The sequence below is a fragment of the Pseudomonas kermanshahensis genome, from assembly GCF_014269205.2.
Taxonomy (GTDB): domain Bacteria; phylum Pseudomonadota; class Gammaproteobacteria; order Pseudomonadales; family Pseudomonadaceae; genus Aquipseudomonas; species Aquipseudomonas kermanshahensis.
This window is the reverse complement of record NZ_JABWRY020000001.1, coordinates 1,204,715-1,262,023: the sequence shown is the minus strand read 5'-3', so window position 1 is coordinate 1,262,023 and position 57,309 is coordinate 1,204,715. Positions and strand designations below refer to the sequence as shown.

At 61.7% G+C, this 57,309-nt stretch carries 54 protein-coding genes (2 of these 54 only partly in view); 13 read left to right on the top strand and 41 right to left on the bottom strand.

The features are described from left to right. From fliH to HU764_RS05730, 27 genes are all read right to left on the bottom strand, one after another. A protein-coding gene (gene fliH / locus HU764_RS05860) for a flagellar assembly protein FliH (protein ID WP_186679639.1) crosses the window boundary here: on the bottom strand, positions 1–44 show its 5' portion. Its footprint begins 727 nt before the window's first position; 44 of the gene's 771 nt are visible here — the first part of the coding sequence; the start codon lies at positions 42–44; its stop codon lies off the left edge, out of view. A gap of 160 nt (positions 45–204) precedes the next feature. Next, positions 205–1,224, bottom strand: coding sequence for a flagellar motor switch protein FliG (gene fliG, locus HU764_RS05855; RefSeq protein ID WP_027593031.1), 1,020 nt, complete (start codon positions 1,222–1,224; stop codon positions 205–207). Then, positions 1,217–2,995: a flagellar basal-body MS-ring/collar protein FliF gene (gene fliF / locus HU764_RS05850; protein ID WP_186703694.1), complete on the bottom strand. Its 1,779-nt coding sequence runs from the start codon at positions 2,993–2,995 to the stop codon at positions 1,217–1,219. The genes fliG and fliF overlap by 8 nt, the downstream gene beginning before the upstream one ends. A 15-nt stretch (positions 2,996–3,010) precedes the next feature. Next, positions 3,011–3,343, bottom strand: coding sequence for a flagellar hook-basal body complex protein FliE (gene fliE, locus HU764_RS05845; protein ID WP_027593033.1), 333 nt, complete (start codon positions 3,341–3,343; stop codon positions 3,011–3,013). A gap of 247 nt (positions 3,344–3,590) precedes the next feature. Next, entirely contained in the window at positions 3,591–4,955 is a 1,365-nt protein-coding gene (locus HU764_RS05840) for a sigma-54-dependent transcriptional regulator (protein ID WP_186703693.1), read from the bottom strand. Further along, the gene (locus HU764_RS05835) at positions 4,955–6,172 is read right to left on the bottom strand and encodes a sensor histidine kinase (RefSeq protein ID WP_027593035.1); all 1,218 of its coding nucleotides are present in this window, start codon (positions 6,170–6,172) and stop codon (positions 4,955–4,957) included. Before HU764_RS05835 ends, HU764_RS05840 begins: the two co-directional genes overlap by 1 nt. Positions 6,173–6,415: 243 nt before the next feature. Continuing rightward, a complete protein-coding gene (gene fleQ, locus HU764_RS05830) occupies positions 6,416–7,891 on the bottom strand; it encodes a transcriptional regulator FleQ (RefSeq protein ID WP_099454940.1) in 1,476 nt (491 codons plus the stop codon). A 168-nt stretch (positions 7,892–8,059) separates the two neighbouring features. After that, the gene (fliT, locus tag HU764_RS05825) at positions 8,060–8,353 is read right to left on the bottom strand and encodes a flagellar protein FliT (protein ID WP_027593037.1); all 294 of its coding nucleotides are present in this window, start codon (positions 8,351–8,353) and stop codon (positions 8,060–8,062) included. Positions 8,354–8,369: 16 nt separating this feature from the next. Beyond that, positions 8,370–8,765, bottom strand: a complete 396-nt coding sequence (gene fliS / locus HU764_RS05820) for a flagellar export chaperone FliS (protein ID WP_186703692.1) — start codon at positions 8,763–8,765, stop codon at positions 8,370–8,372. Between the two features lie 78 nt (positions 8,766–8,843). After that, the gene (gene fliD, locus HU764_RS05815; RefSeq protein ID WP_156311007.1) at positions 8,844–10,199 is read right to left on the bottom strand and encodes a flagellar filament capping protein FliD; all 1,356 of its coding nucleotides are present in this window, start codon (positions 10,197–10,199) and stop codon (positions 8,844–8,846) included. A gap of 79 nt (positions 10,200–10,278) precedes the next feature. Beyond that, complete coding sequence (locus HU764_RS05810) at positions 10,279–10,629, bottom strand: flagellar protein FlaG (RefSeq protein ID WP_027593040.1); 351 nt, start codon at positions 10,627–10,629, stop codon at positions 10,279–10,281. Between the two features lie 76 nt (positions 10,630–10,705). Further along, positions 10,706–12,412, bottom strand: coding sequence for a flagellin N-terminal helical domain-containing protein (locus tag HU764_RS05805; protein WP_186703691.1), 1,707 nt, complete (start codon positions 12,410–12,412; stop codon positions 10,706–10,708). A gap of 449 nt (positions 12,413–12,861) precedes the next feature. Then, a complete protein-coding gene (locus tag HU764_RS05800; RefSeq protein WP_085272500.1) occupies positions 12,862–13,791 on the bottom strand; it encodes a ketoacyl-ACP synthase III in 930 nt (309 codons plus the stop codon). Between the two features lie 295 nt (positions 13,792–14,086). Continuing rightward, positions 14,087–15,652, bottom strand: a complete 1,566-nt coding sequence (locus HU764_RS05795) for a flagellar hook-associated protein 3 (RefSeq protein WP_186703690.1) — start codon at positions 15,650–15,652, stop codon at positions 14,087–14,089. Positions 15,653–15,665: 13 nt separating this feature from the next. Beyond that, a complete protein-coding gene (gene flgK / locus HU764_RS05790) occupies positions 15,666–17,708 on the bottom strand; it encodes a flagellar hook-associated protein FlgK (RefSeq protein ID WP_186679629.1) in 2,043 nt (680 codons plus the stop codon). Positions 17,709–17,718: 10 nt separating this feature from the next. Beyond that, positions 17,719–18,873, bottom strand: a complete 1,155-nt coding sequence (gene flgJ / locus HU764_RS05785; RefSeq protein ID WP_085272499.1) for a flagellar assembly peptidoglycan hydrolase FlgJ — start codon at positions 18,871–18,873, stop codon at positions 17,719–17,721. A gap of 11 nt (positions 18,874–18,884) precedes the next feature. Next, the gene (locus tag HU764_RS05780) at positions 18,885–19,994 is read right to left on the bottom strand and encodes a flagellar basal body P-ring protein FlgI (protein ID WP_099455884.1); all 1,110 of its coding nucleotides are present in this window, start codon (positions 19,992–19,994) and stop codon (positions 18,885–18,887) included. Positions 19,995–20,006: 12 nt separating this feature from the next. After that, complete coding sequence (flgH, locus tag HU764_RS05775) at positions 20,007–20,702, bottom strand: flagellar basal body L-ring protein FlgH (RefSeq protein WP_016488460.1); 696 nt, start codon at positions 20,700–20,702, stop codon at positions 20,007–20,009. Positions 20,703–20,750: 48 nt separating this feature from the next. Then, the gene (gene flgG, locus HU764_RS05770; RefSeq protein ID WP_099454947.1) at positions 20,751–21,536 is read right to left on the bottom strand and encodes a flagellar basal-body rod protein FlgG; all 786 of its coding nucleotides are present in this window, start codon (positions 21,534–21,536) and stop codon (positions 20,751–20,753) included. 46 nt (positions 21,537–21,582) lie between these two features. After that, complete coding sequence (locus HU764_RS05765; protein ID WP_186679627.1) at positions 21,583–22,323, bottom strand: flagellar basal body rod protein FlgF; 741 nt, start codon at positions 22,321–22,323, stop codon at positions 21,583–21,585. Between the two features lie 159 nt (positions 22,324–22,482). Continuing rightward, positions 22,483–22,674, bottom strand: a complete 192-nt coding sequence (locus HU764_RS05760; protein WP_186703689.1) for a hypothetical protein — start codon at positions 22,672–22,674, stop codon at positions 22,483–22,485. Between the two features lie 158 nt (positions 22,675–22,832). Beyond that, a complete protein-coding gene (gene flgE, locus HU764_RS05755) occupies positions 22,833–24,155 on the bottom strand; it encodes a flagellar hook protein FlgE (protein ID WP_186703688.1) in 1,323 nt (440 codons plus the stop codon). Between the two features lie 27 nt (positions 24,156–24,182). After that, positions 24,183–24,884 carry a flagellar hook assembly protein FlgD gene (gene flgD, locus HU764_RS05750; RefSeq protein WP_186679620.1) on the bottom strand — a complete coding sequence of 234 codons (702 nt, stop codon included), beginning with the start codon at positions 24,882–24,884 and terminating at the stop codon, positions 24,183–24,185. Positions 24,885–24,896: 12 nt separating this feature from the next. Further along, a complete protein-coding gene (gene flgC / locus HU764_RS05745) occupies positions 24,897–25,340 on the bottom strand; it encodes a flagellar basal body rod protein FlgC (protein ID WP_027593052.1) in 444 nt (147 codons plus the stop codon). A 2-nt stretch (positions 25,341–25,342) separates the two neighbouring features. Further along, complete coding sequence (gene flgB, locus HU764_RS05740) at positions 25,343–25,750, bottom strand: flagellar basal body rod protein FlgB (protein WP_027593053.1); 408 nt, start codon at positions 25,748–25,750, stop codon at positions 25,343–25,345. Positions 25,751–26,096: 346 nt separating this feature from the next. After that, positions 26,097–26,924, bottom strand: a complete 828-nt coding sequence (cheR, locus tag HU764_RS05735) for a protein-glutamate O-methyltransferase CheR (protein WP_027593054.1) — start codon at positions 26,922–26,924, stop codon at positions 26,097–26,099. 51 nt (positions 26,925–26,975) lie between these two features. Next, positions 26,976–27,905: a chemotaxis protein CheV gene (locus tag HU764_RS05730; RefSeq protein WP_027593055.1), complete on the bottom strand. Its 930-nt coding sequence runs from the start codon at positions 27,903–27,905 to the stop codon at positions 26,976–26,978. 77 nt (positions 27,906–27,982) lie between these two features. On the opposite strand from HU764_RS05730, the gene flgA reads away from it, so the two are divergent. The 6 genes from flgA to HU764_RS05700 all read left to right on the top strand — a co-directional run bounded on the left by flgA (position 27,983) and on the right by HU764_RS05700 (position 32,011). Further along, entirely contained in the window at positions 27,983–28,735 is a 753-nt protein-coding gene (flgA, locus tag HU764_RS05725) for a flagellar basal body P-ring formation chaperone FlgA (protein WP_186703687.1), read from the top strand. Positions 28,736–28,891: 156 nt separating this feature from the next. Next, positions 28,892–29,206, top strand: a complete 315-nt coding sequence (gene flgM, locus HU764_RS05720; RefSeq protein WP_186703686.1) for a flagellar biosynthesis anti-sigma factor FlgM — start codon at positions 28,892–28,894, stop codon at positions 29,204–29,206. Positions 29,207–29,256: 50 nt separating this feature from the next. After that, positions 29,257–29,724, top strand: coding sequence for a flagella synthesis protein FlgN (locus HU764_RS05715; RefSeq protein WP_186703685.1), 468 nt, complete (start codon positions 29,257–29,259; stop codon positions 29,722–29,724). Between the two features lie 79 nt (positions 29,725–29,803). Then, positions 29,804–30,547 carry a flagellar brake protein gene (locus HU764_RS05710; protein WP_099454954.1) on the top strand — a complete coding sequence of 248 codons (744 nt, stop codon included), beginning with the start codon at positions 29,804–29,806 and terminating at the stop codon, positions 30,545–30,547. Positions 30,548–30,727: 180 nt separating this feature from the next. Beyond that, positions 30,728–31,324, top strand: coding sequence for a hypothetical protein (locus HU764_RS05705; RefSeq protein ID WP_186679611.1), 597 nt, complete (start codon positions 30,728–30,730; stop codon positions 31,322–31,324). Positions 31,325–31,432: 108 nt separating this feature from the next. After that, positions 31,433–32,011 (top strand): hypothetical protein, encoded by a 579-nt coding sequence (locus HU764_RS05700; RefSeq protein WP_186679608.1) that lies wholly within the window; start codon positions 31,433–31,435, stop codon positions 32,009–32,011. Positions 32,012–32,070: 59 nt separating this feature from the next. Here HU764_RS05700 and HU764_RS05695 read toward each other — a convergent pair whose 3' ends face one another. From HU764_RS05695 to HU764_RS05650, 10 genes are all read right to left on the bottom strand, one after another. Next, the gene (locus HU764_RS05695) at positions 32,071–33,411 is read right to left on the bottom strand and encodes an MFS transporter (RefSeq protein ID WP_027593061.1); all 1,341 of its coding nucleotides are present in this window, start codon (positions 33,409–33,411) and stop codon (positions 32,071–32,073) included. Between the two features lie 130 nt (positions 33,412–33,541). Continuing rightward, entirely contained in the window at positions 33,542–34,783 is a 1,242-nt protein-coding gene (locus HU764_RS05690; RefSeq protein ID WP_186703706.1) for a glutamine synthetase family protein, read from the bottom strand. Positions 34,784–35,017: 234 nt separating this feature from the next. After that, the gene (gene murB, locus HU764_RS05685; RefSeq protein WP_186703684.1) at positions 35,018–36,037 is read right to left on the bottom strand and encodes a UDP-N-acetylmuramate dehydrogenase; all 1,020 of its coding nucleotides are present in this window, start codon (positions 36,035–36,037) and stop codon (positions 35,018–35,020) included. Beyond that, positions 36,034–36,498: a low molecular weight protein-tyrosine-phosphatase gene (locus HU764_RS05680; RefSeq protein WP_099453300.1), complete on the bottom strand. Its 465-nt coding sequence runs from the start codon at positions 36,496–36,498 to the stop codon at positions 36,034–36,036. The genes murB and HU764_RS05680 overlap by 4 nt, the downstream gene beginning before the upstream one ends. Beyond that, positions 36,498–37,262 carry a 3-deoxy-manno-octulosonate cytidylyltransferase gene (gene kdsB, locus HU764_RS05675; RefSeq protein WP_099453299.1) on the bottom strand — a complete coding sequence of 255 codons (765 nt, stop codon included), beginning with the start codon at positions 37,260–37,262 and terminating at the stop codon, positions 36,498–36,500. Before kdsB ends, HU764_RS05680 begins: the two co-directional genes overlap by 1 nt. Further along, positions 37,259–37,444 (bottom strand): Trm112 family protein, encoded by a 186-nt coding sequence (locus HU764_RS05670; RefSeq protein WP_003247142.1) that lies wholly within the window; start codon positions 37,442–37,444, stop codon positions 37,259–37,261. The genes kdsB and HU764_RS05670 overlap by 4 nt, the downstream gene beginning before the upstream one ends. 43 nt (positions 37,445–37,487) lie before the next feature. Beyond that, the gene (lpxK, locus tag HU764_RS05665; protein ID WP_186703683.1) at positions 37,488–38,498 is read right to left on the bottom strand and encodes a tetraacyldisaccharide 4'-kinase; all 1,011 of its coding nucleotides are present in this window, start codon (positions 38,496–38,498) and stop codon (positions 37,488–37,490) included. Next, positions 38,498–38,932 carry an ExbD/TolR family protein gene (locus HU764_RS05660; RefSeq protein WP_186679592.1) on the bottom strand — a complete coding sequence of 145 codons (435 nt, stop codon included), beginning with the start codon at positions 38,930–38,932 and terminating at the stop codon, positions 38,498–38,500. Before HU764_RS05660 ends, lpxK begins: the two co-directional genes overlap by 1 nt. Then, the gene (locus tag HU764_RS05655; protein WP_003247132.1) at positions 38,929–39,564 is read right to left on the bottom strand and encodes a MotA/TolQ/ExbB proton channel family protein; all 636 of its coding nucleotides are present in this window, start codon (positions 39,562–39,564) and stop codon (positions 38,929–38,931) included. The genes HU764_RS05660 and HU764_RS05655 overlap by 4 nt, the downstream gene beginning before the upstream one ends. Before the next feature lie 173 nt (positions 39,565–39,737). Beyond that, entirely contained in the window at positions 39,738–41,954 is a 2,217-nt protein-coding gene (locus HU764_RS05650) for a DNA internalization-related competence protein ComEC/Rec2 (protein ID WP_186703682.1), read from the bottom strand. Positions 41,955–42,095: 141 nt separating this feature from the next. Between HU764_RS05650 and HU764_RS05645 the strand changes: the two genes are divergently transcribed. Continuing rightward, positions 42,096–42,722, top strand: a complete 627-nt coding sequence (locus HU764_RS05645) for a DUF2062 domain-containing protein (RefSeq protein WP_157767026.1) — start codon at positions 42,096–42,098, stop codon at positions 42,720–42,722. Here the strand turns inward: HU764_RS05645 and HU764_RS05640 are convergent. The 3 genes from HU764_RS05640 to HU764_RS05630 form a co-directional block, all read right to left on the bottom strand. Continuing rightward, positions 42,606–43,385: an ABC transporter permease gene (locus tag HU764_RS05640; RefSeq protein ID WP_016500910.1), complete on the bottom strand. Its 780-nt coding sequence runs from the start codon at positions 43,383–43,385 to the stop codon at positions 42,606–42,608. The genes HU764_RS05645 and HU764_RS05640 overlap by 117 nt on opposite strands. Beyond that, positions 43,382–44,314, bottom strand: a complete 933-nt coding sequence (locus HU764_RS05635) for an ABC transporter ATP-binding protein (protein WP_186703681.1) — start codon at positions 44,312–44,314, stop codon at positions 43,382–43,384. The genes HU764_RS05640 and HU764_RS05635 overlap by 4 nt, the downstream gene beginning before the upstream one ends. A gap of 133 nt (positions 44,315–44,447) precedes the next feature. Further along, entirely contained in the window at positions 44,448–45,071 is a 624-nt protein-coding gene (locus tag HU764_RS05630; protein WP_186679588.1) for a glutathione S-transferase, read from the bottom strand. A gap of 283 nt (positions 45,072–45,354) precedes the next feature. Between HU764_RS05630 and HU764_RS05625 the strand changes: the two genes are divergently transcribed. The 6 genes from HU764_RS05625 (at position 45,355) to HU764_RS05600 (ending at position 53,496) form a co-directional block, all read left to right on the top strand. Further along, positions 45,355–47,802, top strand: a complete 2,448-nt coding sequence (locus tag HU764_RS05625) for an acyl-CoA dehydrogenase (protein WP_186679587.1) — start codon at positions 45,355–45,357, stop codon at positions 47,800–47,802. Between the two features lie 68 nt (positions 47,803–47,870). Then, positions 47,871–48,281 carry a PA2817 family protein gene (locus HU764_RS05620; protein WP_186679585.1) on the top strand — a complete coding sequence of 137 codons (411 nt, stop codon included), beginning with the start codon at positions 47,871–47,873 and terminating at the stop codon, positions 48,279–48,281. 214 nt (positions 48,282–48,495) lie between these two features. Beyond that, a complete protein-coding gene (locus HU764_RS05615; RefSeq protein ID WP_186679583.1) occupies positions 48,496–49,041 on the top strand; it encodes a fimbrial protein in 546 nt (181 codons plus the stop codon). A gap of 56 nt (positions 49,042–49,097) precedes the next feature. Next, positions 49,098–49,877 (top strand): fimbrial biogenesis chaperone, encoded by a 780-nt coding sequence (locus HU764_RS05610; RefSeq protein ID WP_186679581.1) that lies wholly within the window; start codon positions 49,098–49,100, stop codon positions 49,875–49,877. A 35-nt stretch (positions 49,878–49,912) separates the two neighbouring features. Then, a complete protein-coding gene (locus tag HU764_RS05605) occupies positions 49,913–52,426 on the top strand; it encodes a fimbria/pilus outer membrane usher protein (RefSeq protein ID WP_186679578.1) in 2,514 nt (837 codons plus the stop codon). Further along, entirely contained in the window at positions 52,423–53,496 is a 1,074-nt protein-coding gene (locus tag HU764_RS05600; RefSeq protein ID WP_186703680.1) for a fimbrial protein, read from the top strand. The genes HU764_RS05605 and HU764_RS05600 overlap by 4 nt, the downstream gene beginning before the upstream one ends. A gap of 73 nt (positions 53,497–53,569) precedes the next feature. Here the strand turns inward: HU764_RS05600 and HU764_RS05595 are convergent, their stop codons facing one another. Beyond that, positions 53,570–57,309: the 3' portion of an RHS repeat domain-containing protein gene (locus HU764_RS05595; RefSeq protein ID WP_186703679.1), read on the bottom strand. It continues 178 nt past the right edge of the window; the window shows 3,740 of its 3,918 coding nt (coding positions 179–3,918); its start codon lies beyond the right edge, outside the window; its stop codon occupies positions 53,570–53,572.

Genomic DNA, 57,309 nt, shown 5'->3' with positions numbered 1-57,309 from the left:
CGGGCGCGGATCAGGTCGCTGGGGTGATGTTCTTTGCTGGACATGCTGTGATGTTCTCAAACCACGTTCAGCCAACGCGATCCCTGTGGGAGCGGGCTTGCCCGCGAATGCGTCGGCAGGGACAACCTCATCACCCGATCTGGCGCCTTCGCGGGCAAGCCCGCTCCCACAGTGGGCTGCGCCAGTCGGCAGAATCCGGCAACGTTAGATCATTTCCTCGGCACCCTTGCCGCCGAGCACGATCTCGCCGGCCTCGGCCATGCGTCGGGCGATGGTGAGGATTTCTTTCTGTGCCGTTTCCACGTCGCTGACCCGTACCGGCCCTTTGGCCTCCAGGTCGTCGCGCAGCAGTTCCGACGCACGTTTGGACATGTTCTTGAAGATCTTGTCCTTGACCCGCTCGTCGGCGCCTTTGAGCGACACCACCAGCACGTCCGAAGACACCTCGCGCAGCAACGCCTGGATGCCACGGTCGTCGACATCGGCCAGGTTGTTGAAGACGAACATGAGGTCTTCGATCTGCTCCGAGAGGTCGTTGTCGACTTCGCGGATCGAGTCCATCAGCGCACCTTCCACCGAACTGTCGAGGAAGTTCATGATGTCAGCAGCCCGCTTGATACCGCCCAAGGTGGTCCGCGCAGCATTGGAGTTGCCCGAGAACTGCTTCTCGAGGATCTGGTTCAGCTCTTTCAGCGCCGCCGGTTGCACGGTGTTCAGCGACGACACGCGCAGGATGATGTCCAGGCGCACCTTGTGGTCGAAGTTGCTCAGCACTTCACCGGCCTGGTCAGGGTCCAGGTAGGCGACCACGATGGCTTGGATCTGCGGGTGCTCGTAGCGGATCACATCGGCCACGGCACGCGGCTCCATCCACTTGAGGCTGTCCAGGCCGCTGGTGTTGCCCCCCAGCAGGATGCGGTCGATCAGGCCGTTGGCCTTGTCCTCGCCCAAGGCCTGGTTGAGCATCTTGCGGATGTAACCGTCAGAGCCCACGCCCAGGCTGGTCTGGTCGCCGACGATGTCGACGAACTCGCTCATCACCTGCTCTACCTGGTCGCGGTGCACGTTGCCCATCTGCGCCATGGCCACGCCCACACGTTGCACTTCCTTAGGGCCCATGTGCCGCAGTACCTGGGCCGCATCGGTTTCACCCAGCGAGAGCAGGAGGATCGCCGCTTTGTCGACGCGGCTCAGCTTGGCGGTAACGGCTCGGTTATCACTCATCGGCGTTGATCCAGTCTTTCACGACCTGGGCCACGCGGCCCGGGTCTTCGGCCACCAGGCCTTTGATTGCGTTGAGCTGTGCCTCGTAGCCCTCGCTCGGGCTTGGCAACAGAATGCTTGTCGGGCCACCCAGACTGACGCGGTCGTTGGCCAGTTCGCCATCCAGACCGATCATGCCGCCCAGCTCCATGTCGCTGTCCGAGGCAGCCTGCTTGCCGCCCCCTGTGATGTTGTTGAGCACCGGGCGCAGCACGCCGAACACCAGCACCAGGATGAACACCACGCCCAGCACTTGCTTGACGATGTCCCAGAACCACGGCTGCTGATAGAAGGCGATATCGGCGATTTCTTCGCCGCGGTCGGCGGCAAACGGCACGTTGATCACCGTCACGCTGTCGCCACGGCTGGCGTCGAAGCCGACCGCGTTCTGCACCAGGCGGGTAAAGCGCGCCAGGTCCTCGGTACCCCAAGGGGCACGCGTGGTCTCGCCACTGGTGGGGTCGATCTTGAGCTGGTCGTCGACCACCACCGCCACCGACAGGCGGGTCATGCGGCCCTGCTGCTGACGGGTGTGGCTGATGGAGCGGTCTAGCTCGAAGTTCTTGGTGCTTTGCTGGCGTTTGTCTGCCGGGTACGGCGCAAGCATCGGCTGGCCGGTGGCCGGGTCCATGATCTGCTGCCCGTTGGCATCCACCAGCGGCTGGCCGGGCTGGATGGCAGCGGCCGGGGTAGCGGCAGCGCCCGTGGTTTGCGGCGCAGACGCCGCACCCGGTGGCTGGTTGCTCAGCGCGCCGGGCACGCCTTGCGGGCCCTGGCTGCTGGCGCGCTGTTCGTCGACCGACTGTTCGCTGCGCAGCGCCGGCTGGTCGGGGTTGAACTGCTCGGAGGTCGATTCGACCGCACTGAAATCCAGGTCGGCGGAGACTTCGGCCTTGTAGCGATCGTTACCCAACACCGGCTGCAAAATATTGTGCACACGCTGGGTAAGCATGCTTTCCATGCGGCGGCTGTAGTCGAACTGTTTGCCCGCCATGGTCAGGGCGGTGTCCTGCAGCTGTTCGGAGAGCAGGTTGCCCTTCTGGTCGACGACAGTGACTTGCGACTTGTCCAGCTCTGGCACGCTGGTGGCGACCAGGTTGACAATCGCCATCACCTGCCCGGCTTCCAACCCACGGCCTGGGTACAACTCGACCAGTACCGAGGCGCTGGGCTTGCGTTCGTCACGCACGAACACCGAACTTTTCGGGATGGCCAGGTGCACGCGCGCAGCCTTGACGTTGTTCAGGCTGGAAACAGTACGGGCCAGTTCGCCTTCCAGGCTGCGGCGATAACGGGTGGCCTCCATGAACTGGCTGGTGCCCAGGCCCTGCTCCTTGTCGAGCAGCTCGAAACCGACGTTGCCATCGCTCGGCGCCACGCCTGCGGCCGCCAGCTTCAGGCGCGCACGGGAGAGGTCGTCGGCCTTGACCAGCAGCGCGCCGGAATTGGGCTCGACGTTGTAGGGAATGTCTGCGGCGGCCAGGGTTTCCATGACCTGCTTGGTGTCCATGCCCGACAGGCTGCCATACAGCGGCCGATAGTCCGGCTGTTGCGACCACAGCACCACGGCGAAGCCGATCGCCACGCTCGCCGCCAACCCGACCATGAGGCCGACTTGACGCAGCATGGGCATCTGCGAAATGTTTTCCAGAAACGCCATGCCGAACAGCGGCGGTTTGGCCGCTGGCTGGCCGCTCTTGGCGGGGGCGTTATCGACGACTGCTTCAGCCATGGGTTACGTCCGTCCTCAAACCGGCATCTGCATGATGTCTTGATACGCCTGGACCAGCTTGTTGCGTACCTGGGTGAGTGCCTGCATGGAGACGCTGGCCTTTTGCGAGGCGACCATGACATCGGTCAGGTCGACGCCGGTCTTGCCAATTTCGAAGGCGTTGGCCAGCTGGGTGGAAGCCTGCTGCGTCTCATGCACCTTGCCGATGGCCTGGCCGAGCATGTCGGCAAAGCTGCTCTGGCCCGGGGCCAGTTCGGGGGCAGCGGACACCTTGGGCAGCGACATGGCATCAGCCTGCATCGCGCGCATGTCCAGCATCAGACGATTGAATTCAACACCTTGGCTCATGACCTTCTCTCTCCGGCGGCCGCATTTTTTTGACACTCATGCGGCGGATAGCTCGTGTAAAGCAACAAAGGTGCCAGCCTTGCCACCCTGTCCATTTGGTTTAGCGCGATCCCTGCAAAGCAGGCTTGGTGATGTTTGCTATGGAGCTGAAATCCAGGGGCTGCTTCGCAGCCCATCGCAGGCAAGCCAGCTCCTACAGAAAAACCCATAACCTGTTGATTTAGCGGGTGCCTGTGGGTGCGATGCATCAGCCGAAGAGGCTGGCCTCGACGTCGAACCCGGCATCGCGCATCTGCGCCAGCTTGTAACGCAGGGTGCGCGGGCTGATGCCCAGGCGCTCGGCGGCTTCCTTGCGGCGGCCGCGTTCGGCGCGCAAGGTGTCGATGATGGTCTGGTACTCATGGCGGCGCAGGTCATCGCCCAGGCCACTGGCTTCGGCAACCACGACTGCCACTGACGGCGCCGCGCCGGCCGACAATGGAATGGCGCCCGCCAGACAGAAATCCGCCGCTTCGATCACCCCGCCCTGCTGCAGAATCAAGGCGCGCTGCAAGGCGTTGTCCAGTTCGCGCACGTTGCCGGGCCAGGCATGCGCCTGCAGGCAGGCCCGCGCATCGGCAGACAGGCGCACGGGTGCGTGCTTCATCTTGCTGACATGGCGTGCCAGCAAACGCTCGGCCAGCGGCAGGATATCGCCCTTGCGCTCGCGCAGCGCGCACCAGGCCAGGGGGAACACCGACAGCCGGTAATACAGGTCTTCACGGAAGCGGCCAGCCGCCACTTCGCCTGCCAGGTCGCGGTTGGTGGTGGCCAGTACACGGATGTCCAGGCTGATCGGCTTACGCCCACCTACCCGCTCCACCTCGCGCTCCTGCAGCACCCGCAACAGCTTGGCCTGCAAGGCCAGCGGCATCTCGGAAATCTCGTCGAGCAGCAAGGTGCCGCCCTCCGCCTGCTCGAACTTGCCGGCCTGGGCCGCGATGGCGCCGGTGAAGGCGCCTTTCTCGTGGCCGAACAGCGTGGCTTCGAGCATGTTGTCGGGGATGGCCGCGCAGTTGATCGCCACAAAAGGCTCGGCCGCCCGCGGGGACTGCTGGTGAATGTAGCGCGCCAGCACTTCCTTGCCGGTACCCGACTCGCCAGAGATCAACACGGTCGAGTCACTGCGCGCTACCCGCGCAGCCAGCTCGAGCAACTGCCGGCTGGCAGGCTCGCAGGCCACCGGCCCTTCTTCTTCCGCTGCACTGACACGGCCTGCGGCGTGGCGCTCCACCAGGCTCAACAGCGCCTTGGGTTCGAAGGGCTTGACCAGGTAATCGGCAGCGCCTTGGCGCATCGCCTCCACGGCACGCTCGACTGCGGCATGCGCCGTCATCAGCAGCACCGGCAGTTGTGGCTGCTGGCGACGCAATTGCGCCAGCAGCTGATGCCCATCCATGCCGGGCATGTTCACGTCGCTGACCACCAGGCTGAACGCCTCGGCCAGCACCGCCTCCAGCGCCTCTTCGGCACTGCCCACGGCCCGGTAGTCGAAGCCGCCGATTTCCAGGGTGTCGCCAAGCGCCTGGCGCAAAACGCGGTCATCCTCGACCAGCAGCACCTTGATCGCCATCAGCCCGCCTCCGCCAGTTGCCCATCGATCAGCGGCAGTTCGACCCGCACGCAGGTGCCGCGCCCAACCTTCGAACGCAGGCTGAGGGTGCCCTGGTGCGCCCGCACCACGGCCTTGACCACGGCCAGGCCCAGCCCGGTGCCGGTGGCCTTTGTGGTCAAGAACGGCTCACCCAGGCGGCCCAGCAAATCGGCGTCGATACCGCTGCCGGCATCACTCACGCACAGGTGCAACACCTGCTCACGACGGAACACGTGCACCTTGAGCCGAGCCGGTTCTTCGCTGGCTTGCAGGGCGTTCTCGATCAGGTTGAGCAAGGCGCCAACCAGGGTGTCGCGGTTGCACAGCAGCTCGCCCAGGTGGCTGTCGCACTGCCAGCGCACGGCATGCCCTTGCACGTGCGACTGCGCCGCCTGCTGCAGGGCCTGGAACAATGCTTTCGGGGTCACACGATCACCCAGCGGCAGCTCGCCACGGGCGAACACCAGCATGTCGCGCACCTGGTGCTCCAGCTCGTGCAGGCGTTCCTTCAAGGTACCGGCGAAGCGCTGGCGGGTTTCGGCGCTCAGGTCTTGCTCGCTGTCGGCCAGGTGGCTGGCGTAGAGCATGGCTGCCGACAGTGGCGTGCGAATCTGATGGGCCAACGAAGCGACCATGCGCCCCAGCGACGACAAGCGCTCATGGCGCGCCAGCTGGTCTTGCAGGCGACGGGTTTCAGTCAGGTCGTTGAGCAGCACCAGTTGGCCGGGTTCGGCATCCAGCGAACGGGTGGCGATGGACAAGCGGCGGCCGTCGCGCAGCGACACTTCATGGCCGTCATCCTTGCGCGGGGCGAAGCTGCGGGCAATGACCTGGCGCCACAGCTCACCGATCAGCGGCTCGCCGAGCAGTTCGCAGGCGGCCGGGTTGGCTTCGCGCACCCTGCCCTGGCCGTCGATCACGATCACCCCGCCCGGCAACAAGTCCAGTAGGTTCTGCAGGCGATTGGCCAGGCGTTCCTTTTCGTTCAGTTCGTCCATGCGCTGGGCACTGACCACGGCCAGTTCGCCCTTGAGCTCACTGACGCGGGCTTCGAGCAGGCTGTAGGATTGGCTTAGCTGGCTGGAGACCTGATTGAACAAGGCGAAAGCCTGCTCGACACCCTGTCGGCTTTCCTGCTCGACCGGGGTATGCCCCTGCAGATCGGGGGCTCGGGAAACGTGGGCGGCCTGGGGCATCGTGCTCTCTCGCGTGGCTGACCGTCATAAAAACGGTGTGGTGCCAGCGGTGTAGCAATAGCCGTGCCGAAGATGGGGTTTTACCAAACTGCGATGCGTATTGTGCAACCTGTGTAGGAGCAGCCTTGTGCTGCGAAGAGGCCGGCGCATGCACAGAGCCTTTCTGTGCTGCCACCGGCCTCTTCGCAGCACAAGGCTGCTCCTACAAGGGTTTACCGACTGCCTGAAACAGGCGCAAAGGGGTCAATCCTCCGCCTGTTCCTCGCCACCCTGACGGCTCATACCGTACTTGCGCATCTTCTCGACCAGCGTGGTACGGCGGATACGCAAACGTTCAGCCGCGCGCGCAACGATACCGTTGGCATCGTCCAGTGCCTGCTGGATCAGGCCCTGCTCCAGGCTGCCCAGGTAGTCCTTGAGGTCAAGACCTTCGGGCGGCAGCATCGCGGGGTTGGCGAAGTTGGGTGCATGGCCGTTGATGGCCACGCGCTCTTCGAGATCACTGCGCAGGTGGTCGACCATCTGCTCGTCTTCATCATCGACGTAGCGGAATTTTTTCGGCAGTTCGGACACGCCGATCACCCCGTACGGGTGCATGATCGCCATGCGCTCGACCAGGTTGGCCAGCTCGCGCACGTTGCCCGGCCAGCCATGCCGGCACAGCGACATGATCGAGGCAGAGTTGAACCGAATCGAACCGCGCTTCTCGTGCTCCATGCGCGAGATCAGCTCGTTCATCAGCAGCGGGATGTCTTCCACCCGCTCACGCAGGGGCGCCATCTCGATGGGGAAGACGTTCAGGCGGTAGTACAGGTCTTCGCGGAACGTCCCATCCTCGATCATGCTTTCGAGGTTTTTGTGGGTCGCGGCGATGATGCGCACGTCAATGCTCTGGGTCTTGTTACTGCCCACGCGCTCGAAGGTGCGCTCCTGCAACACGCGCAGCAGCTTGACCTGCATCGGCAGCGGCATGTCGCCGATCTCGTCGAGGAACAGGGTGCCGCCGTTGGCCAGCTCGAAACGCCCGGCACGGCTGGTGATGGCACCGGTAAAGGCGCCCTTCTCGTGGCCGAACAGTTCGCTTTCCAGCAGCTCGGCCGGGATCGCGCCGCAGTTGACCGGCACGAACGGCGCATCGCGGCGCTTGGAGTGGTAGTGCAGGTTGCGCGCCACCACCTCTTTGCCGGTACCCGACTCGCCGAGGATCAACACGCTGGCATCGGTGTCCGCCACTTGCTGCATCATCTGCCGCACATGCTGGATGGCGCGGCTGGTGCCGACCAAGCTGCGGAACAGGTTCGGCTCGCGCTGGCGCCCGCGCTCGCGTGCTTGGTCGTACATCTCGCGATAGACCTGGGCACGGTGCAGCGAATCGAGCAACTGGCTGTAGCTCGGCGGCATTTCGAGGTTGGAGAGGACCCGACGGCGAAGCTCTTCCGGCAACTCTGCAGAAGAAATTTCACCTAAAAGCAGCACCGGAAGGAACTCATCCCACCCGGCCACTGTCTTAAGGAGCCCAAGGAGATTGCCCGGAGCATTCACGGCACCGACAAGTACGCACAGCACTTCCCGGCTCGAAGACAACGATTCCACCGCCTGCTGCCAGTCCTGGCTCGAGCACGCGAGGTTTTCTTCGCCTAGAAAATTCAGGACCACCGCCAGATCGCGGCGGCGGGCGCTGTCGTCATCGATCAGAAGAATCTTGGTTTCACGCCACATGCAATAGCAACTTCCCTAGTCATATCGGCGCCCTGCGGGGCGTGCTCGACATCATTCCGACTGAATGGTCAGTGTTCGGACGTCTGAAATTCGAAAACAGCCACTAGTAAAGTCAAAAACTTAGAAGCAGTCAAATTTATGGCGCCGAGCTTTGCGTTCTGCTCAGCGTCAGCTGAACAGATGGTATACCTTTGTGGCCTGTTTCGCTTGATTGATATTGGACATTTGCTGGACTAAAGATTGACGTTCGTCACTTGCAACGTCGATTAGTTGGCGATAAACGTCCATCAGCGCTTCGAGGTTCACCCGAACCGCCGCCTCATCCTCCACCGCCCCTTGCAGCAATTCGTCCATCTGCGCCCTGCAGGCCAGGTCTAGCTCGCCAATGGCGGCCCAGTCGCGCGCTTGCAGTGCCTCGTTCAGGGCCTGACGGGTGTCTTCGATTCGCTGCAACGCGTTCATGTGGCCTCCTGGCGTGTCACTGCTCGGCTGTGGCGATGGCATCCCAACCGCTTTTCACGGTGATCATCAGCTGGGCGACTTCGTCGATGATGGCGGGGTCGCTGTCCAGGTTGGCCTGGATCAGACGGGTGGCCATGTAGGCATACAGGCTGTCGAGACGGTCCAGCTCGTCTGGGTTGTCGGTCTTGTCCTTGTCCAGCCCTTCACGCAGGCCACCGATGATGTCGATCGCCTTGCCCAGCATCACACCCTTCTGCGCCACGTCGCCGCGGCTGATCGCGCCCTTGGCCTGGGCCATACGGTCCAGCGAACCCTCCATCAGCATCTGCACCAGGCGGTGCGGGGTCGCTTCGGAGATCTGGGCGTGGGAATTGACCTTCTGGTACTGGCGAAGGGCTCTCATCGGGTGCATGGGGGATCCTCAGTGAACGGGGCAGAACAGTGGCCGTATACCTAGGTAATCGGCCCTGAGCTGGATTTCTTTAGGCGATCAATCGTCGCTGTTGGACTTGTTCAGCGCGTTTAGCGTGGTCATTACGCTGTCGCTGGAGGCCTTGAGCTGGGCTACCAGGCTATCCATCGCGTTGTACTTCTTGGTCAGGGTCTCGGTCAGGCTGGTGATGCGCCGATCGAGCGCCTCCTGGGAAGACTCCAGCTCTTTAAGCTGCGCACTCAGGCTGGACTGACGCGAAGCAAGGATTCCCCCTGACTTGGCATACCCCTCGGTGACCTCGGTCATGCGAGTCAGCAAGCCTTCCTTGCCGGTGAACAGCCCGCTGATGTCAGCACCATAGGTTTTGACTGCAGTGTTCCACTTGGTCTCGTTCAACTCTAGCAAGCCGGTCTTCTGAACGGTGTTGATGCCCAACTGGGACAGGGTTCGCAAGCCCCCCTCACCCGCAGAACGGGTCAGCTCACCCCGAATGGAGTTGACCAATGAACGCATGGTGGCATCACCGGTCAGCGCTGCACCCGTTGCACTGCTGTCGTCAGCACCCGCAGTGACTTTAGTCACGCTATTGATGGACGTCATCAACGCGTTATAAGCCGTGATGAAGGACTGCACGGAGGTCTTCAGCGTATCGGTGTTACTGGCCACGGAGAGCGAAGTCTTGCCCTCTTTGATCAGCTCGATGTTCAGGCCGCTGACCGCATCGGTCACCGAATTGGAGGCAGATTCCAGCTCCAGACCATCGAGCTTGTACTTGGCGTTCTGCGGAACGGCAATGGTAGTAGCACCGGTCGCTAGCTCCGAGCTACCGCCCAGCGTCAACTCAGTACCCTCCCCCATCTTGGTCGAGGAAAATACCAGCCGAGATCCACTGGCGTCTGTCACGACGTTGGCGGTGATGCCCTTGGATTGCAATTGCCCGTTGATGCTGTCCCGGGCCTGCTGCAGCGTCGCACCAGCGGCAATGTTGACGCTATAGGTAGTTTCGGCCTGGCCAATGGTCAGCGTCTGCGCCTGACCAGAGCTGTTGATCACCGCCTTGGCATCAGCGTAGACCTTGGTGGAGATCTTCGAGGCGGTAGCCAGCTGCGTCACTTCAAGCCCGTAGGTACCCGAAGAAACACCGTCAGAGATGGTGATGCCGGCCACCGTCTTGTCTGACGACGTGGCACTCAAACCATTGAAGCTGGTAGCAGTGTTGAGCTTGGCGATAGCGGCGCGATACGTGTCGAGTGCGCTCTTGATCGAGCCGATAGCCGACAATGACGTGGTCGCTTTCTGGGTCTGGGTATTGATTTGGGACTGCTTCGGCGCCTTCTCGGCCGCGGCCAAGGCTGCGACGAGCTCGTCGATTTTAAGACCCGAACCCAGGCCGGTAATAGTTGAACTCGCCATCTCACACTCCTTATCCGGTAACCGTCGGAAATCCGACGAAAACGCGTCCGTGCGGCTTTACAACAAAAGCCGTGCCAACTCAGGCCTGGGTATCGAACAACAGGCTGTTGGCATCCTTCAGGTTTTCCGCCAGTTTCAGTGCCACTTCGGAGGGCAGTTGACGGATGACTTCGCCGCTCTGGCGGGCGATGACCTTGACAACCACCTGGCCGGTGGAGTCATCGATCGAAAAATCGAGTTGTCGCTCTGAAGCCTTGACGAAGTCCTGGATGGCATTGACTGCGGTTTCCAGGGTTTCTCGGGCTACAGGCTGGGATTCTGGCTTGGCAGGCTCGTTGGCCGCCAGCTCGTTCTCTTGCCGCTTGCTCGCTGTTGCTTCGGGAGCAGCGGAGGCGGGATAGGACAGGCCCAGTTTCACGCTCATATCCATTTCTGGCACCTCTTGTTCTCGGAAAGACGAAAGGGTACGTCACCGTACCCTTCGTCAAACTACTTAGCGATCAGGATCAGCCCAGCAGTTTCAGCACCGACGACGGCAGCTGGTTAGCCTGGGACAGGATCGCGGTGGACGCCTGTTGCAGGGTTTGCTGCTTGGTCAGCTCGGCGGTTTCCGAAGCGAAGTCGGCGTCCTGCACACGGCTGCGGGCAGCGGTGGAGTTTTCCGAGATGCTTTGCAGGTTGGAAACGGTGCTGTTGAAGCGGTTCTGCACGGCACCCAACTGAGCGCGCTGGCTGTCTACTTGCTGAATAGCCGAGTCAAGCGCCTGGACAGCTTGCTGCGACGAATCGGCAGTCAGGATGCTCAGGTCGGACATGGTGGTGTTCTGAGCAGCTGCAGTGGTGGAACCTGCAGTCAGGCCCAGCATGGCCAGGCCAGTACCCGCGCTGCCTTCAGCGATTTTGATGTCCTTGTCGGAGAACAGGGAGATCTTGTCGGCGCCGGCGGTGGTCACTTTCGAAGCGGTAACACCGGTGCTGGCGCTGTTGATGGACGAGATGATTTCGTCCATGGTCGAGCCTTGGTTGAACTTGACTTCAACACCGTTGATGTTCAGCGAGGTATTGGCAGTCAGCTTGGTTTCGGTGGTGCCAGCCGAGAGGCCCAGGGCAGCCAGGGAGCCAGGACCATCAGCAGTGGAACCGTCACCCAGGGTGATTGCCTTGCCGGTAGCGACGCCAGCAGCAGTCACAGAATCCAGTTGCAGTCGACCATCGCTAGTCAGGCTGGCAGTAACACCGGTATTCGCAGTTTCAGCGTTGATCTTCGAGACGACGCTGGTAGCGCCGCCCATTGCGTCACCTGCGGCCAGGGCAATGGAAGTACCGTTGATGGTGATTTCGGCGTCGTTGTTCAGCGCGGTAGTTTTGGCAGCGGTAGTTTCAGTGGTACCGACGCCAGCGATCAGGCCACCTGCAGTTGCAGATGTGGTGAACGCCTTCTTCGAGCTCATGATGATGCCAGTACCGGCGTCATCCAGCTTGGCAGTAACACCGGTGTCAGCAGTTTTGGCGTTGATGGCCGAAATTGCCTGGGCAGCGGTCGAACCGGAAGCGATGGTGATGTCGGTGCCAGCTACGGTCAGAGTCTGGTCGTTGGCAGCATCGGCGGTGTAGAGACCACCAGCCTGGTAGTTCAGAGAACCGGTGACCGAAGCTTTCATCTGAGTAGCAACGCCAGCAACGCTAGCTTCGCTGTAAGTACCTTTCAGGCCAGTAGCGCTCAGGTTGCTCATGCCGAACGAGATGGTTTCGTTGGCGTTGGCGCCGACCTGGAACGAGGTGCTGCCGAACGAGCCGTCCAGCAGGTTACGGCCACCGAAGGTGGTGGTGCTGGCAATACGGTTCAGTTCGCCGGTCAGGGCGGTGAATTCTTGCTGCAGGGAAGCACGGTCGTCATCGCTGTTCGAGCCGTTGGCCGATTGCAGGGCCAGTTCACGCATACGCTGCAGGATGTTGGTCGATTCTTGCATCGCGCCTTCAGCGGTCTGGGCGATGGAGATACCGTCGTTGGCGTTTTTCACGCCGACGGCCAGGCCTTTGACTTGGCTGGTCAGACGGTTGGCGATCTGCAGGCCGGCGGCGTCGTCTTTGGCGCTGTTGATTTTCAGGCCGGAAGACAGGCGGGACATCGAAGTACCCAGCGCGTCGGAAGCACGGTTCAGGTTCTTCTGAACGCCCAAGGAGGTGATGTTAGTGTTAACGGTCAAAGCCATGACGAATTCCTCGTTGAATGGATACAGCGGCTTCCGGCCCTGGCAACCGCCGGGTGTGGCCTAGAGAACCTTCGTAATGGTTATCGTCGGGTGCGCGGGTTGCTTGAGGGGTTTTTCAAAAAAAAAATGGTGGCACGCTGCCAGCCCAGTGAAATCAGGGGGTTAAGGGCGAATTTTTGACGTCAAAAACTGTGCAGAAAAAACCCGATGGCACTGCCAACCTGTGGGAGCGGGCTTGCCCCGCGAAACAGGCGACACGGAGGATGGCACCGGCTTTGCCGGTGTTCGCGGGGCAAGCCCGCTCCCACAAAGAAGGCACAGGCTTCAAAAATTGGTTCCTACAGCTGGATCTACAAGGATTTTGAATCATCCATGGACCCACACCCGGCAGGCACAAAAAAAGCGCCGGGCGGTGGCCGCCGGGCGCTTTTTTTTGAGGCTGCTGAAGGTCAGTCGCGATAGAGAATCGCCGAGCCCCACGACAGGCCCACACCGAACCCGCTGATCGCCACACGCTTCCAGTTACCGTCGAGCATGTGCTTTTGCAGCAGCAGCGGCACGCTGGACGATACGGTATTGCCGGTCTCCAGCATGTCCTTGACGAACTTCTCCGGGTTTTCTTCCTCGAAGCGGCGCGCCACAGCATCGACAATCGCCGCGCTGCCCTGGTGAATGCAGAAGGCGTCGATATCCTTCGAGGTCAGCCCGCTGGCATCGAGCAGCTCATGCAGGTGCGCCGGCACTTTGATCAGGGCAAAGTTGAACACTTGGCGGCCGTTCATGAAGAACTTGCCGTCGTTGACCTTCAGGTGCTCCGCGCCGGAACCGTCGGTGCCAAAACGCGCCTGGCCCAGGTTCCACACCGCATTTTCGCCCATCCAGGTGGCCGTGGCGGCATCACCGAACAACATGGTGGTGTTGCGGTCTTCCGGGTCGACGATTTTCGAGTACGGGTCGGCGGTGATCAGCAGGCCATTCTTCAGCCCTGCCGCTTCCATGAAGCCCTTGATCGCATACAGGCCATACACGTAACCCGAGCAGCCCAACGACACGTCGAACGCCGCCACGCGGGTCGACAGGCCGAGCTTGCTCTGGACGATGGCGGCGGTGTGCGGCAGGCCTTCTTCGTCACCGTTCTGGGTGACCACGATCAACGCATCGATCGATTGCGGATCAAGGTCAGGGTTGGCGGCGAACAGGGCCTGGGCCGCTTCGACGCACAGGTCCGAGGTTTCTTGGTCTTCGGCCTTGCGCGGCAGGAAGGACGCGCCGATCTTGCCGAACATGAACTCTTCGTCCTTGCCGAACTTCGCACCCTGGACGTAGTTGTCCAGGCCAGCGGTGGGCACGTAACTCGCGATGCTTTTGATGCCAATCATTCTGGCTTCCCAATGAAAACAGCCAAAGACCACCACTCGATGAATTGAGGGCGCCAAATACCGGAGCGTCACCCCACAGGGGGCGAGCAGGGCCTGGCAGCCTCGCTCGAATGCAAACCGGTAACAAAATGCTGCAACAGCTGCTGCATAGAATACAGGGAAGATGACCGTTTTGACTCATTGGTCACATTGAAATGCTACGAAAGCCTGGCGGGGGGTGTGGAGACTGGAGGGTTTTGCGGGGGGATTGAGGGATTTTGGGGCTGCAAAGCAGCCCCAAAATCTCACAATAGAATCAAAGCTTGTTGAACAGGCTCAACTGCGAAATCCGCGCAAACGCCAGCTGCGAGGCCTCGAGCATAGCTTGCTGCAGGGTCAGCTGGATGGTCGCCGACGCCATGTCGGTATCGCCAATGGCGCTCTGGGTGCTCTTGTTGGCCAGGCCCAGGCTTTCGTTCTCCTGCGACTGGATCTCCAGCGAGTTCCCACGTGCACCAATCGAGCCGCGGGTAATGTCGATACGATCGCGAGCGCTGGACAGGTTGGAGATCGCCGAGTCGGTGGCGGCCTTGAGCGCCGCCTGCGCCTCTGGCGAGTCGAGCGGTTTCTCCAGCACGCTGCGCAACTGACCCAGGGTGTCCAGCACGTTCTGTGTGCGGTGGGTGTTGGCGGTTACCGAGAACTGGTCACCCTCCGCCGGCGCGCTGTCGAACTGGTAGGTAACCCCCGCCACCGTCACTGCGTTGCCCGCGCCAACCGAACCGGTGGCTACCGGCTTGCTGTCAGCCGTGTAGGGCTGCGCATACAAAGCGTACTCGGTGTCGCTGGTAAACCTGATGACCGCGCCGTCGCTTGGGAAAGTGCTGCGGTAGGCTTCGGCATCAGTGATGCTGGTACCGGTCACCAGCGCCGTCGACGGGTTGCCCGCGCTGCGCGTGGCCGTCAGGGTGTCGGGTTTGGTTTCGAGGGTGAACACATGGCCGGCGACCACTGCGTTGGCATCGTCACCTTCCTGCAGGTTCAAGTTGATCTCGAAATCCACGCCGCGCAGCGAGATCATCTTGCCGCCTTCGGTGTTGACATCGAACTTGCCCTTGCCGGCCGTTTCGCTGGTGATATCGTTGCCCGCCGCGTCCTTGACGCTGTAATCGGTGGCGCTGGCGAACGTGATGGTATACGGCTGGCCACCGGCAAACTGGTTGTTGTATGTGTTGTTAGACGTCATCAGGCCACCCGACAACAGTACCTTACCGTCATCCGGGGTCGGCGCCTGCAGGCTCGACTGGGTACGGCTGTTGTTGGTCGCCTGGTCGAAGACGCTGTAACCGCTGTCGTTGGTCGCCAGGCGCAGGGTGTCGGACACCTGCAGGCTCAGCTGGGTCTGGTCACCCCGGTAGCTGTAGGTGCCGTCAGCGTTGCGCTCGTAGGGGGGAGTCGACGATTTGGAGCCGCCGAACATGTAATCGCCATTGGCGTCGCGCGAATTCAGCAGGCCGAAGACGTTGGCTTCGATCTCCTTGATCTCGCTGCTGATCGACGTGCGGTCAGCATCGCTCAGGCCGCCGTTACCCGCCTGGATCGCCAGCTCGCTAGCACGCTGCAGGGCATCGTTGATGGTCGAGAGCACGCTCTCTTCCTGCAGCAGGGCATTCTTGACCGTGGTCATGTTGCCGTTGTACTGGTCCAGCAGCGCGCTCTGCTGCTGCAGCAACAGCAGGCGCGCGGCACCGACCGGGTCATCGCCCGCCGTCTGGATACGCGACTTGGACGTGATCTGCTCGGTGGTCTTGGCCGTGTCCGAGAAGTTCTTCGAGTAGGTGTTGGCGCTGGTCTCATAAAACTGAGCAGTAGAAATACGCACGGCCAGCTACTCCTTAAAGGGCGTTGATCAAGGTCGAAAAGGTTTCTTGCGCCGCCTTGATGATCTGCGACGACGCGGTGTAGTAATGCTGGAACTTCACCAGGCTGGCCGCCTCGTCATCGAGGTTGACCCCCGACACCGCACTGCGGCTTTCGGCGGCGGACTTGAACACGGCCTGGGTTGCGGTGGTGTCGATGGCGGCCTGGCTGGCCTTGGCCCCCACGCGCTCGACCAGCGAGGCATAGGCCGAAGTGAAACTGGTGCCACCGCCAGAGCCGGTGGCCACGGTCGATTTGGTCTGCAGCTCCAGCAGCGAGGTAGCGTTGCGGTTATCGGCCTTGCCGTCGGCATTGAACGACAGGGTAAAGCTGTCGTTGGCAGACGGGCTGCCGCCGATGGTGGTCTCGACGTTGAAACTGCGCGGCTTGCCGTCGCCATCAAGGATCGGCTGGCCAGCGGCATCGAGCATTGGCACGGCGATGGACAATTTGTTGTCCTGGCCAGGCACCACGCTGCCGGTGCCGATCTGCGTGCCCTTGGCATCGAACAGCTTGTAGCCCTGGGAACCGCCGTTGGCGGCGTCGAACACCACGCGCACCGGCATCGAGTCACGAATCGCCTGCTGCACCAGCGCTGTATCGGCACCGCCGTAGATGTCCAGCGAGTCGCCCAGCACCGGCTGGGTGATGGTGCCGGTGCCACCGTTGCCGCTGCCCGCCGTGGCGCTGATCGGCCCGGCAAAGGCCAGTTTGTTGGCATCGGTCATGATGGTCGAGATGTTGCCCGCCGCGGAGCGGGTCGGGATCACCTTGAAGCTGTCCCCCGCTGCCAGGCCACCGCCCTTGAGCGCCAGGCTGAAGCCGTCGATCACCGGGGCCGGGTCGGCGTTCAGGTCGAAGCTGCCCATGTCGGTGCCGTCGGAGCGGCGCACGCTGTACTGGTTGGCGCTGGTGAACTTCACTTCGTAGTCGTAGGTGGTCAGCGCGCCGCTGTCGGCAATGGTCACATCGAGGTTGCCGGACCCAGCACTGTTGCTCGACGAAGCCAGGCTGCGCTGGGCCAATGCACTGGCGCTGTTGATGCTGGAGAACAGCGCGCTACCGAATTGGGCGTTGGCATCCAGGCCTTGGCCCAGCTGGCTGTTGATACTGTCAGCAACCACCAGGGCCACACGGCCGAGCTCGTTCATCGACGGCATCAGCACGTCCTGGCGGTAGCGCAGCAGGCCGCCGATCGTGCCACCGGTCACCACCGAGGTCACGTCGGAGCTGAACGACTCGTAGTTGATGCGCAGGCTGGCTTGGCTTTTGTCAGCCACACCCGGCTGCACCGACAAGGTGTTGGCCTTGACCCCGGTGACCAGTGACTGGCCACTGCCCAAGTAGACGTCGTAGTTGCCGTCGCGCTCCTGCACCGTGACCCCGACCAGCTCGTTGAGCTGGCGCACGGCTTCGCTGCGCGCATCCAGCAGGCTGTTAGGGGTATTGCCGGTGGCGGTGGCCGCGACAATCTGCTTGTTGTACTCGGCGATGTTGCTGGTGAGCTTGTTGACCTGGCCTGCGAGCGTGCCGAGCTGAGAGTTGATCGTTTCGTTCTGCTGGGTCAGCTGCGTGCCCACCGCATTGAAGCGGTTGCTCAGGGTTTGCGCCTGGGTCAGCAGCAACTGCCGCGAGGCGACATCACCCGGTGTGGCCGAAGCGGTCTGCAACGCCGAGAAGAACGCGGTCAGCACCGAGCTGATGCCGGTATCACGGTCGGCCAGCAATTTGTCGACACTGGTGATCTGGTCCTGGAACGCCAGCGAGTCGGCCTGCAACGAGGTCGCGGTCTGCAACTGATTGTCCAGGTAGGCGCTGTAGATCCGGCGCACATCCGAAAGCGTGGTGCCCGTACCCAGAAAGCCCGCGCCCATATTGTGCGAGGGGCCCGCAACCTGAACCGCTTGCTGGCGCGAATAGCCACTGGTGGCGGCGTTGGCAATGTTGTTACTGGTTACCGACAGTGCCGCCTGGCTGGCACCCAGGCCACTCAGACCGATCGAAATCAGACTCGACATGTTTTAGTCCTTATAGATTCGTAGTTCTGCCAGCCATGGCGTATTGCGGGGTTGCTTGCATTTGCTGGGCGATGCTGATGATCTTCTTCGCATAGCCCGGGTCGGTCGCATAACCTGCTTTTTGCAGCTCTCTTGCAAACTGCTCAGGGTTATCGGCCGCGTCCAGCGCACCTTGATAGCGAGAATTGCCCTGTAACAGGTTCACCAGGTCATGGAAGCTGTCCTGGTAGGAATCGTACGAGCGGAACGCTGCGGTTTCCTTGACGAACTGGCCATCGCGGAACTCGCTGGTGATCGCCCTCGCCTGCTCGCCCTGCCAGTTGCCACTGGCCTTGATGCCGAACAAGTTGTGGCTGCTGCTGCCATCGGTGTTGCGCATGACCGACTTGCCCCAGCCCGTTTCCAGGGCCGCCTGGGCGACCAGGTAACGCGGGTCGATACCGATGCGCTTGGCGGCCTGCTCGGCCATCGGCAGCATGGTGGCGACAAAGGCGTCGCTGTCGGCGAAGGCCTTGTTCGGCGCCAGCGGCGGCTGGGCCACGGCACGCCCGACAATGCGCAGGCCGTTTTCTGGCACGGCGAAGGCCTTGGCCACTTGCTGGCCGTCACGGGCCGGCACACTGGCGGTGTTGGTGGTCGCAGCCGACGGCACGATGCCTGCCAGCAGGCGGTCGGTGAGCTTGCTTGGCAAGGCCAGGCGCCGCGCATTGAGGGCCGCGACGTCATTGCGCGTTGCACTGGCCTGGGCGGCATGCGCGGGTTCGGCCACCTTGTTGCCCCACAGCGCCGGGCCACTGCCCTCGCTGCGCGGAAACGGGCTGGTGGCACCAGCCGTGCTCTTGCTCTTGGTCAACTGGCGCACCAGTACGTCCTGCAGGCCGATACCGCCCCCCTCGCGGGACATGCTCACGGCCAACTGCTGGTCATACATGTCGCGGTATTGCTTGACCGTCTCGGTGTTCATCGGGTTGTCGTCGGCCAGCACATCGCTGGCCTTGCGCGAGGCCTTGAGCATTTCGCTGATGAACAGCGACTCGAATTCCTGGGCCACCTTGCGCACGTTGGCTTCGCTGTCGCGGTCGCCGTGCTTGAGCGAACTCAGGCGGTTGAGGTCGGTGTAGGCGCCGCTGTCGGCACTGCCAGACACCAGGCTTTTGCTGTTCATGCGCGGCGTCCTCAGATCACGATCAGGTCGGCCTGCAAGGCGCCGGCCTGTTTCAGGGCTTCAAGGATCGCCATCAGGTCGCCGGGTGCCGCGCCGACCTGGTTCACCGCGCGGACGATTTCATCCAGCGTGGTACCCGGGCCGAACTTGAACATCGGCTTGGCTTCCTGCTCGGCGTTGACCCGCGAACGCGGCACCACGGCGGTCTGGCCGTTGGAGAACGCGCCCGGCTGGCTGACGATCGGGTCTTCGGTGATGGTCACGGTCAGGCTGCCGTGGGTGACAGCCGCCGGCGACACCTTGACGTTCTGGCCGATGACGATGGTGCCGGTACGCGAGTTGATGATGACTTTCGCCACGGCCTGGCCCGGGTCGATTTCGAGGTTTTCCAGAATCGACAGGTAGTCCACGCGCTGGCTCGGGTCCATCGGCGCACTGACGCGTACCGACCCGCCATCCACGGCCTGAGCAACACCTGGGCCGAGCAGTTCATTGACCTTGTCGACGATACGCTTGGCCGTGGTGAAGTCCGGGCGATTGAGGTTCAGGGTCAGGCTGTTGCCCTGGTTGAACCCGCTCGGCACCGCCCGCTCGACGCTGGCACCACCGGGAATGCGACCGGCCGACGGAACGTTGACGGTGATCTTCGAACCGTCACGGCCTTCTGCATCGAAGCCGCCCACCACCAGGTTGCCCTGGGCGATGGCGTACACGTTGCCGTCGATACCCTTGAGCGGGGTCAGCAGCAGGCTGCCGCCGCGCAGGCTCTTGGAGTTACCGATCGACGAGACGGTGATGTCTACCACCTGGCCCGGCTTGGCGAACGCCGGCAGTTCGGCATGCACCGACACCGCCGCAACGTTCTTCAACTGCACGTTGCCGGAACCGGCCGGCACCTTGATGCCGAACTGCGACAGCATGTTGTTGAAGGTCTGCAGGGTGAACGGCGTCTGGGTGGTCTGGTCACCCGTGCCGTTGAGCCCCACCACCAGGCCATAGCCGATCAACTGGTTGGAACGCACGCCAGAGATGCTGGCGATGTCCTTCAAGCGCTCGGCCTGGGCCGCGAAGGCGCAGGACAGTAGCAGGGTTGCGGCAATCAGCTGCCTCACGTTGAACATGGTCATCTGTACTCAGAAAGGCCAAAGCGGGCTGATAAAGAAGCGGTCCAGCCACCCGGGCTGGCTGGCATCGGCAAACGAGCCGGTGCCCGAATAGGTGATGCGCGCATCGGCCACGCGGGTGGACGGCACGGTGTTGTCGGTGGCGATGTCATCGGCGCGGATCATGCCGGCAATGCGCACCAGCTCTTCACCGGTGTTCAGGGTCAGCCACTTCTCGCCGCGCACGGCGATGATGCCGTTGGGCAGCACTTCGGCCACGGTCACGGTGATCGAGCCGGTCAGGGTGTTACCCTGGGTGGCCTTGCTGTCGCCCTTGGTGGCGCGCTCGCCGTTGTAACCGGCCTCCAGCGACAGGTCACCGCCGCCGAACGGGTTGTTGGTGTTGGGCGTGCTGCCGAACAGCGAGGTCAAGCCGATGTCGGCCTTGCTGTTCTTCTGGATCTGCGAACCGGCGTTCTTGCTGGCCGAGGTCTTCTCGTTAAGGGTGATGGTGATGATGTCACCGACCCGGAAGGCCTTGCGGTCGCTGTACAGGTTTTGCTCGAACCCGGCCTGGTAGATCGAACCGTTGTTGGCCGCCGCCGGCAACGGGGTGCGCGGCAACACCGGCGCATAGTACGGGTCGTTGGGCTTGGGCGTCGGCCCGACGCAACCTGCCAACAACACCGCTCCCCCCAGGGCGAAGACGGACAACAGACGATTCATGACGCTTACCTCACGGTGTATCTGGGCTACGGGGCCGGGATCAGGGGCTTACAGCTGCTGGGTGACGAACGACAGCATCTGGTCGGCGGTAGAGATGACTTTCGAGTTCATCTCGTAGGCACGCTGGGTGGTGATCATGTTCACCAGCTCTTCCACGGTGCTGACGTTGGAGTTCTCCAAGGTCTGCTGCAGGGTGGTGCCGAAGCCGTTCAGGCCTGGAGTGCCGACTTGCGGCGCGCCGCTGGCAGCGGTCTCCAGGAACAGGTTGTTGCCCATTGCCTGAAGGCCGGCAGGGTTGATGAAGTCGGCAGTCTGGAGGTTACCAATGACCTGAGCAGCCGGGTTACCGGCAGTGGTGATCGACACGGTACCGTCCTGGCCAACGGTGAACGTCTGTGCATCATTCGGCACGACGATCGCAGGCTCCAGCGCCAAGCCATCGGCATTGACGATCTGGCCATCGGAGTTCAGGTGGAAGGTGCCGTCACGGGTATAGGAAACAGTGCCATCCGGCTGCAGAATCTGGAAGAAGCCACGCCCATTGACCGCCATATCCAATGGATTTTCGGTGGTCTGCAAGCTGCCGGCGGTGAAGTTCTTCTGGGTGCCGACAATGCGCACACCGGTACCCACTTGCAGGCCCGAGGGCAGCTCGCTGTCTTGGGTCGACTGGGCGCCGGGTTGACGCTTGATCTGGTAGAGCAGGTCCTGGAATTCGGCGCGATCACGTTTGAAGCCGGTGGTCGAGACGTTGGCCAGGTTGTTGGAAATGACCGTCAGGTTGGTGTCCTGGGCGGACAGGCCGGTTTTAGCGACCCAAAGAGCCGGAAGCATGCTGTTCTCCTCGTGCGCCTGTTTTACGGCACCCGTTCAAATGTGATTAGCCGATTTGCAAAACCCGAGCCATGGCTTCGTCGCCTTCCTTGGCCGTGTTCATCATCTTGACGTGCAGTTCGAACTGACGGGACAACGCCAGCACCGAGGTCATTTCCTCGACGGCGTTGACGTTGCTGCCTTCCAGGAAACCCGACACCACGCGCACGTTGACGTCGGCATCTGCCGGTTGGCCATTGGTGGTGTGGATCATGCCGTCCAGGCCCTTGGTCAGGCTTTTAATGTCGGGGTTGACCAGCTTGATGCGGTCGACTTCGGCCATCATGCGCGGGTCTTCGCCCATGGCGCGGATGCTGATGGTGCCGTCTTCACCCACTTCCACTTTTTGCTCTGGCGGAATGGCAATCGGGCCGCCGTTGCCGATCACCGGCATGCCGTTGCCGGCACGCAGCACGCCCAGGGCGTCGATGTTCAGGCTGCCGGTGCGCACGTAGGCTTCGCTGCCATCCGGTGCCTGCACAGCGATGAAACCCTTGCCGGTTACGGTCACGTCCAGCTCGCGGCCGGTCTCGACCATCGGGCCTTCGCTGAAGTCGGTGGCCGGGCGCTCGGTCATGGCAAAGGCGCGCGCCGGAAAGCTGTCGCCAAACACCGGCATCGAGCGCGCCTGCTCCAGGTCGCGCTGGAAGCCGTTGGTGGAAATGTTCGCCAGGTTGTTGGCATGGGCCTTCTGCGCCAGCGCGTTCTGGCTGGCGCCGGTCATGGCCACGTAAAGCATCTTGTCCACAGCATCTCCTATGCGCGTACCTGCCGCGCTGTCACTGAGCAGGGATAAGCAATAATCGAACCAGGTCCGCAAACCAATGAATTCAGGGGTTGCAGCGCGCCGAGAGGCAAAAACCGTCAGTTTGTCGGCGGATGTTTGCCGCGAGCGGCAAGGCAGTGTTCAGTACGTCCGGCAACCGGCGTTGTTGTAGGGGCCGGAAAAGCGCATCCAGCCTTCGCCTGGGTTGGTGGCCGAGCACATGAAACGGCCGGTGGTCAGGCTTTGCCATTGGTAGAAGGGGGCGGGGGCGGCGGCGAGCAAGGGGGCCATGGCGAGGATGGGGAGAATCGCGAGTAGCAGCAGCCTTTTCATGGGGTAAACCTTTGGGATTTTGGGGCCGCTTTGCGGCCCTTTCGCGACGCAAGGCCGCTCCTACAGGGATCGCGTCGACCTGTAGGAGCGGCCTTGCGTCGCGAAAGGGGCGCGAAGCGCCCCCTATTGCAGACAACACTCCACCAAACCAACCACCATCAGCTCATCTGGATGATGGTCTGCATGATGGTGCTTTGAGTGGAAATGGTCTTGGCGTTTGCCTGGTAGTTGCTCTGCGCCTTGATCAGGTTGACCAGCTCGCCGGTCAGGTCGACGTTCGAGTCTTCCAGCGCGCCGCCGGTGATCTGCCCCAGCGTCCCGGTATCCGGCTGACCGACAACAGGCACGCCCGATGTGTAGGACTCTTTCCAGGCAGTGCCGCCCACCGGCGTCAGGCCTTGGAGGTTGGCGAAGTTGACCAGCGCGACCTGGCCGATCACCTTGTTCTCACCGTTGGTGAAGTTGGCGAACATGTTGCCGCTGGCATCGATGCCCAGGCCAGACAACTCACCCGTCGCAAAGCCATCCCCGCTCTTGGCGGTAGTCGCGGACGCGGCGTTGTATTGCGTGGTGGCGATCATGTCCAGCTTGACCCCGGAGGCATGCGCGTTGGCGCCGTTGGCCGCCCACACACCTGCAACTGTCTTCTGCGCCGGCACCCAGCCGTCCAAGTTGAAGGTCTTGTCTGCGTTGATGCTGAGCCCACCTGCCACTGCACCCTCGTTCATGAGCGCCGTGTCCAAGGTGCCGTCACTCTTGAATGGCAGCGTGTTTGCCAGCGGGGTGGTCGACGCCGGGTCGGCTGGGTTGCGGCCGTCGATGGTGGTGTACATGGTCCAGGAGTTAGTACCCTCATCCTTCATGAAGTACTGGTTCATCTGGTGCAGGTTGCCCTGGCTGTCATACACATCGGTGTTGAAGGTGTAGTTGTAGGTCTTGACGTTACCCGGGTCGAACGGCGACTCGGCCGGGGCGGTATCGCTGGACTTGAGGTTGAGCGTCTCCGTGATGCGCCCGGTAGGGTTGGGCGTCAGGTTGGACGTGTCGATCTTCAGGTCAGTCAGCGCGCCTGGGACGACATTGCCATTGCCATCTACACCATACCCTTGCAGCTTGGCGCCCGACGAGCTGATGACATTGCCTTCCTTGTCGCTGTAGAACATGCCGGCACGGGTGTAGATCTTCGAGCCATTGTCATTCAGGGCGAAGAAGCCGTTGCCGTCAATCGCCATGTCCAGGGCTTGGCCGGTGCCGTTGATATTGCCCGGCGTGAACATCTGCGACACCGATGCGGTTCTCACACCAGTGCCGACGACCGTCTTGCCGCCACTGGTGCCGCGAATGGAGTTGGAGTACTGATCCGCGAACTCGGCGCGCGAAGCTTTGAAGCCGGTAGTGGCGACGTTGGCAATGTTGTTGCCAGTGACGTTCAGGGCCTTGTTTGCTGCATTGAGGCCGCTAAGGCCGGTATTGAAAGACATGTGCTACTCCTGTCGTTAGCTTAGGCCCTAGATGCCAATGGTTTGAACTTTGGACAGCGCAACGCTGCCCAGCCCGGCGAGGTTGAGCGTCATTTCTGCGCCGTTGGTACCCATGGTCACACTGGTGACCGTGGCCGGCAGGTTGGTGGTCATGGCCGTGGACGTGCCATCGATACTGGCGGTCGCCTTGAAGGTGTAGGTACCCGCCTCCAACGGCTCGCCGTCGTCGTCCAGGCCATCCCAGGTGAAGTCGGCCTTGCCGGCGGCCTTGGAGCCCAGGTCCAGGGTGCGCACCAGCTTGTCGTCTTTGTCATAGATGCCGACAGACGTGGCGGTACTCGACGAGGTCAGGTTGACCGACCCTTTCATCTCTTTGCTGGTGTCGACCAAGGCCTTGTCGGTTTGGACGATCACATTGCGCCCAACCAGCGACGAGGCCTGCAGTGCCTGCGAAGACTGGAACGACCCGGCGATGTAGTTCACCGTGTCGTTCAGGGTCTGCATGCTTTCAAGGCTGCTGAACTGCGCCAGCTGCGCAACGAACTCGCCGTTTTCCTGCGGGTCGAGCGGGTTCTGGTTTTTCATCTGCGTTACCAGCAACTGCAGGAACGCATCCTTGCCCAGCGCACTGCCGGCAGCGCCGGTGCTGCTGTCGGTTTTGCTGGTCTGCTTTTGCAGCGAGGTCAGGTACGCGCTGCCGACGTCACTGGTGGAATTGGTCGTGGTCATGTCGGCTTCCTATCACTGACCCAAGGTCAAGACTTTCTGCATCATGCTTTTGGCGGTGTTCATCAGTTCGGCGTTGGTCTGGAACGCACGGCTGGCAGAGATCATGTCAGCCATCTCTTCAACCACGTTGACGTTCGGGTAGTAGACGTAGCCGTCCTTGTTCGCCGCGGGGTGGTTAGGCTCGTAGCGCGCCTCCAGATTGCTCTGGTCTTCGACGATGCCTTTGACCTGCACGCCCTGCCCCGCTTCGCCCTGGTCCTCGAACAGCGACTGGCTGGCGCCGCCCTGTGCGTTCTGGAAGGTGGTGGCGAACACCGGGTGGCGGGCGCGGTAGGTCTGGTCGATGCTCGACGACACGGTCTCGGCGTTGGCGATGTTCGAGGCCACGGTGTTGAGGCGGGTGTTCTGCGCGCTCATGCCGCTGCCGGCAATGTTGAAAACACTGGAAAGGGACATGGTTACTCTCCGCGCAGGGCCGAAACCAGCCCTTTGAATTTACTGTTGAGCAAGGTGAAGCTGGCCTGGAAACCGATGGCGTTTTCCGCGTAGTTCGATTGCTCGATCTGGGCATCCACGGTGTTCTGGTCGATCGACGGCTGCAACGGCGTGCGGTACTTGAGCGCCTCGTCGCTGAGGGCCAGGCCGTCGGCCTCGATGTGCCGGCTGTTGGTCCGGTCCAGGGCGAAGCGGCCGCTTTGCTGCTTTTCACTCTCGGCGGCGAGCACCGAAGAGAAGTCCATGTCACGCGCCTTGTAGTTGGGCGTGTCGGCGTTGGCGATGTTGTTGGCCAGCACTTCAGCGCGCTGGGCGCGGAAGCCCAGGGCCTTTTCGTGAATGCCAAGCGCCTTGTCGAAACTGATGCTCATGTCGGGGAAACCTTCGGAGGTTGACCGGAGTGTCGTTGGTCAAGGTATAGCAAGGGCTGTGCCAACCGGCTTAAAGGCCGGAAACACGGGGTTGCGAGGGGGATGCTGGCAGGCGGGATGCCAGAAAAGCGGCAAAGTGCTTCCGCTTGGGGAAAGAAAAGCGGCAATCGCCGGGCGGCAAAAGTGGCAAAACAAAATATTGACGTCAGACCATCACAGCCGATTCCAGGCCCGTGTAGGAGCAGCCTTGTGCTGCGAAGAGGCCGGTGCAAGTGCAGTAAATCTACTGTGGCTTCACCGGCCTCTTCGCAGCGCAAGGCTGCTCCTACAGGAATCGCGCTTGGCTTTACTTGGCCTGGTAGATGATCCCGGGGCTGCACTGCACCATCTGGTAATGGTCCGGCAACCCGTTCAGCGCCTCCGAGGCGCCGAGGAAAAGGTACCCGCCAGGCTTGAGCGTGCTGTGGATGCGCAACAGGATGTCCTTCTTCACCTGGGCCGAAAAATAGATCAGCACGTTGCGGCAGAACACGATGTCGAACTTGCCCAGGCTCGCGTAGCTGTCGAGCAGGTTGAACGAGCGGAACTCGACGCGGCTGCGAATGGCCGGCTTGACCGCCCAACGCCCCGGCCCTTTGGGGTCGAAGTAGCGCTGCAGGCGCTCTTGCGACAGGCCGCGGGCGATGGCCAGGCTGTCGTACTCACCGGTTTTGCAGTTGTTCAGCATGGTCCCGGACAGGTCGGTGGCAACGATCTGCGCGCCCATCTTCAACTGGCCCAGGTTGCTGCGCTCGAACTCGTCGATGGCCATCGAGATCGAGTAAGGCTCCTGCCCCGACGAGCACGCCGCCGACCACATGCGCAGGCGCTGGCCTGGGTTGTTCTTGATGAACTCGGGGATGACCTTGTTCTTCAACACCTCGAAGGGGTAGCTATCGCGGAACCACAGGGTTTCGTTGGTCGTCATTGCGTCGACCACCTGTTCGCGCAAACCGCTGCGCGGCTGGGCCTGGATGCGCTGCACCAGCTCGCCCAGGCTCTTGATGCCCTGTTGCTCCATCAGCTTGTTGAGACGGCTGGAGACCAGGTACTGCTTATTCTCGCCCAGCAGGATGCCACAGGCTTTCTCCAGGAAGACCCGGAACTGTTCGAAATCCAAATTACCCGTAGACACTCTTGCCGCCTCTTTTCAATCGCTGGTGCCGGGAGCGGGCTCCCGGCTGCTTCAATGCGTTGCCTTGATCCGGTCGACCACGCGCTGGGCCAGGTCGTCCGGCTTGAACTTGGCCAGGAAATCATCGGCGCCGACTTTCTTGACCATCGCCTGGTTGAATACCCCGGAGAGCGAAGTATGCAGGACGATGTGCAATTTTTGCATGCGCGGATCGCTGCGGATCTCTGCGGTGAGCGTATAGCCGTCCATTTCTGGCATTTCAATGTCCGAGATCATCATCAGGAACTCTTCTTCCGGCCGCTTGCCCTCCTCCACCAACTGGCGCAGGTAATTGAGCGCCTGGCGGCCGTCGTTGAGCGCCACCACCTCGACACCGACGGTTTGCAGGCAGCGGCTGACCTGCTTGCGCGCCACCGACGAATCGTCGACGGTCAGCACCCGCAGCAGCACAGCCTTGTCCTGCACCTCGGCATCGACCACCCCGGCAGACACCTGCTCGGACGACGGCGCCACTTCCGCCAACACCTTCTCCACGTCGATGATCTCGACCATGCGGTTGTCCACACGGGTGACGGCGGTCAGGTAATGGTCGCGGCCGGTGCCCTTGGGTGGCGGGTGGATTTCTTCCCAGTTCATGTTGACGATGCGCTCGACCGAGTGCACCAGGAAGCCCTGGGTCTTGGTGTTGTATTCGGTGATGATCACAAAACTGTTGCACGTGTCTTCCTGCAGCGGCGCCAACCCGGTGGCCATCGACAGGTCGAGGATCGGGATGGTCGCCCCGCGAATGTTGGCCACGCCGCGCACCACCGGGTGTGACTTGGGCAGCAAGGTCAGCGCCGGGCACTGCAGCACCTCTCTGACCTTGAACACGTTGATGCCATAGAGCTGACCGCCATTGAGGCGAAACAGCAACAATTCCAGGCGATTCTGCCCCACCAGCTGAGTGCGCTGGTTGACCGAATCCATAACACCCGCCATGCCAGACTCCTTAACGTTTCAGCCTTTCGTTGCAACTCAGGTACCGAGTCGGCACGGGCTTTGCTTTTTTGAGCGCCATGTACACGAAAACGACATTTTTCCGACGATTGACGCACCTGCTGACTGGCTCGCTGGCCACGCTGTGCCTGCTGGCGCCCAGCGTTAGCACGCTGGCGGACGCTTTTACCTTGCCTGAACAGCTTATCGGTGTCACCCAAGGGTTTCTTGAATTCACCGTAGAAGATTATCTGGCCAGCACCCAAACCGCCGGCCGTTACGAAATCCAGGTCAGCACCCTCGACCCGCGCTTGCGCATGCCGCTATGCAGCCAGCCGCTGGACGCGTCGCTGGAAAGCCCCGCGCAGCCGCTGGGTCGGGTCACGGTGCGGGTCCGCTGCGACAGTGCCGCGCCGTGGACCGTGTTCGTGCCGGCAACGGTGCGGCTGTTCCGCGACGTGGTGGTGGTCACCCGCCCGCTCAAGCGTGACAACGTGGTAGGCGAAGGCGACGTGGCACTGCGCGAGCGCGATGTCGGCACCCTCGGCCAAGGTTTTCTCAGCGAACTGGACCAGGCGGTGGGCATGAAGATGCTGCGCCCCACAGTCATCGACCAGGTCCTTACCCCGCAGCACCTTGAGCAAGCCGAAGTGGTGCGCAAGGGCGACCAGGTGGTGATCATCGCCCGCAGCGGCAGCTTGAGCGTGCGCATGCCCGGCGAAGCGTTGAGCAAGGGCGGCCTGAGCGAACAGATCCGGGTGCGCAACATGAATTCCAAACGGGTGATCAAGGCCAGGGTGACCGGCCCCGGCCAGGTCGAGGTGACAATGTAGCGGCATTGTGCTGGCGGTGTGGAACCGCTTTTCCTAAACTGTGTCAGAAAACGGGTTCGCGAGCTTGCTGACAGGCGGCTACGCAATTGGGCCTAAAGTTTCTTTCGGGTTGGCCGAAAACAAGGCAAGCGTCCAAATACCCAGGGGTTTCTGATCATGGTCATCGACTTCAGTCGTTTGAATAACTCTCCGTCCGTTACGGGCGGCGTTCGCGGCAATGCTGCGGCCGGTACCGCCGAAAAGGCCGCTGCCAGCCCGGAAGCGCCAAAAGGCACCACCGCCAGCGGAGAGGCAGTACACCTCAGCCAAGAGGCACAGCAGTTGCAGAAGGTCAGCGATACGCTGCGCGACCAGCCCGTCGTCAACAGCGCCCGCGTGGCCCAGTTGAAACAGGCCATCGCCGATGGCAGCTACCAGGTCGATGCCGGCCGGGTTGCCAGCAAACTGCTCGATTTCGAAGCCCAGCGCTGACCGTTCGGCGCGCTGACTTCACGGACGCTTACTAAAGCCAAGAGTTAGCCATGCACGACACCACCTTGCTGCAACTGATCGAAGATGACATCGCCCCGATGCAGGAACTGCTCGAGCTTCTTCAAAAAGAAGCGATTGCCCTGCATGGCCGCGACATGGCGCTGCTGGAACAGATCCTGGCCCGCAAGCAGTCATTGATCATCTTGCTCGAGCAGCATGGGCAGCGGCGCAGCCACTTGCTCACCAGCCTCGGCCTCAGCGCCGACCGCGCCGGTGTGCAGGCAGTGGCCGCGCAGTCACAGCATGGCGACGCGATGCTGCAACGGCTGGACATGCTCTCGCAACTGATGGACACCTGCCAGCAGGTCAACGAGACCAACGGCCGGATCATCCAGGTGCAGCAACACATCACCAACAATCAGGTCAGAATCCTCATGGGTGGCGATTCTCCGTCGCTCTACGACAGCCGCGGCAGCACCTCGCTGCTGGCCAAGCCGCGCGCCCTCAGCCAAGTGTGATACTTCTATCAAGCCACGTCACATACTGGCAAAATGCCGTTACTTGCGTGTGTCGTTTTTGCCTGGAGAGTGATTAGCCGTGTTCAATGAAGCCGATGCCCCGCAGCCGCCAAAGGTGCTCAGTACGCCTTTGGAGATCGCGGCCAACCTGCGACAGCTGCAAGAAAGCCATGACCCCCTGATCATCACCTTCCCTGATCGCAGCCAGCGCTTCCAGAGCTACGTGGTGCATGTCGACCGCGACAGCAATACCCTGGCACTGGACGAGATGATCCCCCGCGACGGCGAAAAATTCATCGAGAACGGCGAACCCTTCCGCGTCGAGGGCTTCCACGATGGCGTGCGCATCGCCTGGGAATGCAATGCCCCACTGACCATCAGTGAAGTCGACGGCCATCGCTGCTACCGCGGCGCGATGCCTGAAGAAATGACCTACCATCAGCGCCGCAACGCCTTCCGTGCTGCGCTGAAGCTGTCGCAGCTGGTCGACATCATCCTCGACGGCACCCACCTCAAAGGCAATGGCGCCCTGCGCGGCAAACTGCTGGACATCTCCGCTACCGGCTGCAAATTGCGTTTCGACGGCAACGTCGAGGATCGCCTGCAACTGGGCCAGGTGTACGAGCGTTTCAAGGCTGGCAACCCGCTGGGCCTGGTCGACACCATGGTCGAACTGCGCCACCTGCACTTCGAGGAGCGTATCAACACCACCTTCGCGGGCGTGCGCTTCCATAACCTCAGCGGCCAGGCGCAGCGCAAGATCGAGAGTTTCGTCTACCAGCTGCAGCGCGAAGCGCGACGGTTCGATAAAGACGATTATTGATTTCGCCGTCCAGTAGAAAAACGCCACCCTGCGGGTGGCGTTTTCATGTGTGCTAAGCCTGTGCATTCGAGTTACAGAGACAGGCCGCCGGCCCAGGACTGTTTCCCCATTATCAGCGAACCGCCGACTGCTTAACGTGTCTTGTGCCTGACATTAGGCACGACCAAGAGCGAGACACTGATGATTCACTCAAACTTTACTGCCGAACTGCATTGCCAACATGGCCGAGTGGGGGTTGCGGCAACAGGGTATTATGACAGTCCATTCTCACCGTTGTCGCAAGGGTGGCTGTGCCCAGATGAAAAGCAAGCCGACACCGCTTACCTGACCCCCGTCGTCTTCGACTTCACATTCATCGAGCAGAGAGGCGACCGCATTCATTACCACATCAACTGCTCAGACACCTTTGACTATGCCGGTGCACGACTGGCACAGGATAACAGCGGTTGGTTGTGCTTATACGGCATGAGTGTCGCAGGCAGAATCTGGAATGCATTGAACCCCGCCAACTTGTTCCCTCAGTCACAGCCAGAGTGGAAGTTCGAGCTCCTGCAGCCTTGGGACGGAGATATCGAAAGCGTCGAAGAGGTCGAATTTTATCTGCGAAACCGGCATGGTTACAGAATCGCACTGGTGGATAGCCACCATGTAGATACGAGCGCACCACGCTGGGCATTGGAAAAGCAGCCAAGAACGTACGAACACTGGTACCTACACGCTGGCACCAAGGACGGCGAAATCTTGAGGTTCTGCCTTCGTAACGTCAAACCTGCTTGACGCCCCATCGTACTAACCAGAAGGGATTCCCAGTTACCGTTGTTTGAGCAACTGCATAGTGTGGCTTACGCCGCGCCGACTTCAGGCGCTTTCAGGAGCCGGGACACTATGATTCGTTCTACATTCACCGCCGCGCTGCATTGTCAATATGGCCAGGTCGGGGTGGTCGATACGCCTTTATGGGCCCACCCGTTTTTTTCCGCTGACCAAGACGGCTGGCTGTGCACCGATTACAAGCGAGGCGACTCCGTCAGCTTCAGGCCGATCGAATTCACCTTTACCTTCATCGAGGCAGCGAATAACCGTCTTCATTACAAGATCAACTGCACGACTGGCGTGAAGTTTCTCAGCGGGCGGCTTGAGCAGAACTCAAATGGCTGGCTGGGCTTGTATGGGTATGCGTGGGGGGATGATCTTGCCAACTGTATTTTCCCACCCAGCCTGCTGGCCCGGCTGCCTGCCCTGCAGGACACGTGGAAAATGGAATTGCTCGGCCCCTGGGATGGCGACCTGGAGAGCGCCGAGAATGTCGAGTTCTACCTGCGCGACGAAAAGGGCCACAGAGTCGCGCAGGTTGAATCCAGGTATTCGAGAAATAGGCCACCCCTACGTCACTGGTTCCTGCACGCGGGCAACAAAGCGGGCGACATACTGAGATTCCACCTGCACGGCATCAAGGTTGAATGACTGCCGCGTGGCCCACCGATGAAGCGAGCAGCGCCCCCTTCATCGGTGCCCACACCGCATCACACCGACCTGTCGACCTCGACCTCAGGCTTGACCCCACGCTCACTCGCCGCCTGCTCTTCTTCGGTATCCTCGGCCGCCACCGGCGTCTGCATCACATCCTGCACGGTCTGCTCATCGACCCGCGGGTCGAGCGCCGCCGACAACGGCGAGCCGGCCGCCGGCATCGCCACGTGACCCAACGGAGCGTCCTGCACCTGGTGCAGCCCGGTGACCGCTTTCGGCCGAATGCGCCACACCAGCACCAGCGCGAAGAACACAAAGAAGGCATAGAGCATCTGCGCGCCCAGCACCTTCATCAAGACCCCCGCTGCCAGCGGCCCGATACAGGCACCCACACCATAGGTGACCAGCAGCATGGCCGTCAGCGAGACGCGGCGCTCGCTCTCCACATGGTCATTGGAAAACGCCACCGCCAACGGATACAGGCAAAACTGCAGCAACGAGATGACAAAGCCGATGCCGAACAGCAGCTCCAGCGGCACGCTGGGCAAGATTGCCAACGGCGCAGAGGCCAGCGCCAGCCCCACCGCAGCACTGCGGATCAGCACCGCGCGGTCGTAGCGATCGGACAACCAGCCCAATGGCCACTGCACCACCAGCCCGGCAAAGATGCAGCTACCCATGAACAGACCGATCTGCTCGGTGCTCAACCCCTGGCTGGAGGCGTACAGCGGCGCCAGGCCGTAGAACGAACCGACGATCAAGCCCGAGCCCAGTACCGTACTGAGTGACTGCGGCACGCGCTTGATGAAAAACTTCGGCTCCATCGGCGCCGGCCGCAAAGGCGCCGGGTGGATGCGCCGGGTCATTGCCACCGGCACCAGGCACAGGGCAAAGCACATGGCGACCAGCATCAGCAACTCAGGGCCGAGTTCAGGGTGCACCACCAGGATCAGCTGGCCGAGTACCAACCCGAGGTAGGAGGCGATCATGTAGCCACTGAACACCGCACCCCGGTGCTTGGCGTCGGCTTGTTCGTTGAGCCAGCTCTCGATGACCATGTACTGGCACATCATCCCCAAGCCGACCACCATCCGCAGCCCGACCCAGGCCGGTAGCCAGTTGGTCATGCCATGGCCAAGCACCGCGGCACAGACGATGCCGGCGCAGGTCGCATAGGCGCGGATGTGCCCTACCCGGCCGATCAGCCGGTGGCCGACCTTGCCGCCCACGGCCAGGCCAAAGTAGTTGGCGGCCATCAACGCACCGACCCACAAGCTGTCGACATGATCGGCTGCCAGGCGCAGTGCCAGGTAGGTACTGAGCAAGCCCGAGCCGATAAGCATCATCAAGGCAGCGAAATACAGCGACTGAAACGGCTTCCAGATGTTTCGCATACGTCCCGTCGGGCTCCCTGGTCAGGTGGCGTTGGCTTGCTGGCTAGCATAAAAGCAATTTTGCCGCGGCGCAGTCCCCTGCCGGCGAAATAGCCAACAGGGGACGCGTCCAGTAGTGGTTGTGTCGCGATCAGGCCTGTGCCGCCAACACACGCCGCTCCCAGGGTGTGATCTCGTCGTAGAAATCGCTCAGTTCCAGGGTCTTGGTGGCGACGTAGCCTTCGATGAACTCAGCCCCGAACAGTTCCCGCGCCAGTGCACTGCGCTTGAGCCGTTCCAGTGCAGCGTGCAGTGTGCATGGCAGGCTCAGGTGCTCTGGCACAGCGAACTCACCCTGAATCGCCGGGGCCGGCTGCAGGCGTTGCTCGATGCCATGCAGCCCGGCAGCCAGGCTGGCGGCGATGGCCAGGTAAGGGTTGGCGTCGGCGCCCGGCAGGCGGTTCTCGACACGCCGGGCCACCGGCGCACTGGCCGGGATGCGCAGCCCTGCGGCGCGGTTGTCCTCGGACCAACAGGCATTGTTGGGCGAGGCGTAGGGGTGACAAAGCCGCTGATACGAATTGACGTTGGGCGCGAACAGCGCGGTGAAGTCGGCCATGCACGCCTGCTGGCCGCCGATGAAGTGGTAGAAGGTCTCGGTCGGCTGCCCCTGGTCATCGCTGAACACATTTCGGCCGCTGTCGATGTCCACCAGGCTCTGGTGGATGTGCATGGAACTGCCCGGCGTATGCGCCAAGGGCTTGGCCATGCACACCACGGTCAGCCCATGCTTGAGCGCCACTTCCTTGAGCAGATGTTTGAACAGGAACGTCTGGTCGGCCAGCAGCAGTGGGTCACCGTGCAAGAGGTTGACCTCGAACTGGCTGATGCCCATCTCGTGCATGAAGGTGTCACGCGGCAGGCCAAGCGCCGCCATGCAGCGGTAGACCTCATTGAAGAACGGCCGCAGGCCATTGTTGGAGCTGACACTGAACGCCGAATGGCCTAGCTCCCGGCGGCCATCCTTGCCCAGTGGCGGCAAGAACGGCTGCTGAGGGTCGGTGTTAGGCGCGAAAACAAAGAACTCGAGCTCTGTCGCCACCACCGGCGCCAGGCCCAACGCCGCATAGCGAGCGATGACCGCCTTGAGCTGACCACGGGTGGACAACGCTGAAGACGTGCCATCCAGTTCGTTGGCATCGCAGATTGCCAAGGCCCGGCCGTCTTCGCTCCAGGGCAGGCGGTGAATGTGAGCGGGCTCGGCCACCAGCGCCAGGTCGCCATCATCACTGCCGTAGAACTTAGCCGGCGGGTAGCCACCCATGATGCATTGCAGCAGTACACCGCGGGCCATCTGCAGGCGCCGGCCTTCGAGGAAGCCCTCGGCGGTCATCACCTTGCCGCGCGGTACACCATTGAGGTCGGGGGTGACGCATTCGATTTCATCGATGCCCTGGAGGTGCTCGGCGAGGGTGCTCGGGCCTGGGGTGGTCATGACGCTTGTCCTTGTTGTTATAGGCTGGCAACAACATAGGCTGGGGGTGTTTAAAATATCAAGCACCTGATTCTGGACGGCCCCCATTCTGTTGGAGCAGCGCAAGGCTGCTCCTTGTATCTACAGCACGCCTCAGTACAGGTTAGGCTCCATCTCCAGCTCAACCCCGAATCGTTCGTGGATATCTGCCTGAATCCGCCGCGCCAGGTCATGTAGCTGCGCCCCGCTCGCCTGGCCATAATTGACCAGCACCAACGACTGCAACCGATGCACGCCGGCATCGCCATCGCGATAGCCCTTCCAACCCGCCTGCTCGATCAACCACCCTGCCGCCAGCTTCATCTGGCCATCGGCCTGAAGATAAGCCACGACACCCGGGAACTGCCCCCGTATACGCTCGACAAGCGCGGCAGACACCACTGGGTTCTTGAAAAAGCTCCCGGCATTGCCCAACTCGGCTGGGTCCGGCAACTTCTCGCGGCGAATGCTACAGATGGCATCACTGATCGCCTGCGCACTCGGCTGCACTACGCCCCGCTCCACCAAGCGCTGACGCACGGGGCCATAGTCCAGGTGGGCTTGCAGTGTATGGGTCAGCTTGAAGCGCACGCGCAAGATCAGCCAGCGCCCAGGGTTACGCTTGAACAGGCTGTCGCGGTAGCCAAAGGCGCATTCTTCCAGCCCAAAGTCACGCAGCTCGCCGGTCTGGCGGTCCAGCGCGGTCAAGCCGGCGAACACGTTCTTGATCTCGACGCCATAGGCGCCCACGTTCTGCATGGGCGCAGCGCCCACCGTGCCCGGGATCAGGCTGAGGTTCTCCAGCCCGCAAAAACCGTGTGCCAGCGTCCACTGCACGAACGGGTGCCAGGGCTCGCCCGCCTCGGCTTCGACCACAACGTGCTCACCGTCATCGCTGAGCACGCGGCGGCCACGGCTGGCCATGTGCAGCACCAACGCGTTGACATCACCGGTCAACAGCAGGTTGCTGCCACCGCCAAGGACCAGCACCGGCACGCCACGACGGTGCGCCTCGGCCAGCGCCTCACGCACCTCGTCATCGTCATGCACCTGGCTGAAATGCCGGGCCCTGACGTCAATGCCAAAGGTGTTGTAAGGCTTGAGCGAAACGTGCTCCTGCCACAGCGCTGTCATAACCGCCCCTTGATTTCCACGACCAACGCTTCACACGCTTCCTCGATCAGGTCCAGGACTTGCTCGAAACCCTCCGCGCCGCCGTAGTACGGGTCTGGCACTTCATCCAGCTTCGCGCCATAGCGGCGCAGGAACAGGTCGAGCTCGCCGGGCGCAGATTGCGGGCGCAGGGCACGCAAATGGCTCAAGTTGCTCTCGTCCATGGCCAGGATCAGGTCGTACTCGGCAAAGTGGGCCACATTGACCTGCTGGGCGCGCTGCTGCGAAAGGTCGTAGCCCCGCGCCAGGGCGGCCTTGCAGGTGCGGCTGTCGGGCGCCTTGCCGACATGCCAGTCACCGGTACCGGCGGACGCCACGTGCACCTGCTCGGCAAGCCCCGCGGCCTGCAACTGATGGCGCAGCACGCCTTCGGCGGTAGGCGAGCGACAGATGTTGCCCAGGCAAACGAACAGGACGCGCATCAAGCCTCCAGCAAGCGCCGTACGCGCTCCAGGTCTTCAGGGGTATCGACACCCACCGCGGGTGCCTCGAGGGCGTCTTCGACATGAATGCGCACGCCATGCCACAAGGCACGCAATTGCTCCAAGGCTTCGGTTTGCTCGAGCCAGCACGGCCCCCAACCGACGAAGTCCTGAAGGAAGCCCACGCGGTAGGCATACATGCCGATGTGGCGACGATAAGGCACGCCTTCCGGCAGTTGCTCGCGGTTGGCGGCGAAGGCATCACGCGCCCAGGGCAGCGGCGCACGGCTGAAGCTCAGGGCCAGGCCGTTCTTGTCGCAGACCACCTTGACCGCATTAGGGTTGAACACCACCTGTGGCTCGTGGATCGGCTCGGCCAAGGTGGCGATACCGGCTTCCGGGTGGGCCGCCAGGTTGGCCGCCACCTGGTCGATGATGACCGGCGGAATCAGCGGCTCGTCGCCCTGCACGTTGACCACGATGGCGTCGGCGGGCAGCCCGAGGTGTGCCGCCACTTCGGCCAGGCGGTCGGTACCGGATTCATGGTCGGCGCGAGTCAGCAGCACTTCGGCGCCAAATGCCTGGCAGGCCTCGACGATGCTGGCGTCATCCGTGGCGATGACCACACGGCTGGCCGCGCTCTTGCGCGCCTGTTCCCACACGTGCTGGACCATCGGCTTACCGGCGATCAGCGCCAGCGGCTTGCCCGGCAGGCGCGAAGAGCGCAGGCGGGCGGGGATCACTACCGTGTAGTCCAGGCTCATTTGTCCAGGCGCTCATCGTCGGTCAAGGTACGCGCTTCGCTTTCCAGCATCACCGGGATGCCGTCGCGAATCGGGTAAGCCAGGCCCGCGCCCTTGCTGATCAGCTCGGTCTTGTCGGCGCTGAGCTTGAGCGGGCCCTTGGTGATCGGGCAGGCCAGGATATCGAGCAGTTTGGTGTCCATGGAAGCTTCCTTGAGGCCAGGTGGCCGGAAATTGAAAAGGGGCTCAGGGCGTTGGGTGCCCAGGCAGCAGGCGCTGCAACTGGCTGTCGAACCAGGCGCTGAAGGCAGGCGACGGCTGCGCCTCGACGGCCAGGTACCACCAGTCGTCAGCGGCGAAGGCACGGCATTTGACCGCATCTTTCTCGGTCATCACCAACGGCAACGGCGGCGTGAACGACAGGCGCTCGGCGCTGAACTGCGCGTGGTCGGCGAACGGGTGCGGCACTGGCTGCCAGTTTAGCCCTTGCAGGGTATTGAAGAAACGTTGCGGGTTACCGATGCCCGCCACCGCATGCAGGCGCTGGCCAGGCGGGAGCAGATCGAGGCCACGTCGCTCACCGCTGCGCACGTTGACCAGTGCCGAGGGCTGCAAGCTGAAGGCAAAGCCCGCGGGTGAGTCGGCGCTGGCACCGTTGAACAGCACCGCGTCGGCTTCTTGCAGGCGCTCGGCCGGCTCGCGCAGCGGCCCCGCGGGCAGGCAGCGGCCATTGCCCAGGCCACGGGCGGCGTCGATCAGCACCAGCTCCAAGTCTCGCGCCAGGCGGTAGTGCTGCATGCCGTCATCGCACAAAACCAGGTCAAGCGGCTCACTGGCCAGCAGCGCCTGCACCGCACGCGAGCGGTCGGGGTCGATCATCAGCGGTACGCCCGTGCGCTGGACGATCAACAGCGGCTCGTCACCAGCCTGGTCGGCACGCTGGTCGGCCTCAACGTGCCAAGGCAGGTGAGCTGGCTTGGCGCCATAACCGCGGCTGACCACACCGACCTTGAGCCCCTGCCGGCGGCAATGCTCGATCAGCCAGAGGATCATCGGCGTCTTGCCAGTGCCACCCACGGTAATGTTGCCCACCACGATCACCGGCACCGGCGCGCGGTAGCTGGCGCTTTCGCCGCTGAGAAACCGCGCACGCTTGCGCGTCACCACGCGTCGGTACAGGGCTTCAAGCGGGCGCAGCAGCGCCAGGGCCGGGTGCCCGGCGTACCAGGCGGCGAGCAAACGGTCGGCAAAGGCCATCAAGGCGTCCCCTGGGCCGCCTCGACGGTGGTCATGCGCAACTGGCTGAAACCGAGCTTGCCGGCCGCATCCATCGCGGTCACCACGGCCTGGTGCGGTGTCTTGCCGTCAGCGCTGATCGCCAGCGGTAACGTGTGATCACCGCCCGACTCACGCTCGATGGCCTCGCTCAAGGTGGCCAGGTCGCTTTTGGGCAGCAGGTTGTTGTTGACCGAATACACGCCCTCGGCGCTGATGGTGACTTCCACCAGTTTGCGCTCATCGGCAGGCGGCTTCTCGGCGCTGGCGGCCTCGGGCAGTTCGACGCGCAGTTGCGTCTCGCGGGTGAAGGTGGTGGTGACCACGAAGAACAGCAACAGGACGAACACCACGTCGATCAGCGACGCCAGGTTGATGTCGACGTTTTCCCGCTGGCGGTTGCGCCGAAACTTCACGCCTTGCCTCCGGCCACTTCGACTTCACGGTCGCCCTGGATCACTTCCACCAGCTTGATCGCCTCTTGTTCCATGCCAACCACCAGCTCATCGATGCGACGCAGCAGGAAACGGTGGAAGAACACCGCCGGGATACCGACCATCAAGCCCGCTGCGGTGGTGACCAGGGCCTTGGAAATACCCCCGGCCAATACGGCAGCGTTGGCAGTCATCTGCGAGCCCATGAAGGCGCTGAAAATGTCGATCATGCCCAGCACGGTGCCCAGCAGGCCCAGCAACGGGGCCATCGCGGCAATGGTGCCAAGAGTGCTGATATAGCGCTCCAGCTCGTGGATGACGCGCGATGCGGCCTCCTCGATGCACTCTTTCATGATTTCGCGGCCATGGCGCGAGTTGGCAAGGCCTGCGGCAAGGATTTCGCCCAGCGGCGAATCGGCGCGCAGGGCCTTGAGCTTGTCACTGGTGAGTTGCTTGTCCTTGATCCACATCCAGACCTGGCCCAGCAGGTGTGGCGGGGTCACGCGACTGGCGCGCAGGGTCCACAGGCGCTCGACGACGATAGCCATGGCAACGATGGAACTCAGAATGATCGGCAGCATCATCCAACCACCGGACTTGACCAATTCCCACACAGTAAACGCCCCTTCGGAAAAAGGCCGCCACTCTACCATAGGACCGCCGGGGGCTCATCTGCCGAAGGTCAGGGAATTGGCCGGACCCAGTTGCCACCTTGGGGGCAGTCCAGATACAGCACCAAACCTGAAAGGAGTGCTGCACCTGTGGGATTGCCCGCGAAAGGGCCCGATCAGCCACTGCCCGCTTCACGCCAGAAGCGCCGCTGCGCCCGTACACCCTCAACGTCACCCTGCCCCCCCAGCACCAAGCGCAACGCGCCCTCCACCGCTGTATCATGAATCGCCAGCCCATGCCGCCGATAGCGCTCAAGCACCTGGGCATGCGGATGCCCAAAACCATTGTTGCGCCCCCGCGAAATCAGCACCCCACGTGGCGCCGTGGCGCGGATGAATGCCTCGGTGGATGAACTGCGGCTGCCATGGTGCGGGGACTGCAGCCAATCGATACGGGGTGTTTCAGTGGATGCCAGCCAGGCCCGTTCGGCAGCGGCTTCCAAATCGCCTGCCAACAGCAAGCGCTCCCCTTGCGCCTCGACCAGCAGCACGCATGAGCGGTCGTTGCTGCTCTGCCCTTCAGCCCAATGCCACAGGGAAAAACGCACGCCATCCCACTCCCACTGCTCACCCGTGACACACGGCTGCAGCCCAAGGCCCTCCAGCCCCTCGCCGCCGAGCACCCGCGTGACCGGGATGCCCTGCGCAATGGCCAGCGCGCCCCCGGCATGGTCGGCATGGGCGTGGCTGATCAGCATCGCATCCAAGTGGCTTACGCCCAGCTTGCGCAGGGTCGGCAGCACCACCCGCTCCCCCGCGTCGTACTCCCCTTTTGCTGGCCCCGCATCGTAGAGCAGGCTGTGATGGCGGGTACGCAGCAGCACCGCGAGCCCCTGGCCGACGTCCAACTGCCAGACTTCTACCTGCCCCAAGGGCACCGACTCGCGGGGCACCCATAACGCCAGCAGCATGAGCCCGCCCAACCCCCGCAAGGGCACGCCACGGGGTAGCAGCACCAGCAACGCCCCCAGGCACACCACTAACCAAGCCCAAAGCGGCAAGGCCGGCGGCACCCACGCCGGGCGCCAGCTCGCGGCCAGGGCCAAAACGCTGAACAGCACCTCCAGCAAGCCCCCGGCGAGCCACAGCAACGCTTCGCCGACACCCACCACGGGCAACAGCAGCGTGCCCAGCAAAGCCAATGGCAACACTGCAAGGCTGACCCACGGCACCGCCAGCAAGTTGGCCAGGGGCGCACTCAGGCTCACTGGCAAGCCAGTGGCCAGCAGCACCGGCAGCAAGCCGATGGCGATCACCCACTGCGCACGCGTCCAGGCCTGCCAGGGCCGCCAGCCGCCCAAGCGGGCACTGAAGCAGTAGATCAAGGTCGCCACGGCGGCAAACGACAGCCAGAACCCCGGCAACAGCGCCGCCAAGGGTTCGAACAACAGCACCGCGACCAGCGCCAGCAACAATGGCAGCGTCGCGCCAAGGTGACGAAAGCGCAGACGCCAAAGCAACACTACCGCCAGCATCAGGCAGGCCCGCTGCACCGGCACACCGCCACCGGCAAGCCAGCCGTAGGCCAGCGCTGCGGTCATCGCCAGGCCGCAGGCCGAAGGCAGCCAGGGCAGCCGTGCGGGCCATAGGCCCCAGCGTGCCAGCCCGGCGACTAGGCCATAGAGCAAACCTGCCACCAGGCCGATGTGCTGCCCGGAAATCACCAGCAGGTGCACCGTGCCTGTGGCCTGCAGCGTCTGCCAGTCCTCGCGGGCCAGGCCCGCACCGTCGCCCAGCACCAAGGCCACCAACGCCGCTTGCCGGCCATTGGCCTCGACCGCCAACAACCGTTGCCGCAGTTCGTCTCGCCAGCTGCCCGCGACAGCGCTCAATACCTGCCCGGCCTTGACCGTGCCGGTAGCCCCCACCCGCCGAGCCAGCAATTGTGCCTCTCGATCAGGCCCATGGGGGTTGAGCAGCCCGGCAGGCCGCTGCAGGGTCACAGCCAACCGCCACTGTTCGCCCGCACGCACAGCCGGCCCGTTGAACCAGCTCAGCTGCAAGCGCCGCGGCAGTTCGCCACGCCTTGAGTGGGGCTGCTCCAGTTCGAAGCGCACGCCATGCGGGGTACTGCTCGGCAGCCCGACAACCTTGCCCTCCAGCCACAACGTGCGGCCATCCAGTTCAGGCGCGAGTCGATCATCCAGCGCTCGCTGGGCCGACCCGCACGCCCAGCACAGGCCCAACAGAAAACAGCCCACTGGCCAACACCGCGTGAACAGGCTGGCAACACCAGCGACAAACAGCAGAAGTAGCCATCCGACCGATGGCAATACGGGGAGAAAGCCCAGGCAGAGCAGCCCGAGCGCGAGCGCAAACATCCCTGTGCGCATGAGGTAGAGCTCCGCTGCGAAATGACCTTCTCAGGCATAGCGCAAATGCCGGCAAAGCTTGCTCAACAATTGTCACAAACTCTAAACGAGGCCGTTAAGGAATCAAGGCATACTGCCCCGATCAACGCCCCGGGAGCCTACATGCCGCGCCGACTTTTCAAACGCTACATGCCGGATCCGACCAGCATTCGGGAACACAAGTCCTTACGCTTTTTCGGCACGTTGCTGCACGACCCGAACCTCTGGCACCTGAACCGGCACTCGGTGGCCCGGGCCATGGGCGTGGGCCTATTCGCGGCGCTTATCCCCATCCCCATGCAGATGCTGCTGGCCGCTGCGCTGGCGATCCCGGTGCGCGGCAACCTGCCGATCGCGGTCAGCCTGGTGTGGCTGACCAACCCGTTGACCATGCCTCCGGTGTTCTTCGTTACCTACATGACCGGCGCCTGGCTGCTGCAGATCCCACCCCGCACCCTGCCCGACGACCTGACCTTCGAATGGATCACCGACCAGCTGTCGACCCTGTGGCAACCCTTCCTGCTCGGCTCGGTGGTGTGTGGGGTGGTGCTGGGCATCCTCGCCTACTTCACCACCTTGCTGTACTGGCGTTGGTGGGTGGGCCGGCAGTGGCGCCGGCGCAAACTCAAAGGCTCAGGCGCGCATGCCGCGGCCGCTGACCAGCAGGCGGATGCACAGGGTGTACAGCACTGCGGTAGCCACCAACATAAAGGTGATCGCCGTCCCGATACTGATATCCGACACCCCTAGGATGCCGTAGCGGAACGAGTTCACCATGTGCAGCACCGGGTTGGCCAGTGACACGGTCTGCCAGAACGGCGGCAGCAGGTTGATCGAGTAGAACACCCCGCCCAGGTAAGTCAGCGGCGTCAGCACGAAGGTAGGGATGATCGAGATATCGTCGAAGTTGCGCGCGAACACCGCGTTGACGAAGCCCAGTAACGAGAAAATGGTGGCCGTCAGCAGTACAACGACCACGGTCACACCCAGGTGATGCACCTGCAGGTCGGTGAAGAACATCGACAGGATGGTGACGATCACCCCGACCGCCAAACCCCGCAGCACGCCACCCAACACATACCCCACGAGAATGGTGTGTGGCGACACCGGGGACACCATCAGCTCCTCGATGGAGCGCTGGAACTTGCTACCGAAGAAGCTCGACACCACGTTACCGTAGGAGTTGGTGATCACCGACATCATGATCAGCCCCGGCACGATGTACTGCATGTAGGTGAAGCCGCCCATGTCGCCGATCTGCCGGCCGATCAGGTTACCGAAGATGACAAAGTACAAAACCATGGTGATCGCTGGCGGCAGCAGGGTCTGCGGCCAGATACGCAGGAAGCGCCGCACTTCGCGGTAGACGATGGTGTTCAGGGCGACCCAGTTGGTGCGCAGTTCCACACTCATACGGCCACCTTCGACAGGTTTTTTTCCACCAGGGACACGAACAGCTCCTCAAGTCGATTGGTCTTGTTGCGCAGGCTTTGCACCTCGATGTTCTGCAGCGCCAGCTGGCCGAACAGCGCGGTGATGCCGATGTCTTTGTCCACCTGCACTTCCAGGGTATGCGGGGTGAGCAGGCGGCACGGGTAACCTTGCAACGCAGGGGCTGACGGCAGGTCCTGCTTGAGGTCGAGGACAAAAGTCTCGACATGCAGCTTGCCCAGCAGCTGGCGCATGCTGGTGTTCTCGACGATGGTGCCGTGGTCGATGATGCCGATGTTACGGCACAGCTGCTCGGCCTCTTCCAGGTAGTGGGTGGTGAGGATGATGGTGATGCCCTTCTGGTTGAGCTCGGTGAGGAAGCTCCACATCGAGCGACGCAGCTCGATGTCCACGCCGGCAGTCGGCTCGTCGAGGATCAACAGGCGCGGCTCGTGGATCAGTGCCCGGGCGATCATCAGGCGGCGCTTCATGCCGCCGGACAGCGAGCGCGACTGCACATCACGCTTGTCCCACAGGCCCAGCTGGGTCAGGTACTGCTCGGCGCGCTCCTTGGCGAGCTTTGGCGGGATGCCGTAGTAGCCTGCCTGGGTGACGACGATGTCGAAGACCTTCTCGAACTGGTTGAAGTTGAACTCTTGCGGCACCACGCCCAGGCAGCGCTTGAGCGCCGAAGGCTCGCGGTCCAGGTCGTGGCCGAATACGTTCACCGTGCCGCTGGTCTTGTTGACCAGGGTCGAAAGAATACCGATGGTGGTGGATTTGCCGGCGCCGTTGGGGCCGAGCAAGGCGAAGAAGTCGCCTTCGGCAACGTCCAGGTCGATGCCCTTGAGGGCCTGGAAGCCATTACCGTAGGTCTTGGTCAGCTGTCGAATGGACAGGGCGGAACTCATAGCGGGCCATTTACCGAGAAAAAAGGTTCTGGACACGCCAGGCAAAGTCACTGGCGCAGTGAGTGCGGCCATGGTGCAAGGCCCGGCCACACAAGTACAGTCACATGTATTGATAATGACTATCGAAGCAGGTTCAGGTCAGCGCGGTCATCACCGCCGCCTGGTAGGCCGGGCGCTGCTTCAGGCGCGCGTACCAGGCCTCCAGGTGATACATGGCCGGGCGTTCGATGGGCATTTCGAACCAGGCGTAGATGAAGCTACCCAGTGGGATGTCGCCCATGCCGATCTGGTCACCGGACAGGTAAGGCTGCTGGGCCAGGGTTTCGTCGGCGATGGCCAGCAATTGCGCGCACTGTTTGTGCGCGGCGTTGATCGCGACCCAGTCGCGTTGGTCTTCCGGCGTGCGCAGCAGGCCCCAGAACAGCGGGCGGAAGGGGGTGGCGAAGGACGAGGTGGTCCAGTCCATCCACTTGTCGGCCAAGGCGCGCTGGCGCGGGTCTTCCAGGTACCAGCCCTGCTCGGCGCCGTACTCGGCGCACAGGTAGCGGACAATGGTGTTGGACTCCCACAGCGTCAGGTCGCCGTCTTCGAGCATCGGCACCAGGCCGTTGGGGTTGCGGGCGCGGTAATGCGGCTCGTTGACCACGCCGAAGGCGCCGCCGGCGTCGATAGATTCGAAATCAAGGCCCAGCTCGTGGGCGACCCACAGCGCCTTGCGCACATTGCTCGAATTCTTGCGGCCCCAGATCTTCAGCATGGCAACGTCCTTATGAATGCGGAGGTGGTCCAGTCTACTCCAGAGTCTTATTGCCTGTACTGGCCTCTTCGCGGGCACGCCCGCTTTCACAGGAAGCACCCCAACCTTCAAGCCACGGGTAACCCTGTGGAAGCGGGCTTGCCCGCGAAAGGGCCGGCACAGGCGAACAATGATCTGAAACTCCCACCGCCACACCCTGTCACTGTTCTGAACAGGCCGTTCACAGCGTTGCGTCTAAGCTGTCTGGGACGGCTCAAGCCCTTGGTTCCAAGGAGGACCGATTATGTTGCTGTTGTGGTTGGTGGTACTGGTGATCGGCGCGGCATACCTCACGCACCGGCGCCTGGCGCCCTTGCAGATACTGGGCATCATGGCGGCCTACGTGCTGCTGATGGGTATTTTCAGCAGCGCACCCGGCTGGCTGCTGGCCCTGCTGTGGGTCGTGCTGGCCGTGAAAATCGCCTTTGTGGCCCTGCCGCAATGGCGGCGCAAGGTGTTCACCGGCCCGGTGTTCAAGTGGTTCCAGCGTACCCTGCCGCCCATGTCGCAGACCGAGCGCGAAGCCATCGACGCCGGCACCGTCTGGTGGGATGGCGAACTGTTCAGCGGCCGCCCCGACTGGCGCACCTTGCTGGCCTACCCGGCACCGAAACTGACTGAAGAAGAACAGGCCTTCATAGATGGCCCCACTGAAGAACTGTGCGCCATGGTCAGCGACTGGCAGATCGGCCAGGACATGGACCTACCCCCTGAGGCCTGGGCGCACATCAAAGCGCAGGGCTTCTTCGCCCTGATCATCCCCAAGGAATACGGCGGCAAGGGCTTCTCGGCCTACGCCCACTCGCAGGTTGCAATGAAGCTGGCCACCCGCAGCGGCGACCTGGCCTCGACGGTGATGGTGCCCAACTCGCTGGGCCCGGCCGAACTGCTGCTGCACTACGGCACCGATGAACAACGCAGCCACTACCTGCCGCGCCTGGCACGCGGCGACGAGATCCCCTGCTTCGCCCTGACCGGCCCACTGGCGGGCTCGGATGCCGGCGCCATGCCGGATACCGGCATTATCTGCAAAGGCCAATGGCAAGGCGAAGAAGTCATCGGGCTGCGCCTGAACTGGGAAAAACGCTACATCACCCTCGGCCCGGTCGCCACCCTGCTCGGCCTGGCGTTCAAGGCCTACGACCCGGAGCACTTGCTGGGCGACGATGAGGACTTGGGTATCAGCCTGGCGTTGATTCCCACCGACACCCCGGGCGTGGAGATCGGCAAGCGCCACCTGCCGCTCGGCGCCGCCTTCATGAACGGCCCCAACAGTGGCAAGGACGTGTTCGTCCCGCTGGACATGCTGATCGGCGGGCAGGCCATGCTCGGCAAGGGCTGGATGATGCTGATGAACTGCCTGTCGGTGGGCCGCTCCATCTCGCTGCCAGCAGTGGGCACCGGTGCCGCCAAGTACACCAGCCTGGTGACGGGCCAGTACGCCAATATCCGCGAGCAATTCAACGTACCGCTGGCAGCCTTCGAAGGCATCCAGGAGTCCTTGGCGCGCATTGGCGGCAATGCCTGGCTGATGGACAGCGCCCGATTGCTGACCGCCAAAGCGGTGGATCTGGGTGAAAAGCCTTCGGTGCTGTCGGCGATCCTCAAATATCACCTGACCGAGCGCGGCCGCGAATGCATCCAACACGCCATGGACGTGCACGGCGGCAAGGGCATCATCATGGGCCCGAACAACTACCTGGGGCGTAATTGGCAGGGTGCGCCGATCTTCATCACCGTCGAGGGGGCCAACATCCTCTCGCGCAACCTGATGATCTTTGGCCAGGGCGCGATCCGCTGCCACCCGTTCGTGCTCAAGGAAATGGCACTGGCCGCCCGCGAAGACCGTGAGCAGGCGCTGGTCGAGTTCGATGAGCTGCTAATGAAGCACATCATGTTCGCTGCCGGTAACGCAGCCAGTACCCTGGTCTACGGCCTCGGGCTGGGTCGCCTGGAACACGTGCCAGGGGATGCTTTGAGCCAGGGCTACTTCCGCGCCCTCAATCGCCAGGCGGCGGCGTTCGCAATGATGGCCGACCTGTCGATGCTGTTGCTGGGCGGGGCGCTCAAGCGCCGCGAACGCCTCAGTGCCCGCCTCGGTGATGTGTTGAGCTACCTGTACCTCGCCAGCGCCGCGCTCAAGCGTTATCACGATCAAGGCTCGCCCGAGCACCTGCAGCCCTTGTTGCGCTGGGCCATGGAAGAAAGCCTGGGCCAAGCGGAGCGCGCACTGGACCGCCTGCTCGACAACTTTCCCAACCGCTTCGTCGGCTGTGCGCTGCGCGTGCTGGTGTTCCCCTTCGGCCGTCGTCATACCGGCCCCAGTGATGAACTGGACGCCGAAGTGGCGGAACTGATTGGCCGGCGCAGGGGTGACCCGGCACTGGAAGAACTGCTGGCCGGCTGCTACCGCCCACAGGCAGAAGACGACCCGGTCGCAGCGCTGCAGCGGGCCTGCGACCTGCTCGACGATACAGCGCCGCTAAGCAAGGCACTGCACCAGGCCATCAAGGAAGGGAAAGTCCGGCCGAGCCCCGGCCAGTCGGGCCTCGACGCCGCCGTCGAGGCAGGCGTGCTGCAACCCGGCGAAGGCCAACGCCTGCACGAAGCCGAACAGGCGCGGCGCAAGGTGATCGACGTCGACGCCTTCGACAAAGTGCAGCTACTCGTCGAACCCGGCAAGGTACGCTGACCCTTCGCGAGCACTTGGGGGCGGCGTATACTCCGCCCCCCGTTTCAGCCATACCGAGGACCCATTCCATGGCCAACCCCAACCTGGAATACCACCTGCAACTGCTCCAGCACCTGCGCACCATTCTGGCGGCGCTGGGCGAGGCAGAGCAGGTGCCGGAAGAAAGCCACGCCCTGTTCCTCGAACGCTTCGACGAACTGCTGACGCTGTTGCCGCAGGATCCACTGGAGAGCCAGTACCTGGGCCAAGACCTGATCTGCCAGGTGATCCAGCGCTATCCGCAGATCGCTCATCTGGTGCCACGTGATCTGCTGTGGTTCTTTGCCGGCGACTGCCTGCACTTCATGCCGGACGAAGAACTGGACCTTTACCAGCAACTGGAAGAGCGTCGCCATGAGGCTGAATCCAGCGGCGAGCCCTTCGATTGGAACCTGGAAAAACAACTGCTGAGCCAAGCCGCACCCGGCAACAGGCACTGATACATCTCATGCGTCTTGGCCTCGCCAAGGCGCATCTACAATTTCACATGTGCAAGACATGTAACAAAGTGAAAAGTCGCTCAGCGATCTAACTTATTCCTACAGCTTGATAAAACTCATGGCATTTAGAATCAGCGCCGAGGCAAAGACTGGCCAATAAACCCGTCAACACCTTGCACTGAAAACTAACTAAGCACCTCAATCAGGTTATGTCATGAAAAAGTCGTTAGCTACGCTATCGCTAGGCCTGCTTGCCGGCCTGGCAGGCAATTCCGCATTTGCTACCAGCGGATCGGTACTCTTCGAAGGCACTATCACGCCGGAAACTTGCCCCATCGAAATCGTCAATCCCGGTAACGGCAGTGTGAATGACCGTGTTGCCATGGGCGATATTCCCGTGGGTCGATTCACTGCCGCCAATATTGAAGTCCGTGGAGCATCTTTTGACATCCGCGTGCCGGACAAAGGTGCCTGCAGCATCACCGAAGACAACGCCTACGTCCAGTTCGACGGTGCTGCCGACACCAGCGGCAACTACTTCAGGGTCGACCCCGTTGCCGGCGCGGCAACCAACGTCTCTATCGTCATCAAAGACATCTCCAACACATCGATCGCGCCCGGTGGCACCTCGGTTAATTACCCCCTCAACGCTACAGGGCCGACCGACCTTCGCTTCGATGCCTACTACCGTTCTACGGCCACAGGCGTACAACCAGGGCTTGCATCGGCCAAGGTTCGTTACACCGTCGCTTATCGCTAAGCACATGCACTACCTCTGTGCCTACTGGCACTAGCCAAACCATCCGGGCGTAGTTGATGCGCCTGGATGCAGCGAGTTATCCGATGATAAAACAGTTCATACTCACGATACCCGTCCGTGTCGTCGCTTGCGCCTGCCTGACCCTGGCGACGCTCACGCTGTCGATGGCCAGCCATGCCGCCTTGACATTGAACAATACACGCATCGTATTCGACAGCGATAAACGCAATACATCCGTTGTTGTCAGAAACCCATCCAACAGCAGTTACGCCGTACAGACCTGGATCAACACGGAGACGGATGACACCACCACCACTGTTCCATTTGCGACCTCCCCGCCGCTGTTCAAGATCAACCCCAACAGCGAACAACTTCTGCAAATCAACGCGCTGCCCAATGCATTACCGCAAGATCGCGAGTCGCTATTTTTCTTTAATTTGCAGGAAATCCCACAAGCCAGCAAGGAGCCCGGCAATCAACTCAATATTGCCATGCGTACGCGCATCAAACTGTTCTATCGACCGCAACAACTTAAAGGCAAGCCAACCGAGCAACTCAAGTCTTTAACATTTTCCGTGAATGAAAGCCAGGGCGTTAAACAACTGCTGGTCAACAACCCGACCCCATTCCATATCACCTTCATTCGGCTGGAAGTCAGTACCAACGGCCACCTCCACAAAATCAGCAACCCGGAAATGCTCGCGCCACTGTCTCAGCAGGCCTACCCGCTGGCGGAGATGCACTTGAACGAAACATCCAGCGTTCTTTTCTCCGTGATCAACGATTTTGGCGGTTACACCCAACCGATGACTTTGCCGCTTCAATCGACTCGCTAGAGCCGCACCGCGTCACACCGCAAGGAGTCGCTTTCATGCCCCCCTTTTCCAAGCGCTGGTCGATCTGCGGCCGGCGTCACGTATTGCTGTACCTGACCGGTAGCCTCGCTGCACTGCACCACATCGCTATCGTGGAGGCGAACTCCAACCTTGGCTTCGAATCGGGCTTCCTCCGTGAATCCGATGGGGCGGGTGTGCACGCGCTCAGTTTTCTGGCAAGCGAACAAAGCCTCGCACCGGGGCGCTATCCGGTGACCGTTCTGGTCAACCTGCAACCGGCCGGCCGCCATGAACTCGATTTTCAGGCTGATGCCGACAACGCATTGCAACCTTGCCTGCCATCCACACGCCTCGGGGAGTGGGGGCTGCGCCTGGACGCCCTGGCCGCAGCAGGAGATGCCAAACAAGCCTGCCTGGACCTGGCGTCGGCAATCCCAGGTGCACGCGTCGACTTCGACAGTAGCCGCCTGCGTCTATCCATCTCCATACCGCAGATCGCCATGCGCCGTGATATCGCTGGTGGTGTCGATCCGTCGCGCTGGGACAGCGGCATCAATGCTGCTTTCCTCAATTACCAAGCGTCCACCCTGCAGGGACATAGCCGCTACAGGGGCCGCTATAGCAACGACGACCTGTACCTCAACGGTGGTATCAACCTCGGCGACTGGCGACTGCGCACCACCCAGTCGTGGCGCCAGGACAGCAATGGCACGCGCGAGTGGGCGCGCGCGCAAACCTATGCGCAGCGTGACCTGCCTGGCAACCGCGCCAACCTCACCCTGGGCGAGACCTTCACTGATAGCGACATCTTCAACGGCGTGCCGATCACGGGGGTTCGCGTGGCCTCGGACATGAGCATGTTGCCCGATGCCCTTCAAGGTTATGCACCGGTCATCCGGGGTGTCGCGCAGACTCGCGCGAAACTGGAAGTCTGGCAAAATGGCTACCCCATCTACGCGACCTATGTCAGCCCGGGGCCGTATGCCATCGAAGACTTGAGCGCCGTAGGCAACGGTGAGCTGGAAGTAGTGCTGACCGAAGCCGATGGCCAGGTGCGGCGGTTCATCCAGCCCTATTCCACCCTGACCAACCTGCTGCGCCAGGGAACGTGGCGTTACACCGCCACGGTTGGTCAATACAACCCGGCCAGCAGTGTGGATAAGCCATTAATCTGGCAGGCAACCTTCAGTCGAGGCATGGAGTGGGATCTGACGCTGTTTGGCGGCCTGATGGCCAGTCAATACTACCGTGCCACCAATTTGGGTGTCGGTAAGGACTTGGGCAGCCTGGGAGCCCTGTCGCTTGATGTCACTCAGGCCAGCAGCCAAATTGATGTTGCCGGTAGCACTGATGTCCAAGGCCATAGCTATGCCCTTAAGTACGGCAAGGCTTTCAATACGGGTACCAACCTGCGATTCGCGGGTTATCGCTATTCGACCGAGGGCTACCGGGACTTCAGCGAAGCTGTCCAGCAACGCAGCCACGCCGCAACGTTCATGGGCAGCCGCCGCAGCCGCGTGGAAGCTTCGGTGCATCAGCGCCTCGGTCAGCGCCATAGCTTGAGCCTAACCTTGTCGCAACAGGATTACTGGAGACTGGACAACACCCAGCGTCAGTATCAGCTTGGTTTCAATACCTACCATGCCGGTATCAGCTATAACCTGTTTGCCTCTCAGTCGCTGACTGACACGCGCGGCAGCGATCGTCAATTCGGCCTAAGCCTGTCAATGCCCTTGGACTTCGGTCGCTCGGCCAATGCCACGTTCGATGTACAAAAACAGGCGCACGGCTACAGTCAACGCGCCGCCTTGAGCGGCAGCGCCCGCGACGGCCAGCTGAGCTACAACACCAGCATCAGTCAAGATGAACGCCGTCAGCGAACCGCTGCACTGGCATTGGGCTACAGGACCGACTATGCAAGCTTCGGGACGGGGCTAAGCGACAGCACCGACTACCGCAGCCTATCGCTCAACGCCAGCGGCGCCTTGCTACTGCATGCCGACGGCTTGGAGTTCGGTACCTATCTGGGCGATACCGCAGGCCTGGTCGAGGTTCCCGGAATCGCCGACGTCGGCGTGCTGAACAGTGCAGGCGCACGAACCAATGAACGGGGATACGCGATCGTTTCGCACCTGCAACCGTACCGCAACAATACGCTGACACTGCAAACCGAGCGGCTGGGCCCTGATATTGAAATCGAGAACGGTAGCGCTCAGGTCGTCCCGCGACGCGGAGCCATTGTGAAGCACCACTTCAATGCCCGTCATGTTTCACGCTGGGTGCTTACCCTGCTGCACCAAAACGGCGCTCCCGTGCCATTCGGCAGTGTGGTCCTCGATGCCAATGCGGTACAGGTGGGCATGGTCGGGCAAGCAGGTTTGGCGCTGTTGAGCGCCGTCGATGGGGCGCAGACACTTACGCTCAGCTGGGGCAACCAAGACGACCAACGTTGCCAGGTAGACGTCGACCCACAATCAATGCAACGCACAGAGGGCTACTACCTGCAAACCCTGACGTGCAGCCAAGCTGGCATCAAGGAATCGTCATGATCACTCTCTCCCGCATCGCCCTGCCACTGGGATTGCTGCTTAGCCTCGTATCGGCCGTCGGCCACGCTCAGGATTCCTATTGTCGTTTCCAGGACGGAGGGGGCGGCCCTGTAACGTTCGAGCGAAACCTCAACACGGTATTCATGCCTCGCGACGCCGTTGTAGGCAATGCGTTTTTTGATGCCGGCCGTTCGAGCATCCCCAGCAACGAAAGGCGGACGTTGGAATGCTGGAATGGAGGTCAAGCGATCATGAGGTTCAGCTTGATCCCCACTCGCCCACCCTTGCCGCTCGCCGTTTACAGTGAACCTGGCCAGATTCTGCCTACCAACATCCCTGGCATCGGCGCCCGAATCCAACTGATTTCACACTTCAATAGCGAAGCAGGCGCCGACTTCCGCTCCGAGGACGGGCATAACTGGGTGCCATTCAACGCAGTGCGTGATACGCGACATCAGTTTTCGGCGTTTAACCTTATCAGCCTGATAAACCGGGTGATCCTGGTCAGGACCGGCCCAGTCGCCCCCGGTATTCATCAGATCGATGCAGAGATGTTTCGTGGCCATCTGGACTTCGACAATATCGGTGACGCTTTCAGGTACCGTCTGCGCGCCGAAGTCATTCAATCGCAGTGCAGCGTAGGTGCTGACGCCGTTACGCCCAATCCGGTACCGTTGGGTGAATTCAGCCGGTCGGACTTTACCCACGTCGGTTATACGACGCCGAAGGTTGACTTCCAGATCACCCTTTCCGCTTGCCAGACCGACCCTGACCAGAACGCCTTCGCAACACTGGAACTGGATGGCAAGAATGGCTCGCTGCCGATCGGCCCCATCGCAAATGGTGTCTTCAGCCTCACCGCCGACTCAGATGCTGCAGGTGTCGGTATCCAGATATTCAAGCAAGATGGCCTGCCGATGCCTCTGCAGACCGAAGAGCAAATGGTGCCCTTGAGCACGGGCAACACCGTACTCAACCTCAGTGCCAGCTTTCACCAAACCGAGGACAGCCATGCCATACGGGCCGGGCTTGCCAAGGGCGCACTCAACTTCGTGGTGCGCTATCGCTAAAGGCAATCGAAAGACCGGCTGGCAGTGACGAACACCGCCAGCCGGCATGATTGCAACCCATTAATGCAATCGCTCAAAGCGGTGACGTACCGCTTAGAATGTTTTCTGCATCGTAATGATAGGAAGCGCCGACGCCAGGCTCATTGGCACTCCCCGCACGCGGTCGAACCTCCAACAAGCGGTTGAGCGCGTCGTAACGCAGCGTGCGCCCCACCTCATCAGTGGTCAAATTGCCGTTAAGGTCATACCTCAGAGCAATGTCTTTGTCGTAACTCGCGTGGGTGTTGGTAATTCTCAGCAACTGCGCTGGATCCTCCCTCTTTGCGGGGTCGCCAAAGTAATACCGTGCCCGGTTTGAACCGACAACGAACGTGCTGAGCACCAGCGTGATGTTATCGATATCACTGAACGTAAACACCTGCGCCTTGATCTTGTTGCCATACGGGTCCTGAGGCCAATAATGGTCGTCTGGATTTTCCGGTGAGCTGTTATCGGCCGCCGTACAGCTGTATCTGACCAGGCGGCCTCGCGTATCGTAGACATACCCTTCCTGGCGCAACAGTACGCCTGCAGTCACGTCTTCCAGGTGCCGCTCAACGATACCGTCGAACGCATCGTACCATTGGGTCAATCGCTGCACGTTGCCATCGCCAAAGTTGAAAGTACGCGTGACCTCCCTGTCGAAGGCGTCGTACTCCAGGCTCGTCGTCAATTGATTGCCGGTAAGGATATCTGTTGTGGTGAACGTCTGCGTGCGCCCAAACTCGTCATACGTGAAATCAGCCTGAAGCAATAACGGGCCAACAACACTTGCGCGGCGGTGTTTCGTCGGTAAAGCCCCCTGCAAACGAGTCTGTTGGAGCCGCCCGGCTTCGTCGTAGTCGTACTGCTGGGTTTGTCCGAGCACATCGGTATAGCTGAGCATCCTGCTGCGGTAGCTGTAATCATAACGCATCGTGTACTTGTCCCCCTCCACGACACGCACTTCGGACTTGACTTCGCCGTGGGTGAAATACTCACGGGTGACCGATTGATCCGGCACATCGCACTTTAACAGGCGCGCGTTCTGGCGATCGTACTCATAGTTCGCTGCAATACCGCCCAGCACCCGCTTTGTAGGCTCTTCATTCAAAACCGGCGAGTACTCATACGTCACCTCCTCCCCACTGGGCATCGTCACCCAGCGCGGTTGAAGTTCGCCGTCCTTATACCTGAATGTCTGCTCGCGATAGCCTGTAGTCGCGCGGGTGCGTCGGCCCAAGCCATCGAACGCCTGCGTGCCCAGCAACACGGTGCCCACTTTGATACTGACGGGCAGGTCATCGCGACTGTGGCCTGCGTAGGTGCGGTAAACGATCGCCCCGCCCGGCAAGGTATGTTCAAGGATGCGATCGAACGCATCGTAGCCGTACTCATTGATGCGCGTAGCGTCACCCTCTCCATCACGCTCTTCGTGCAAGCGGCCGAGCCCGTCGTACCTCAGTACTTTGAGGCTTTCTCGGTGTTTGATCTGCTCGTCACCCTCACCTTCCACGGTGTACCGCTCAAGCCGTGTCGGTTCCTCGAACAGGTTGAGCCACGTCTCCGACACACCGCTGCTCCTACCATCGGTACCGACACGCCAGCGCTTGGTGATGGGCCCTCTGTGTTCGGTTGTCCCCAGTGGATCAGTCACTGCAAAATTGGCCACACCGTCTGGCCCAGTTTCACAGGACTGTTCGCCCCAGTCGTCGTACTCGAACGTGCTGGTGAGTTCGAGCAGCGCGTCGCCCAGCCAATCGATCTCAGTCTGCGTCTGCAGTTGTCCGAGCCCATTGTAGCGCGCACGGTAGATAGACCGTGGCGCACCCGCAAAGACCCGGCTGTCATCGTCATTACGCGCTTCGTAGACGACCTGGTTCAATCCATTCACGACTGAACGGGTCTTGACGCCCTTGACGTCGAACATCGACTGCTCAGCCCTGTCGTTTGCATGGGCACACAGGTGGTACTCATATTTGCGACTCGCCTCGTACTGTGTACCCGGGCCAACCGTCTCGAACGTGACACGTCGCAGTGCGTCGTACGTGTAAGCAATCTCCACATCGCTGTCATCGCGATTGAGCACTGGTTCGCCGTGGATGATCGAGTGTTGCAAGGTAATGATCTTCACCGCACCATCGTAGCCTGTGATGGTTTCCTCGGTTTGCACAACGGGCTCATCGGCATCGCGACCATCAACCAAGCTATAGGCATATGACTTAGTTGTGCTCAGCGCCCCATCCGCCCCTGGGTAACTGAGCACATTGCGTTGTATCCGACCGTGCAAGAACGCATCGTCCGGATCGTTGAAAATCGTGTAGCAGGTTTGCTCCAGCAATCGTTCATCCTGTTTGAGCGTTTCACTGTCGACTTGGTGCCTGCCGTAACCCCTCCACGCATTATCCGGGTCGTCCTCGTCGTATTCGCTATCGAACACTGCCGGTAAACGGATATAGGTGTAGTGCCGGGTCAAGGTCGGTGCTTTGCCAAATCCTGTGGGCGCGGGTGCAAGGGTGGCCTGCTTCAGGTGGCGTACAAAACCTTCCGGGTCAGGCGGGCATGCATTTTCTTCGCCCTCGACGGGGTACCAGACATAGGCTTCCTCGACCTCATTGACGCGCTTGCGCCAGATCAGATTGCCGTAGTTGTCATAGGTAGACGCTACCGATTGCGAGCGCGGCGGCCATGAGTTGTCTACCAGCCTCCAACGCTTTTGTTCCTCGGTGGCCAACTGAAAGTTGGCAGGTTGCTGCTCGAACGGTCTTTCTTCATTCACGGGGTACGTGTACAACGTGTCCTGCACCGCATTCCCCTGTCGGGTGCTTTCTAGTGTCAACAGGTGAAAGCGGTTGAAACGCCGCTCAGTGACTTTGACCGGTATATCGTCGACCCACTGTGTTTCCAGCATTCCGTAAACAAATCGCCCTTGGCGTTTATAAAGGTTATCGAGCCCGTCGTCTTCCCCCCACGGCGTCGCATCATCGCCCAGAAAGTTATTGCGCCCCCAGCCGTCTGGCTCGCTGTTGTCGTAGGCATAACGTACATCGATCAGGGCGTGTTCTATTTCCAGCTCTGGGTCCGCTTTACCTAAGGTTTTCGTATGGCGATTGACGCGTGGCAAGGCTGGCCGGCCACTGGCGCTCGGGAAGGGGTGTCCGCCATCGGTGTACTCAAGGTCCTCCCGCGCCCCCGTTGGCGTCCTGACCCAACTGACGGAGAGGTAGTTCAGGCTGGGATCATACTGATAACCAAGCTCCCAACAGGCAGCGTTGGCGGTTGGCAAGATGATTTTCCCTACCCGATTGTCACTGCCCTCCAAGGTGAGGATAAATCGCGCAATGGAACCGACGCCCAGCGAGTGTTCACGGATTTCAACCCGCCCGCTGCTACGGTTGATTGTGAGCAATTCATACTCTGTCCCGTCATAGTCCACCTCGCTGACCGAAGCTAGCATCCTGTGGTCGCTATCAAAGGGGACATACTTGAGTTTCAGCTTATGGCCCAACGTCACCAGGCCAACCGGCAAGGCAACGCGGCCGCCCTGAAGTTCGAGAATTTCCTTGAGCCCCGAGCGATGCTCTACGCGAAAACGGGTGGTCGCCCCCAGCGCGGCATTGCCCTCTTTGTACACGTGGAAACTGGCGATTTTCTGCTGAGGTACCGTCAGGCGTTTGTCCTCGCGATTACTGTCCTCGAGCCGGTAGGACTCCCCCGAACTCAAGGCCAGCACCTGATTGTGTGGGGTATATTGCGTCAGCCCAAGGTTCCAGCCTCTGCCGAACCCAGAATCGG

Excerpts from the sequence above, each read along its gene's own strand:
- fliT (WP_027593037.1), bottom strand. The coding sequence starts at position 8,353 with ATGAACGCGTTGCAGCGAATCGAAGACACCCGTCAGGCCCTGAACGAG.
- HU764_RS05705 (WP_186679611.1), top strand. The coding sequence starts at position 30,728 with ATGATTCACTCAAACTTTACTGCCGAACTGCATTGCCAACATGGCCGA.
- HU764_RS05650 (WP_186703682.1), bottom strand. The coding sequence starts at position 41,954 with ATGCGCACAGGGATGTTTGCGCTCGCGCTCGGGCTGCTCTGCCTGGGC.
- HU764_RS05640 (WP_016500910.1), bottom strand. The coding sequence starts at position 43,385 with ATGAGTGTGGAACTGCGCACCAACTGGGTCGCCCTGAACACCATCGTC.
- HU764_RS05610 (WP_186679581.1), top strand. The coding sequence starts at position 49,098 with ATGCGCCTGGATGCAGCGAGTTATCCGATGATAAAACAGTTCATACTC.
- fliG (WP_027593031.1), bottom strand. The coding sequence starts at position 1,224 with ATGAGTGATAACCGAGCCGTTACCGCCAAGCTGAGCCGCGTCGACAAA.
- fliF (WP_186703694.1), bottom strand. The coding sequence starts at position 2,995 with ATGGCTGAAGCAGTCGTCGATAACGCCCCCGCCAAGAGCGGCCAGCCA.
- flgM (WP_186703686.1), top strand. The coding sequence starts at position 28,892 with ATGGTCATCGACTTCAGTCGTTTGAATAACTCTCCGTCCGTTACGGGC.
- flgC (WP_027593052.1), bottom strand. The coding sequence starts at position 25,340 with ATGTCCCTTTCCAGTGTTTTCAACATTGCCGGCAGCGGCATGAGCGCG.
- HU764_RS05635 (WP_186703681.1), bottom strand. The coding sequence starts at position 44,314 with ATGAGTTCCGCCCTGTCCATTCGACAGCTGACCAAGACCTACGGTAAT.
- HU764_RS05835 (WP_027593035.1), bottom strand. The coding sequence starts at position 6,172 with ATGCCCCAGGCCGCCCACGTTTCCCGAGCCCCCGATCTGCAGGGGCAT.
- flgG (WP_099454947.1), bottom strand. The coding sequence starts at position 21,536 with ATGCTTCCGGCTCTTTGGGTCGCTAAAACCGGCCTGTCCGCCCAGGAC.
- flgK (WP_186679629.1), bottom strand. The coding sequence starts at position 17,708 with ATGTCGAGTCTGATTTCGATCGGTCTGAGTGGCCTGGGTGCCAGCCAG.
- HU764_RS05605 (WP_186679578.1), top strand. The coding sequence starts at position 49,913 with ATGCCCCCCTTTTCCAAGCGCTGGTCGATCTGCGGCCGGCGTCACGTA.
- HU764_RS05680 (WP_099453300.1), bottom strand. The coding sequence starts at position 36,498 with ATGCGCGTCCTGTTCGTTTGCCTGGGCAACATCTGTCGCTCGCCTACC.
- HU764_RS05730 (WP_027593055.1), bottom strand. The coding sequence starts at position 27,905 with ATGGCGGGTGTTATGGATTCGGTCAACCAGCGCACTCAGCTGGTGGGG.
- HU764_RS05600 (WP_186703680.1), top strand. The coding sequence starts at position 52,423 with ATGATCACTCTCTCCCGCATCGCCCTGCCACTGGGATTGCTGCTTAGC.
- flgJ (WP_085272499.1), bottom strand. The coding sequence starts at position 18,873 with ATGAACAGCAAAAGCCTGGTGTCTGGCAGTGCCGACAGCGGCGCCTAC.
- HU764_RS05695 (WP_027593061.1), bottom strand. The coding sequence starts at position 33,411 with ATGCGAAACATCTGGAAGCCGTTTCAGTCGCTGTATTTCGCTGCCTTG.
- HU764_RS05715 (WP_186703685.1), top strand. The coding sequence starts at position 29,257 with ATGCACGACACCACCTTGCTGCAACTGATCGAAGATGACATCGCCCCG.
- fleQ (WP_099454940.1), bottom strand. The coding sequence starts at position 7,891 with ATGTGGCGTGAAACCAAGATTCTTCTGATCGATGACGACAGCGCCCGC.
- flgE (WP_186703688.1), bottom strand. The coding sequence starts at position 24,155 with ATGTCTTTCAATACCGGCCTTAGCGGCCTCAATGCAGCAAACAAGGCC.
- flgD (WP_186679620.1), bottom strand. The coding sequence starts at position 24,884 with ATGACCACGACCAATTCCACCAGTGACGTCGGCAGCGCGTACCTGACC.
- HU764_RS05700 (WP_186679608.1), top strand. The coding sequence starts at position 31,433 with ATGATTCGTTCTACATTCACCGCCGCGCTGCATTGTCAATATGGCCAG.
- HU764_RS05615 (WP_186679583.1), top strand. The coding sequence starts at position 48,496 with ATGAAAAAGTCGTTAGCTACGCTATCGCTAGGCCTGCTTGCCGGCCTG.
- HU764_RS05625 (WP_186679587.1), top strand. The coding sequence starts at position 45,355 with ATGTTGCTGTTGTGGTTGGTGGTACTGGTGATCGGCGCGGCATACCTC.
- HU764_RS05670 (WP_003247142.1), bottom strand. The coding sequence starts at position 37,444 with ATGGACACCAAACTGCTCGATATCCTGGCCTGCCCGATCACCAAGGGC.
- HU764_RS05800 (WP_085272500.1), bottom strand. The coding sequence starts at position 13,791 with ATGATTGGCATCAAAAGCATCGCGAGTTACGTGCCCACCGCTGGCCTG.
- flgA (WP_186703687.1), top strand. The coding sequence starts at position 27,983 with ATGTACACGAAAACGACATTTTTCCGACGATTGACGCACCTGCTGACT.
- fliS (WP_186703692.1), bottom strand. The coding sequence starts at position 8,765 with ATGCACCCGATGAGAGCCCTTCGCCAGTACCAGAAGGTCAATTCCCAC.
- fliD (WP_156311007.1), bottom strand. The coding sequence starts at position 10,199 with ATGGCGAGTTCAACTATTACCGGCCTGGGTTCGGGTCTTAAAATCGAC.
- HU764_RS05620 (WP_186679585.1), top strand. The coding sequence starts at position 47,871 with ATGGCCAACCCCAACCTGGAATACCACCTGCAACTGCTCCAGCACCTG.
- HU764_RS05630 (WP_186679588.1), bottom strand. The coding sequence starts at position 45,071 with ATGCTGAAGATCTGGGGCCGCAAGAATTCGAGCAATGTGCGCAAGGCG.
- HU764_RS05780 (WP_099455884.1), bottom strand. The coding sequence starts at position 19,994 with ATGTTCAACGTGAGGCAGCTGATTGCCGCAACCCTGCTACTGTCCTGC.
- flgB (WP_027593053.1), bottom strand. The coding sequence starts at position 25,750 with ATGAGCATCAGTTTCGACAAGGCGCTTGGCATTCACGAAAAGGCCCTG.
- HU764_RS05810 (WP_027593040.1), bottom strand. The coding sequence starts at position 10,629 with ATGGATATGAGCGTGAAACTGGGCCTGTCCTATCCCGCCTCCGCTGCT.
- HU764_RS05840 (WP_186703693.1), bottom strand. The coding sequence starts at position 4,955 with ATGGCGATCAAGGTGCTGCTGGTCGAGGATGACCGCGTTTTGCGCCAG.
- kdsB (WP_099453299.1), bottom strand. The coding sequence starts at position 37,262 with ATGAGCCTGGACTACACGGTAGTGATCCCCGCCCGCCTGCGCTCTTCG.
- HU764_RS05805 (WP_186703691.1), bottom strand. The coding sequence starts at position 12,412 with ATGGCTTTGACCGTTAACACTAACATCACCTCCTTGGGCGTTCAGAAG.
- fliE (WP_027593033.1), bottom strand. The coding sequence starts at position 3,343 with ATGAGCCAAGGTGTTGAATTCAATCGTCTGATGCTGGACATGCGCGCG.
- lpxK (WP_186703683.1), bottom strand. The coding sequence starts at position 38,498 with ATGGCCTTTGCCGACCGTTTGCTCGCCGCCTGGTACGCCGGGCACCCG.
- HU764_RS05760 (WP_186703689.1), bottom strand. The coding sequence starts at position 22,674 with ATGAAAAGGCTGCTGCTACTCGCGATTCTCCCCATCCTCGCCATGGCC.
- HU764_RS05645 (WP_157767026.1), top strand. The coding sequence starts at position 42,096 with ATGCCGCGCCGACTTTTCAAACGCTACATGCCGGATCCGACCAGCATT.
- flgH (WP_016488460.1), bottom strand. The coding sequence starts at position 20,702 with ATGAATCGTCTGTTGTCCGTCTTCGCCCTGGGGGGAGCGGTGTTGTTG.
- murB (WP_186703684.1), bottom strand. The coding sequence starts at position 36,037 with ATGACAGCGCTGTGGCAGGAGCACGTTTCGCTCAAGCCTTACAACACC.
- HU764_RS05690 (WP_186703706.1), bottom strand. The coding sequence starts at position 34,783 with ATGACCGCCGAGGGCTTCCTCGAAGGCCGGCGCCTGCAGATGGCCCGC.